At 44.6% G+C, this 56,197-nt stretch carries 49 protein-coding genes; 12 read left to right on the forward strand and 37 right to left on the reverse strand.

From position 1 onward, the window contains the following. Nucleotides 1-92: 92 nt before the first annotated feature. The 22 genes from JC525_RS17385 to JC525_RS17490 form a co-directional block, all read right to left on the reverse strand. Complete coding sequence (locus tag JC525_RS17385; protein ID WP_012516782.1) at nucleotides 93-1,136, reverse strand: rod shape-determining protein; 1,044 nt, start codon at nucleotides 1,134-1,136, stop codon at nucleotides 93-95. A 275-nt stretch (nucleotides 1,137-1,411) separates the two neighbouring features. After that, a complete protein-coding gene (locus JC525_RS17390; protein ID WP_198817040.1) occupies nucleotides 1,412-5,104 on the reverse strand; it encodes a DUF6701 domain-containing protein in 3,693 nt (1,230 codons plus the stop codon). Beyond that, a complete protein-coding gene (locus JC525_RS17395; protein WP_332874129.1) occupies nucleotides 5,104-5,490 on the reverse strand; it encodes an agglutinin biogenesis protein MshP in 387 nt (128 codons plus the stop codon). Before JC525_RS17395 ends, JC525_RS17390 begins: the two co-directional genes overlap by 1 nt. A gap of 91 nt (nucleotides 5,491-5,581) precedes the next feature. Next, the gene (locus JC525_RS17400; protein WP_198817044.1) at nucleotides 5,582-6,325 is read right to left on the reverse strand and encodes a prepilin-type N-terminal cleavage/methylation domain-containing protein; all 744 of its coding nucleotides are present in this window, start codon (nucleotides 6,323-6,325) and stop codon (nucleotides 5,582-5,584) included. Further along, entirely contained in the window at nucleotides 6,325-6,840 is a 516-nt protein-coding gene (locus JC525_RS17405; RefSeq protein WP_198817045.1) for a prepilin-type N-terminal cleavage/methylation domain-containing protein, read from the reverse strand. Before JC525_RS17405 ends, JC525_RS17400 begins: the two co-directional genes overlap by 1 nt. Continuing rightward, entirely contained in the window at nucleotides 6,830-7,291 is a 462-nt protein-coding gene (locus JC525_RS20160) for a type II secretion system protein (RefSeq protein ID WP_198817047.1), read from the reverse strand. The genes JC525_RS17405 and JC525_RS20160 overlap by 11 nt, the downstream gene beginning before the upstream one ends. A 1-nt stretch (nucleotide 7,292) precedes the next feature. Next, nucleotides 7,293-7,787, reverse strand: a complete 495-nt coding sequence (locus JC525_RS17415; RefSeq protein WP_198817049.1) for a prepilin-type N-terminal cleavage/methylation domain-containing protein — start codon at nucleotides 7,785-7,787, stop codon at nucleotides 7,293-7,295. A gap of 21 nt (nucleotides 7,788-7,808) precedes the next feature. Beyond that, nucleotides 7,809-8,390, reverse strand: coding sequence for a prepilin-type N-terminal cleavage/methylation domain-containing protein (locus JC525_RS17420; RefSeq protein WP_198817051.1), 582 nt, complete (start codon nucleotides 8,388-8,390; stop codon nucleotides 7,809-7,811). Nucleotides 8,391-8,435: 45 nt separating this feature from the next. Continuing rightward, complete coding sequence (locus JC525_RS17425; protein WP_198817053.1) at nucleotides 8,436-8,930, reverse strand: hypothetical protein; 495 nt, start codon at nucleotides 8,928-8,930, stop codon at nucleotides 8,436-8,438. A 27-nt stretch (nucleotides 8,931-8,957) separates the two neighbouring features. Beyond that, nucleotides 8,958-10,193: a type II secretion system F family protein gene (locus tag JC525_RS17430; RefSeq protein ID WP_198817054.1), complete on the reverse strand. Its 1,236-nt coding sequence runs from the start codon at nucleotides 10,191-10,193 to the stop codon at nucleotides 8,958-8,960. Next, entirely contained in the window at nucleotides 10,193-11,905 is a 1,713-nt protein-coding gene (locus tag JC525_RS17435; RefSeq protein ID WP_198817057.1) for a GspE/PulE family protein, read from the reverse strand. The genes JC525_RS17430 and JC525_RS17435 overlap by 1 nt, the downstream gene beginning before the upstream one ends. Next, nucleotides 11,905-13,113, reverse strand: a complete 1,209-nt coding sequence (locus JC525_RS17440; RefSeq protein ID WP_198817059.1) for a tetratricopeptide repeat protein — start codon at nucleotides 13,111-13,113, stop codon at nucleotides 11,905-11,907. The genes JC525_RS17435 and JC525_RS17440 overlap by 1 nt, the downstream gene beginning before the upstream one ends. Further along, nucleotides 13,110-14,012, reverse strand: coding sequence for an ExeA family protein (locus JC525_RS17445; protein WP_198817061.1), 903 nt, complete (start codon nucleotides 14,010-14,012; stop codon nucleotides 13,110-13,112). Before JC525_RS17445 ends, JC525_RS17440 begins: the two co-directional genes overlap by 4 nt. A gap of 2 nt (nucleotides 14,013-14,014) precedes the next feature. Beyond that, nucleotides 14,015-15,772, reverse strand: coding sequence for a pilus (MSHA type) biogenesis protein MshL (gene mshL / locus JC525_RS17450; protein WP_198817063.1), 1,758 nt, complete (start codon nucleotides 15,770-15,772; stop codon nucleotides 14,015-14,017). Then, on the reverse strand, nucleotides 15,756-16,082 hold the full coding sequence (locus tag JC525_RS17455) for an agglutinin biogenesis protein MshK (RefSeq protein ID WP_332874130.1): 327 nt from the start codon (nucleotides 16,080-16,082) through the stop codon (nucleotides 15,756-15,758). The genes mshL and JC525_RS17455 overlap by 17 nt, the downstream gene beginning before the upstream one ends. A 9-nt stretch (nucleotides 16,083-16,091) precedes the next feature. After that, nucleotides 16,092-16,739 carry a type II secretion system protein GspM gene (gspM, locus tag JC525_RS17460; protein ID WP_198817070.1) on the reverse strand — a complete coding sequence of 216 codons (648 nt, stop codon included), beginning with the start codon at nucleotides 16,737-16,739 and terminating at the stop codon, nucleotides 16,092-16,094. Further along, a complete protein-coding gene (locus JC525_RS17465) occupies nucleotides 16,714-17,340 on the reverse strand; it encodes a PilN domain-containing protein (RefSeq protein WP_198817071.1) in 627 nt (208 codons plus the stop codon). Before JC525_RS17465 ends, gspM begins: the two co-directional genes overlap by 26 nt. Beyond that, nucleotides 17,337-18,251, reverse strand: coding sequence for an agglutinin biogenesis protein MshI (locus tag JC525_RS17470; RefSeq protein ID WP_198817072.1), 915 nt, complete (start codon nucleotides 18,249-18,251; stop codon nucleotides 17,337-17,339). Before JC525_RS17470 ends, JC525_RS17465 begins: the two co-directional genes overlap by 4 nt. A 165-nt stretch (nucleotides 18,252-18,416) precedes the next feature. Next, a complete protein-coding gene (locus JC525_RS17475; RefSeq protein ID WP_198817073.1) occupies nucleotides 18,417-18,920 on the reverse strand; it encodes a hypothetical protein in 504 nt (167 codons plus the stop codon). A gap of 131 nt (nucleotides 18,921-19,051) precedes the next feature. Next, on the reverse strand, nucleotides 19,052-19,633 hold the full coding sequence (locus JC525_RS17480) for a phosphoglycerate mutase family protein (RefSeq protein ID WP_233095276.1): 582 nt from the start codon (nucleotides 19,631-19,633) through the stop codon (nucleotides 19,052-19,054). Nucleotides 19,634-19,736: 103 nt separating this feature from the next. Beyond that, nucleotides 19,737-21,275 (reverse strand): glycerol-3-phosphate dehydrogenase, encoded by a 1,539-nt coding sequence (gene glpD / locus JC525_RS17485; RefSeq protein ID WP_198817075.1) that lies wholly within the window; start codon nucleotides 21,273-21,275, stop codon nucleotides 19,737-19,739. A 350-nt stretch (nucleotides 21,276-21,625) separates the two neighbouring features. Further along, nucleotides 21,626-22,384 carry a DeoR/GlpR family transcriptional regulator gene (locus JC525_RS17490; RefSeq protein ID WP_198817077.1) on the reverse strand — a complete coding sequence of 253 codons (759 nt, stop codon included), beginning with the start codon at nucleotides 22,382-22,384 and terminating at the stop codon, nucleotides 21,626-21,628. Nucleotides 22,385-22,542: 158 nt separating this feature from the next. On the opposite strand from JC525_RS17490, the gene glpK reads away from it, so the two are divergent. From glpK to JC525_RS17520, 6 genes are all read left to right on the forward strand, one after another. Further along, nucleotides 22,543-24,027: a glycerol kinase GlpK gene (gene glpK / locus JC525_RS17495; protein WP_198817083.1), complete on the forward strand. Its 1,485-nt coding sequence runs from the start codon at nucleotides 22,543-22,545 to the stop codon at nucleotides 24,025-24,027. A 304-nt stretch (nucleotides 24,028-24,331) separates the two neighbouring features. After that, a complete protein-coding gene (locus JC525_RS17500; protein ID WP_198817085.1) occupies nucleotides 24,332-27,076 on the forward strand; it encodes a TonB-dependent receptor in 2,745 nt (914 codons plus the stop codon). A 66-nt stretch (nucleotides 27,077-27,142) separates the two neighbouring features. Further along, nucleotides 27,143-28,597 (forward strand): SLC5 family protein, encoded by a 1,455-nt coding sequence (locus tag JC525_RS17505; RefSeq protein WP_198817087.1) that lies wholly within the window; start codon nucleotides 27,143-27,145, stop codon nucleotides 28,595-28,597. Between the two features lie 27 nt (nucleotides 28,598-28,624). Then, nucleotides 28,625-30,166, forward strand: coding sequence for a tryptophan halogenase family protein (locus tag JC525_RS17510; RefSeq protein ID WP_198817089.1), 1,542 nt, complete (start codon nucleotides 28,625-28,627; stop codon nucleotides 30,164-30,166). 7 nt (nucleotides 30,167-30,173) lie between these two features. Next, nucleotides 30,174-30,926, forward strand: a complete 753-nt coding sequence (locus JC525_RS17515; protein ID WP_198817091.1) for a SapC family protein — start codon at nucleotides 30,174-30,176, stop codon at nucleotides 30,924-30,926. Between the two features lie 96 nt (nucleotides 30,927-31,022). After that, on the forward strand, nucleotides 31,023-33,152 hold the full coding sequence (locus tag JC525_RS17520; RefSeq protein WP_198817093.1) for an alpha-galactosidase: 2,130 nt from the start codon (nucleotides 31,023-31,025) through the stop codon (nucleotides 33,150-33,152). Between the two features lie 101 nt (nucleotides 33,153-33,253). Here the strand turns inward: JC525_RS17520 and JC525_RS17525 are convergent, their stop codons facing one another. The 7 genes from JC525_RS17525 to JC525_RS17555 all read right to left on the reverse strand — a co-directional run bounded on the left by JC525_RS17525 (nucleotide 33,254) and on the right by JC525_RS17555 (nucleotide 42,132). Further along, the gene (locus JC525_RS17525; RefSeq protein WP_233095277.1) at nucleotides 33,254-34,540 is read right to left on the reverse strand and encodes an alpha/beta hydrolase family protein; all 1,287 of its coding nucleotides are present in this window, start codon (nucleotides 34,538-34,540) and stop codon (nucleotides 33,254-33,256) included. Between the two features lie 263 nt (nucleotides 34,541-34,803). Continuing rightward, nucleotides 34,804-35,760, reverse strand: a complete 957-nt coding sequence (locus tag JC525_RS17530) for a hypothetical protein (protein ID WP_233095278.1) — start codon at nucleotides 35,758-35,760, stop codon at nucleotides 34,804-34,806. A 211-nt stretch (nucleotides 35,761-35,971) separates the two neighbouring features. Further along, nucleotides 35,972-36,556, reverse strand: a complete 585-nt coding sequence (locus JC525_RS17535; protein ID WP_198817095.1) for a single-stranded DNA-binding protein — start codon at nucleotides 36,554-36,556, stop codon at nucleotides 35,972-35,974. A gap of 266 nt (nucleotides 36,557-36,822) precedes the next feature. Further along, on the reverse strand, nucleotides 36,823-38,385 hold the full coding sequence (locus JC525_RS17540) for a sodium/sugar symporter (RefSeq protein ID WP_198817097.1): 1,563 nt from the start codon (nucleotides 38,383-38,385) through the stop codon (nucleotides 36,823-36,825). Nucleotides 38,386-38,752: 367 nt separating this feature from the next. Beyond that, nucleotides 38,753-39,892, reverse strand: coding sequence for a galactokinase (gene galK / locus JC525_RS17545; RefSeq protein WP_198817099.1), 1,140 nt, complete (start codon nucleotides 39,890-39,892; stop codon nucleotides 38,753-38,755). Continuing rightward, a complete protein-coding gene (locus JC525_RS17550; protein ID WP_198817101.1) occupies nucleotides 39,885-40,940 on the reverse strand; it encodes a UDP-glucose--hexose-1-phosphate uridylyltransferase in 1,056 nt (351 codons plus the stop codon). Before JC525_RS17550 ends, galK begins: the two co-directional genes overlap by 8 nt. A gap of 169 nt (nucleotides 40,941-41,109) precedes the next feature. Then, the gene (locus tag JC525_RS17555; protein WP_198817102.1) at nucleotides 41,110-42,132 is read right to left on the reverse strand and encodes an aldose epimerase family protein; all 1,023 of its coding nucleotides are present in this window, start codon (nucleotides 42,130-42,132) and stop codon (nucleotides 41,110-41,112) included. A gap of 324 nt (nucleotides 42,133-42,456) precedes the next feature. On the opposite strand from JC525_RS17555, the gene JC525_RS17560 reads away from it, so the two are divergent. Beyond that, on the forward strand, nucleotides 42,457-43,458 hold the full coding sequence (locus JC525_RS17560; protein ID WP_198817134.1) for a LacI family DNA-binding transcriptional regulator: 1,002 nt from the start codon (nucleotides 42,457-42,459) through the stop codon (nucleotides 43,456-43,458). A 414-nt stretch (nucleotides 43,459-43,872) separates the two neighbouring features. Here the strand turns inward: JC525_RS17560 and JC525_RS17565 are convergent, their stop codons facing one another. Beyond that, a complete protein-coding gene (locus tag JC525_RS17565) occupies nucleotides 43,873-44,736 on the reverse strand; it encodes an alpha/beta fold hydrolase (RefSeq protein WP_198817103.1) in 864 nt (287 codons plus the stop codon). A gap of 194 nt (nucleotides 44,737-44,930) precedes the next feature. Here JC525_RS17565 and JC525_RS17570 point away from each other — a divergent pair, with 194 nt between their 5' ends. Further along, nucleotides 44,931-45,548: a hypothetical protein gene (locus JC525_RS17570; protein ID WP_233095279.1), complete on the forward strand. Its 618-nt coding sequence runs from the start codon at nucleotides 44,931-44,933 to the stop codon at nucleotides 45,546-45,548. Between the two features lie 12 nt (nucleotides 45,549-45,560). Here the strand turns inward: JC525_RS17570 and JC525_RS17575 are convergent, their stop codons facing one another. Both JC525_RS17575 and JC525_RS17580 read right to left on the reverse strand, forming a co-directional pair. Next, nucleotides 45,561-46,145: an HAD family hydrolase gene (locus tag JC525_RS17575; RefSeq protein ID WP_198817104.1), complete on the reverse strand. Its 585-nt coding sequence runs from the start codon at nucleotides 46,143-46,145 to the stop codon at nucleotides 45,561-45,563. A 29-nt stretch (nucleotides 46,146-46,174) separates the two neighbouring features. Next, entirely contained in the window at nucleotides 46,175-47,512 is a 1,338-nt protein-coding gene (locus tag JC525_RS17580; protein ID WP_198817105.1) for an MFS transporter, read from the reverse strand. Between the two features lie 365 nt (nucleotides 47,513-47,877). Here JC525_RS17580 and uvrA point away from each other — a divergent pair, with 365 nt between their 5' ends. Together uvrA and JC525_RS17590 are read left to right on the forward strand one after the other, a co-directional pair. Then, the gene (gene uvrA / locus JC525_RS17585; protein ID WP_198817112.1) at nucleotides 47,878-50,709 is read left to right on the forward strand and encodes an excinuclease ABC subunit UvrA; all 2,832 of its coding nucleotides are present in this window, start codon (nucleotides 47,878-47,880) and stop codon (nucleotides 50,707-50,709) included. 203 nt (nucleotides 50,710-50,912) lie between these two features. Then, nucleotides 50,913-51,080 carry a hypothetical protein gene (locus JC525_RS17590; RefSeq protein ID WP_015065957.1) on the forward strand — a complete coding sequence of 56 codons (168 nt, stop codon included), beginning with the start codon at nucleotides 50,913-50,915 and terminating at the stop codon, nucleotides 51,078-51,080. A gap of 70 nt (nucleotides 51,081-51,150) precedes the next feature. Here the strand turns inward: JC525_RS17590 and JC525_RS17595 are convergent, their stop codons facing one another. From JC525_RS17595 to JC525_RS17605, 3 genes are all read right to left on the reverse strand, one after another. Further along, a complete protein-coding gene (locus tag JC525_RS17595) occupies nucleotides 51,151-51,435 on the reverse strand; it encodes a type II toxin-antitoxin system RelE/ParE family toxin (protein ID WP_198817114.1) in 285 nt (94 codons plus the stop codon). Next, nucleotides 51,422-51,676 carry a ribbon-helix-helix domain-containing protein gene (locus tag JC525_RS17600; protein WP_198817122.1) on the reverse strand — a complete coding sequence of 85 codons (255 nt, stop codon included), beginning with the start codon at nucleotides 51,674-51,676 and terminating at the stop codon, nucleotides 51,422-51,424. Before JC525_RS17600 ends, JC525_RS17595 begins: the two co-directional genes overlap by 14 nt. A 100-nt stretch (nucleotides 51,677-51,776) precedes the next feature. Next, nucleotides 51,777-53,279, reverse strand: coding sequence for an Hsp70 family protein (locus JC525_RS17605; protein WP_198817124.1), 1,503 nt, complete (start codon nucleotides 53,277-53,279; stop codon nucleotides 51,777-51,779). 184 nt (nucleotides 53,280-53,463) lie between these two features. Between JC525_RS17605 and JC525_RS17610 the strand changes: the two genes are divergently transcribed. Together JC525_RS17610 and JC525_RS17615 are read left to right on the forward strand one after the other, a co-directional pair. Then, complete coding sequence (locus JC525_RS17610; protein WP_198817126.1) at nucleotides 53,464-53,883, forward strand: acyl-CoA thioesterase; 420 nt, start codon at nucleotides 53,464-53,466, stop codon at nucleotides 53,881-53,883. Nucleotides 53,884-53,905: 22 nt separating this feature from the next. Next, nucleotides 53,906-54,604, forward strand: coding sequence for a 2OG-Fe(II) oxygenase (locus JC525_RS17615; protein ID WP_198817128.1), 699 nt, complete (start codon nucleotides 53,906-53,908; stop codon nucleotides 54,602-54,604). Here the strand turns inward: JC525_RS17615 and JC525_RS17620 are convergent. Beyond that, entirely contained in the window at nucleotides 54,601-55,548 is a 948-nt protein-coding gene (locus JC525_RS17620; protein ID WP_198817129.1) for a dihydrodipicolinate synthase family protein, read from the reverse strand. The two genes, JC525_RS17615 and JC525_RS17620, sit on opposite strands and share 4 nt — an antisense overlap. Nucleotides 55,549-55,574: 26 nt before the next feature. Further along, a complete protein-coding gene (locus tag JC525_RS17625) occupies nucleotides 55,575-56,060 on the reverse strand; it encodes a DUF3299 domain-containing protein (RefSeq protein ID WP_198817130.1) in 486 nt (161 codons plus the stop codon). Between the last annotated feature and the right edge of the window lie 137 nt (nucleotides 56,061-56,197).

A 56,197-nucleotide genomic window follows, 5' to 3' on the forward strand; every position in this document is an offset into this window, starting at 1 on the left:
GAAGTTGTCATAAAGAAATCCTCTTTATGTCAACGTATTTCAGGACGGGACACATGATACAAATAAGGCAACCTTACGGTTGCCTTTCCTGTTTATTCGTAGCTAAACAGGTCGCCACCGTGAAGGTCAATCATGTCGAATGCCTTACCACCGCCGCGTGCTACACAGGTTAACGGATCATCAGCGATAACCACTGGAATGCCCGTTTCTTCCATGAGTAATCGGTCTAAGTCTTTAAGTAATGCGCCACCGCCAGTTAGCACCATACCGCGCTCTGATATATCTGAAGCAAGCTCAGGTGGAGACTGTTCTAGTGCAACCATAACCGCAGAAACAATACCGGTTAACGGCTCTTGCAGGGCTTCAAGAATTTCATTGGAATTTAGCGTAAAGCCACGTGGAACACCTTCTGCAAGGTTACGACCGCGCACTTCAATTTCGCGAACTTCTTCACCTGGGTAAGCAGCACCAATTTCATGCTTAATACGCTCAGCGGTTGCTTCACCAATGAGTGAACCAAAGTTACGGCGAATATAGTTGATAATAGCTTCATCAAATTTATCACCACCAATACGAACCGAAGATGAGTACACCACGCCGTTTAGTGAAATGATAGCAACTTCGGTAGTACCGCCACCGATATCAACAACCATAGAGCCTTGCGCTTCAGATACGGGCAAGCCTGCACCAATCGCCGCTGCCATAGGTTCGTCGATAAGGAAGACCTCGCGCGCACCTGCACCTAGCGCAGATTCTTTGATTGCGCGGCGCTCTACTTGGGTTGAACCACAAGGTACACAAACCAAAACACGAGGACTAGGACGAAGAAAATTATTATCATGCACTTGTTTGATAAAGTGCTGGAGCATTTTTTCTGTTACGTAAAAATCCGCGATCACGCCGTCTTTCATCGGGCGAATAGCGCGAATATTGCCCGGCGTTCGGCCAAGCATGCGTTTAGCTTCCGCTCCTACTGCAGCCACGCTTTTTGGGCCAGCTGCTCGCTCTTGGCGAATAGCTACTACTGAAGGTTCATTAAGTACGATACCTTGATCTTTTACATAAATCAGCGTGTTAGCTGTTCCGAGGTCGATGGACAGATCGTTAGAGAACATGCCTCGAAGCTTTTTAAACATGAAGAGTGTATTCCTGTTTTTGTGTTAACGCGTATTTGCAAAGGTGAGATGGCGACGCTTTAACGTGAAGTCGATAGTTATCCGCACACTTTAACAATGGGGGCAATTTTGGGCAAGCGATGCTGTAACTTAGAGCCAAAATAACTGTCATAAAAGAAAGCCGCATGAGCGCTTACCCTGTAAAGGTATACCACAATACGCATTTATCAATTGAATCGAAGGTTAGACCCACTTAATGACCGCGTAAAAAAAAGAAGGTTCAATACACGTTGCGTTTATTCGTTATTGATTTGTTCCCGTTTATAAATGATGTTGTCGTTTCCTCTATACACACCAAAGGTTAACGTGGCACTTGGCGGGTTGTTAGCTTCGCCATCTCCATCCCAATCCCAAAGCAACCAAGTATCGGGAGTGTAAGTTACCGGATAATTACCCGCGCCGTTTGGCGACGACAAACGCATACCTTCGCTGATTACATATGCGCCTTCGCTTAACGTTCCATTTTCAGATGAAATAAGCTCACCTGAAGCATCGTCAACATTAGCGTGAGAAAAATCAGTACAGCTATCGAACGCGTTGATACGCCACGTTTGGCCGTCCCAGTATTGAGTGCGAAGCGGCAGCAATAAGGCTTCATCTGCCCCGCCGTAGTTGTTTATCAGTGTTGCTCGGCCATAAGCGAAACTGATTGCGCCTCCGAAATCGTCGACACATGAACCACCGCAAGAAAGCCCATTAAAGTTTGCGCCTTCTATTTGTCCGCTATCTGCCACCAGCACAATAGCAGCATTGATATAAGCGCCATCGAGCGCTGCGCTGGCTAATCGACTAAATACTACGTCATTGTCAGAAAAGCTAATTTGCCCTGTCGCTCCGCTTTGGGGCCACCCTATCGCGTTTATGTTTTCTAAACGGTCCAGCAAACTTCCGTCATGTTCAACTTGCAGCCCAATGCTTGTTAGTTTGTCGAAGCCATCGTAGTAATTTACCGTGCGGCTGCCATTTTGGTTAAGGGCAGTAAGAGAGAAGCTCACTTCGCTAATTGGCTGACCAAAGTAGTTGAACGCATCATTCGCCGTACACGCCGCCACTACATTTCCCGTCAGTGCAAAATTAGAGGGCGCAAACCTCCCCACATTGTTTACCTCCCCAAGCACGGTAGAGTTTGTTAAGTACGCACTTTGCGCAGCGATAGATATAGTACCAACCTCATCGTAATTTAGAGCCAAGCTAACTTTGCCCTCGTTATCAAAATTAACGGCAGTGGCGCTTAATGAACCTGCTGTCCCACCTGCTGGCAAGATTTGCTGAGGCGTCAGGGTGACACTCCCTGAATAATGTTCGGCTGTGTTGTTATTTGCTAACTCTGCGAAGTTATCTGGTATACCGTCGTTATTGGTGTCTTCGCCATCAACCCACTGCACAGTACGAAGACCGAGTACAAAGTCTTCTCCCGTGCGCTTCAGCAGTGAGCCATTCGCGTTAGTCGCATACCCGTTGGGATTAGTACTGGTGCCACTGTCATTTAAAATATCCATTGCAAAACCGAAAGGGCGAACCGCAAAGATATTTGAAGACCCTGATATCGCATTTCTGTCCGTAATTGTTCCCGTGAGCGACAATTCACCCGCGTCAGGATACTGCACCGTAAACTCCGCCCGAGAGTTTGCATCGAACTGCAGCGCGAATGTTTCTGCTGACAATCCCAATTGATATGTATTGTTGTTATTAGTCAGAGCTAGCTTGTTCGAGCAATTGCTAGCACTTGCGCAATTGTAATTAAGGTCAACATCCACAACTTTGTTTTTTAGGAGTTCCGAATTGCCACACGCCTCCAAAGCATAAGTTTTACCGTTGAAACCTTGATCTGATGGCTTGCCTGATAGCTGGGTAACTATGGTTGTGTTGTCGTCAGAAAGATTTTTAAATACTAAACCATCGTCTTCAAAATTAATCTTACATCCTTCGATCCCCACTTCTTTTCCGCCAACAAAACAGCGAAGCTGGGACGATGGCGTTTCACCTAGCGTTGCAATATTTGTATCGTTTCCTCTCAAGCTTTCTAGGGCTAACGAAATCTGCCCAGTAAACGAGACGACATCGTTTCCGCTCCATGTAAAATTGTTACTATTTTGAGGTGACAGCTTAACCGTTGAAGGCTGTGAGTAAATTAGGTCGCAATTCACATCAGCACAGGCTTTTAGCGTTATCTGTTTTGCCGCGCAGCTACTTCCTTTATTATCCGCTAACTCATAGCGATAGTGATTAAGTACTTCGATTACCTCACGGCCGCATATACCTGGAATATTGGTTGGCACCGTTTGAGTGGCATTAAGGAATAGTTGTCCGCCAGTGGTTATTCCTCCCCCTGCGGTAAAGCGACCAACTAATAGACCATCTTGAATATTGATAAAGTTAATCTCACCAGTCGCGATAACGAAAGTATTTGGATTTGAATTATTTACTATGACATCGCCTTCAACGTATATTGCTACATACGCGCCATCCGCAACATTAATACTGGCACTTTCCATGATAAGGCGAGTTTGAGTTAAGCTTGAAGGGCTTGCCAAAAAGATACGTGTAGGAGCAATGACGTTATAACTTCCAACGAACGATACTTGTTCACGCTTAAAGTAGTAGTCGCCTCCAAGTTCTCTATCTAAGATCGCAGGTCCTGTATCTTCAATAGCCACAGAGGGTATCGCTTTTGCCTGAGAAGCAGTTAGCGCGTCAGTGTTAGTGGCGAAGCAATCAATTGCATCAACGCCACAATCAGGAAGGTTGCGACCATTTCCTCTTGCATCGGTATCGTAGCTTACCGTAGTTAAGGCCCCATTATTTTCATCAATAATTCGACTTCTAGCAGATAAAAATATACCTGAGCCATTAAAAGTCGACAGTGCGCCAGGAAATGCCACGTCACAACTTGGCACTTCACCACTGAATATAAACTCTGATGTCATGGCCAGAATACTGGCATCTTCTTCAGCGTGGTTGCGTTCTGAATCTAAACTTCGGTCTTCATCAACGCGAAGACCTAGTCTGGTATTGCTCACTCCACAACTTCGCAGCCAACCACCGTCTTGTCCATTACGGCTAATCTTACTTGCAGCTACTAAAGGCGTTTGAGCATAGTTATTTTTAAAGTTATTTCGAAAACAGCCGTCACTCCACCCTTGAATGCGCACGTCTGCAAAGTCAGCCTCCCAGACTACTTCTATACCATTGTCATCGAAAAATCGTCGGTCAAACCCTTCTGTAGTGGCCATATAAGCAACTGTTTCGGTGCGCGTAACGGGCTCAAATTCAGTTTCTGATGCTTCCAAGGCTATGTAATATGAGGGCGCCTCATATTTAGCGGCAATGGTTAAAAATGGCAGCAAATATTCATTGGGAGGCTTCTTCCCATTTACGTCTACTTGGTTATTAACAGTTTGAATAGAGTGGAAGAATACGGGCTGCTCACCAAAGTCTGTCTGTAACGGCACTTCTGCATATCGCGCCTCCTCAGTACCCGGAACTAATGGCCCTGATGGAATATACCAAGGCGAGTTGGTAGAAGCTTGGATGGTAGTAGCATCCAGCTCCATTTTCCCTACCTCAACAATGTCGCCGTCAGGGAATTCGTGAACGCCGAAGGCAATGGCTAAATAATGAGCCCCCATTGTGATATGAGGGCCATCTTCACCAGAGGGCTCAAGCGGCAATGCTTCAAAACCGGTTCTGGTAACGTTGCGAATTTTGACTATAGCAGGGTTATTACCTTGGTTTGTTGAGAGCATAAAAACCGCTGGCGGCTCATCGTAAACCTGCGAAAAACTAATTGTGGTCCACTCTGCCTTGTTATAAGTGTTTTGAAGTTCAATGAACCTACCTTCAATTTGAGGTACGGCAAACACCGGCAGTACCAATACAGATAGCCCCGCCAATAATAGGGCTCGAATAAGGGATATATGGTATGTCATTATTCTTCCTGCCTTACTTCAACAAGCACGCGTTTTGAGGTTTCAAGTTGGCCTATACTGCACTGCGCTTGTGATGCCAATGCATAAACTCTAATTTCGCCGGCGGCAACTTCAGGCTCTTCAACCTCGACCTCTACATCGCAAGAGAGTGTGATTACACAATTTTGTACGTTAGCTGCATTTATAGTTACTGGCTGAGTAATAACCGCACATGCTGGGTTATTACCGTTAATTAGTCTTGATATCGCAACTTCCATTCCGCTTTGTGCGGCCAGATAAGCCCGAGCACCATAATATTCAATGGATTGCTGGCGGATGTTGGATGAAATTTGATTAGACAGCGCAATACCAAGCCCTAAAAGCACAATACTTATAACAATAGCCACAATAGTCGTAGAACCTTTTTGCCGAGCAGGCGAACTACATAGACCGACAGGGCGTCGTTTTTTGCTGTGACTAACGTTTGGTCGCGTTTTTTTATGGCACATTGGGGAAATGAACCTCATGTACAACCGATATCTGCTCATCATCACTACTCTCTAGCGTCATTTGCAGCTCTATAAGACCATTTTGTCGTAGGCCTGCGGTCACTACGTTTGCGCTCCACGATGCCACATTAGTACCAATAACGCCGGAAGTAGCACCTTGGGTTCTTATTAAACGCTCACCTTGGGCGGTAGATGTTCTGCATACTGTCACTTGCGCTTCAGGAACAAAGAAACGTTTGCCTGGGGAAGCTTGCGTATTGGGTGCGCTAAGTGTGAGATCATACTGATTGTCGCTAGTCGGGTCGGCAGCGGCATCTGCAATAACATCAATAGTTCGCCCGTTGTCAGTCACGCTCTGCGGATTTGTCGGGTATATAACCAGAGTATCATTCACACTCAACTGACTATTGAACACGACTACGTGCATGGGGTTATTAAACGCATCGCCCACGTAGGTGCCACTTTCTTTTATCGGATAATAAGAAAGGCACCCTAAACTTGCGTCAAATGACACAGAGTTTGGCACCACATTGCGTAACTCTTTTTCCAGTCGCAAAATAATAAAACGCGCGTCAGAAACAAGGCGAGTACGCTCTGCACCAGTTATATAAATTTGCGCACTTAACGAAATCACCTGCGCCACAGAAACGCTAATTACGCCTAAAATAATGATAACCAAAATTAGCTCTATAAGCGTAAAACCGCGCTGGCGCTGGACTTGTCGTGGAGTCATTAATAGCTCCCTCGATAAGCGCTGAAGTTGTAAACTTGGCCGTCTGGCGCGGTAACTGCGATATCAATACGCTTGAACGTTTGACCGTCAGTTGGCGTGCTATCGTTTAGATCACTGTCGTAATCTACCGTTACGGCAAAGCTGAAATTGTTATAGTTTCCCCCCACATTACTAACCACATGGCCATTGTAGTCGTCGACATCGTCATACTCGTCTTCGTTAGCTTCTTCAGGTCCGAGTGTTGTTGAGCAATTTCCTTTGGCATTACAGGTTTCGAAAGGCGGGCTTCGGTCGCTGTTTTCATCATAGGAGCGACTAAGAATGTCGTTCATTAACGACTGACCTAACTTCGCAGCTTTTACTTGACGAAATGGCTCGGCGGTTTGTTCTGCTTGCGGCACAATTAGCGACAGCACGATAGTTAGGCTAATAGTGAAAACCACAATACCAATCACCAGCTCTAACAACGTGAACCCTTTCGCATTTTTAAAAGCACTCGCCCTTTTAGCACGCATAAATGGCTCCTTCACTCTGAAGGCACACAGCAAAGGTGCTTATCTGAATTTTGCAGTTCGTTGAGCACGCGATGTTTCGCGGTCTGCCAAAACCATCAAATTGGATTTGAGAATAACTATTGCCGTTTTCATCGGCAGTTTGAAAGGAAAAATCGGTACTAGATGCATTGACGACCTGATCATCGTCAAAGGCGGTAGTAAGTGAATTTGCACAATTGTGACCAGCAGGTGGTGCAATGACGGTTGCAGTGACTTTTACACAACTGTTGTCTTGTACGTTTTGCATGGCGCGAAGCTGCATATTGCGCACTAACTGAAGGGTTCTGTCGCGAAGCGCGATAGCTTCTTCGGCGTCGCTACCAAGAAAACGAGGTGCGGCGGTAACCGCCAGCACCCCGATAACCAATATGGTTATAATAAGTTCTACTAAAGTAAAACCGTTTTTTTTCACACTATGGGGCTTCGCAAGGAGTAACCGTTACAACGGGACGCACCCCCTCTCCAGTTGAGTTTACGTAAGAAAGAGAACAATTTGCACCTGCGTCTGGAGCCTCATCATAATCTCCTGTGTAATAAATCGTAACCGTATCTTCTCCATTTGATACTGCTGCATAGTCACTACCGTCGCCAAGTTTAACCTCAATTATTGATGTTAAATTGGCAACGTCTCCTGCATCCGGGTAGCCATAGACAACTCCAATTGTCGTACCATCTACTACAACGGTTGATTCATCAACTCCAGCAGCATCTTGAATTAAAGATTTTCCGTAAACAATTGAAGCTGCAGACTCAATAGAACCGGCAATTCCCTGAAGCACAGAATCACGGGCATCATCTTGAAGGTTTAAAAATTTAGGGGCTGCAGTTACTGCCAGTATGCCAAGCAATACAATGACTATGATCAGTTCTATTAACGTAAAACCCTGTTGTTTTGATACTTTTTGCATAATTAAATTCCTAAGTATTGATTAAAAAACGGTTACCTGCCCTGTCGCAGGGTTGTAAGTGAAACCGTCGAAAATAGCGCCATCCGGAGCACCGTTTTGAGGTGAGGTGTTACTAGGTAACCCCATCGATTCAACTAAATAATAAACGCATTGAACATTGTTTCCCGAGCGGTCTTCACGGACGGCGTATCGGAATTCAGCAACCACATCATCATTAGTTGACGTAGTATTTGTTGGTGCTGATTGCAGAATAAGGTCGAATACGTTTTTGCACTCGGTCGCATTAACAGAGGTAATGAGTGTATTTCCTGAAGCACTCCCGGTAGGGTAGCCCACTGTCCCATCAACTCCGACTGGCGTTTGATCAAAAATTACAGACGTACCATCGCCATTATTATCGAATGGTCGACCTTCCACTTCCCACTGAGCCCTAACAAGACCGACCGCTGCTGCGAACCCACCAGCAACGCCTTCAACGCTGGCCTCTCGTGCTTCGTCAGTAACATCAATAAAGCGCGGTAGTGCGGTTGCCGCCAATAGACCTAATATAATGACAACGATAATCAACTCAATGAGAGTGAAGCCATGCTGTTTCGAGTTCATGATATCTCCTTGGTTACAAAGCAAGCGGGCCGCTTCGACGCTTAGTTAACTGTTTATTTCTATCACAACGCCGCTACCCGCGTTGTACTCAAACCAAACTCCGTTGTGTATGAAAAACACACACTGGAGATAGCCATTTACATATTCATCGCGTACCACTATCTCCGATGGCATGGTCATTTTCCGTAACGTCGCTAGCGTATATAAATACTCACAGGCTTTACCTTGACCTTTAGCAAGACCTTCAGGCCATCCTTTCGCATTTATGTAAAGCTCCGCTGCCACGTCTTTTTGCTGCTGAATATTTCCACTAGCGTCAAACTCGGTTTCGTATATCAAAACCGTTTGCTGCTTCGTTTTTATCCACTGCGCCCTTGCCAGCATCACTACGCGCTGAAATTGAGCAACGGCATTCTCTTTATTAACGTCTTCAGCTTCTTTAACTATCGATGTCGCATGGTAGATATAGGATGATAAAACGATAGCTAGCAACGTTCCTATCACAATAAAGTTAAGCAAACCCGTCTTAGAACCAGCCACTTAATTCTCCACTCTACGCGCGCCCACTTAACCGCCTTTTACCGCAGACATCATGTTCCACATTGGCGTAAATATACCCAGCGCCAGTATCAGCACCATGATGGCAACGAACCCTATCAAAATTGGCTCTATCTTGGCCGTTAAGCTCTTAAGATCGAAATCAACCTCTCGTTCGTAGTAACCAGCGCTTTCCTCTAGCAGCGTTTCCAAACGACCGGTCTCTTCACCCACCGCTACCATCTGTAGGACAATGGTCGAAAACAGTTCGCTATTTTTCGACACTCTTAGCAAACTTTCGCCTTTTTCAATGCCCAAACGCATTTCTTTAATGCGCATCTGCATGTAAGCGTTATCCACAGCATCAGCGGTTAAAGACAGCCCCGCTGTTAATGGCACACCTGCACGCAGTATCATAGAAAAACTACGGCTATATCTTGAGAGTAATGATCGCTCAATAATGCTTCCCACAACAGGCAACTTTAGTTTAATTTTGTCCCACTTGAGTCGTCCATTAGTCGAATTAACATATTGTTTAGTCGAGAAAACTCCTCCACTAATGATGAGTAAAAGCAGCCACCAATAGTTAACAAAGAAATCTGATGTTCCTATCAGTATGCGAGTCATCAGCGGCAATTCTGTATCAAAACGCTCAAACATTTGTGTGAAAACAGGCACAACAAATATGTTCAAAATAAACATAGCAATTACTAGAGCAATGACTACAAAGGAGGGATAACGAAGCGCCGATTTTATGCGTTTTCGCGTTTCTTGTTCTCTTTCGAAATAAAGCGCAAGCTGTAAAAACACGTCATCTAATTTACCGGTATTTTCGCCTACCACCACTACCGATATGGTCAATCTTGTAAACACGCTTTCATACTTAGACATGGCCACCGATAAACTTCGCCCCTGTTCTAGCTGGTCGGCAATATCTTTTAATATTTCTTGAAAGCGTTTGTGAGACGCGTTTTCGCTCAGCCCCTTTATGGCTCGAATAATGGGAATACCAGCTTTTAACAAAGAGTACATTTGACGAGAAAAGATGATCATCTCATCTAACCCGACTTTCGGCTCAAAAAGTTGCCCTATATCAAAGCCTTCACCTTGAATAGAAGCCTCTGTTTTCTTTGCCTCTTCAATAGTGACGGGAATGATATTTTTTGACAGCAATGCCTGCGCCGCGGCTTGCGCAGACGCGGCTTCGATAACCCCTTTCATGGGACTACCTTGTGCTGATTTCCCCGCATAGCTAAATTGCGCCATTAGTGATTCACCACCTCAGGAACAAATTCTGCGACTTTAAACACTTCGTCCAACGAGGTTTTTCCGCGGGCCGCATAATCTAGGGCCATATGCGAAAGCGGAATAAAGTCCTTATTTGCCTTTGTCGCATCAACAAATCCCTGCGTATTATCATCACGCAAGGCCTCCATCATGTCTTCATTCATCTCTAGAAATTCAAAGACACCAATACGCCCTTTGTAGCCTGTATGGTTGCAGCTGTTACAACCTCTTCCTTTGTAAAAAGAAGCGTTAGCAAGTTCTGGTTTTAAGAAACGAACCCAAGCCTGCTCTTGAACCGTAGGCGGTCGCTCAGCTTTACAGTTTTCACACACGCGGCGAACTAATCGTTGAGCGATGACACCACGTAATGAAGTCGCCACTAGATAAGGTGCCGCGCCCATATCAATCAGGCGAATAGCACTGGTTACCGCGTCGTTGGTATGAAGGGTACTCAGCACCAAGTGACCGGTAAGGGCCCCTCGAAGGCCTATCTCAACGGTCTCTTGATCACGCATTTCCCCCACCATGATAATGTCGGGGTCCTGACGTAAGGTCGTACGTAAAATAGCCGCGAAATCTAAACCTATCTTGGTATTAACTTGAACCTGGTTAATGCGAGGCAAGCGGTATTCAATTGGGTCTTCCGCGGTAATTATTTTCAAATCTGGCTTATTTAACTCGCTTAACGCACCATACAACGTAGTGGTTTTACCTGATCCAGTCGGCCCCGTTACCAAAATCATTCCGTGAGGACGGTTAATCGCTGCCCGAAATTTTTCAGCCATTGCCACTGGCATACCCGTTTGGTCAAGAGTTAGCAGACCAGCAGATTGATCGAGAAGACGCATTACAACCGCTTCACCGTTCGCAACAGGCATGGTCGATACACGTACATCTATAGTGTGGCCTTTGACTTTGATGTTAAAACGCCCGTCTTGAGGAATTCGTTTTTCAGAGATATCAAGGCCCGACATTAGCTTAAGCCTAAGCACTAGAGCAGAAGCAATTTTTACTTGATCCAGTGTGTTTTCCTGCAGTACGCCATCGACCCGCTGACGGATGCGAAGAATTGTTTCATCGGGTTCAATGTGGATATCCGATGCGCGCACTTGAACCGCGTCTTCAAAGATAGAATGAAGGAGCTTAACGACCGTTGCGTCAGAGGTGTTTTCATCGAGGGCTGATAATTGAAAGTCGCCTTCATCAGCGTATTCTTCACCTAACTTCTCTGCAAAAGACGCAATATCTTGGGTACGACGATACACGCTATCAAACGCTTCAAGCATCTGACTTTCCTGAACGATAGCAAGCTCAATATTGCGAGGCGCTACAAGCGGGCCTAACTGATCTAGGCCACCTAAATCAGTAGGGTCACTCATTCCTATTAGCACTTCGTCGTCATTTGCTTCAAGCACTAAGGCACGATATCGGCGTGCGTAAGTTTCCGGGATAAGTTGCGCTTGCTCCGGATCTATTCGGCGCTGAGTAATGTCTAAAAAAGGAATATTTAATTGCTGCGCTAGAAAACGAAGAAGTTGGTGTTCGCTGATGAAACCCAAATCGATAAGTGTATCCCCTAACTTACGTCCGGACATACGTTGGCTTGCTAGCGCTTCATGAAGCTGCTCACTTGAAATAATAGCTTCGTGAACTAATAAATCGCCAAGGCGCATCTTTAATCGAGGTCGCATTAAGGTTGCTCCTTTAAGTCGTTGAGGCGCGATCTGGCGTACTGCGCTGACGCAGTAGAAAGTCCGCCGATAGCGAGCGCTCTAGAGTATGAGGATAAAGCCAGATTGGCATTGTTTAATACATCGTAGTTGACACCTAATGCCAACCACCATTTTGCGTTTTCTGGCTGAAGTGACGTCATTGCGCTGAATGCCGATACCGCTTGTGCTGGTTTATTTATGGTTTGCGCCGCCGTCCCTTTTAATATGAGATAGTCCGCCCGTTTTTCAGCTAGGGCTTTCGCGTCGAGGTGGTCAGGCATAAGGTTTATGACCTCTTCAAAACGATTTTCTTGCACTAAAATTTTGGCCATTAATTCACGCCACTCTAAATTCTCTGGGGAGAGCATGATGCCTTCAGATAAAACTCGCAGTGCTTGTTGGTTATTATTTTGACCAAAATATAGGGCAGCAAGCTGTTTCCTTGCCTGTTCATTTTTTGGAGAGGTCGTCAACGCAAGGGTAAAGCTTTTCTGTGCCTCGTCGAACATACCAAAATTGTAGGCTTTAAGCCCTGCTTCAAGGTGCAGAGCACTTTGCTCTTCTGGTGATTTAGGCGCAACGTCGACGGTTGGTTGTCTTGATATGATGCTCGGCGGCGTTTGTGACTCTCTGGTTTCTCTTTCATTTTCGCTATTGCTGACCGCTATCACTGCTTCTTTGCTGTTGGGCGCAGAAATTTTATCCGCTGTGCGAGTGTTAGTGTTCGATTGCTCAGTCGACGGCTTGCCCTTCGCTTGCGCTCTATACTCAGCCTCGTCGTCTTCAACTGTTTCATCAATACGAGTAAAAACAAGGTCGACAACATCCGAAGGCGTGGCTTGATAAGCTAAATCTTGGTCAGATAAGGGCGTTGATGTCATCCCCTCTCGTTTATTTTCAGATTCTGCCGTCAAACTTTGCTTGTGCTTATCTTCAAGGCGTTCCACCGCTTTTTGCGGACTGGCAGCGTTTGTATATGCCGAGTTATCGCTTTCATTGTTATTAAAAACAAAATTGTCAAAAACAAAACCAAAAAATAGCCACGACAGAGTAAGGACAATTACAAATACAATGCAGATTTTGAGCAGAGGCGAGCGCTGAGATACTTCGACGGTGGGCGGCAACCCAAAGTCTTCGGATTGATTGCGGTTGTCTAAGGACTTAAGCGTGTCGTTTAAGATGCTCATAAACCACCTGCTCCATAAATATGCAGCATGCCGAAGGCTCCTAATACCGCGAGAGACGCCAAAACAATACTTTGCCTAGGTATGAAACGACGTTTGCAGTCGTCGGTATCAAGCACGGCATTCACGGTATGGAACCAGTTCGCGGAGCTTTTACCTTGACTATAGGCGCGAAGCAAAATTTTATGGCAAACAATGTTAACCAGTCTAGGTGTACCTTTGGTTACTAAGGCAATGAATGCGCGTAACCCCCTTGATATGAGATGCTCGTCTCCACCCGCTGTCGTCAGTCTATGCGCGATGTAGTAATCAACTTCAGGAGAGGTCATGGTGCGCAATGTATAGGAAAAGCTTATACGCTGGCGGATTTGTCTTACCCTTGGGTTAGCTAAATTGTCATCGAGCTCAGGCTGACCGAACATCACAATCTGTAGAAGCTTACTTTTTTCAGTCTCAAGATTACTGAATAAGCGAAGCATTTCTAGCGCATCCCAGCTTAACGACTGCGCCTCATCAATAATAAGTACCGCCTGACGCCCTTCTTTTTTCAGCGCTAAAAGTTTAGTCTCAATTGCGCTATGCACTCCTTGCAACTCTGCCTTTGCGTTTACTTCTAAACCTAATTCTTTAGCAAACGCAAAGCGCAGCTCGTCTGGTGACAAATAAGGGTTCGGTAGATAGCACGCCACAAATTTATCTGAGAGGTGATTAATTAACTTACGGCACAATAGGGTTTTGCCCGTCCCCACCTCTCCTGTAACTTTTATAAACCCTTCTGACATGCTTAATGCCGTCAGAATAACTTTCAACGCTTCATTATGCGGTGCTAACGCACAAAAGAACTCCGTATTTGGCGTAAGCGAAAACGGCATGTCTTTGAAGTGATAAAAGTGCTGGTACATAGTTACTCTCTATACCACTGATCAAGTAGCGACTGAGTGCGAAGGCGCTGCTTTTCCCATGTGTCCGGCTGCACGACAGAAGGACGTATCAAGATGACTAATTCGCGCTTACTTTGCGTTTTCGCCTTGTTTTTAAAGGCATTGCCGATGAAAGGAATATCGCCTAACAGCGGTGTTTTCGACTCTTGCTCGCTGGTTACGGTTTCCATCAGCCCACCAATAACCACAATCTCTCCATCGCGGGCACGAATTACCGTGTCAGACTCTCGAATGTTGCTCTGTGCAAGGGGGAGCAAAATTTGCTGGTCGCCTACTTGAATCACTTTGGTTTGCTCAGCTGTCTCGGTTACCGACGGATGGACATGGAGTATAACCGAGCCACTTTTGTCAATTTGTGGAGTAACATCTAACGCAATACCTGAGAAAAATGGCGTAAGCTCAATGTCGTTTTCGTTTTCAGTCTGTGTGGCGCTTTGATCTTCGCTGGTTGACACATCAGTGACGAAATATTCATCTTGGCCAACCTTTATGACTGCCTTTTGATTATTAGTTACTGTAACTCTTGGGTTGCTCAGCATCTGAACATCACCTTGGGTTTGCAGCATGTTAATCACGCCATCAAAGTCGCCTCGCGATATACGAAGTGTAGAAACCCCACCAATATCCGAGGATATGGTGTTGCCAATTGCGTTCACTGCATTGATAGCCGGGTTTATTCCTGCAGCCGTATTAGCCGCGAAATTAGAAGCCAGCGCACCTCCGCTGAAACCAAAGTTCACGCTTCCGGTAAGCCCGCTCGCAATACGGTCCCAACGCACGCCCTGTTGATACCCGTCATTCAGCGTAACTTCAATAATACGCGCTTCTAGCACAACTTGACGCTGTAGGCTTTCTTGGCTTTGATTGAGGAAGTCTCTCACCACTGCAATTTCACTGGGCAATGCACGAACGGTAACCAGGCCTGCTTGGGGGGATACAACCACTTGACGGCCTTCTGTTGGAGACACCAAAACCTTCAACGCTTCTTTTAAGTCGCTCCAAAAATCATTTTCACTGGTCGTTTGAATGTTAGAGCCGTTAAGCTGCTGAATGTTATTACCGCCTTGACCACCAAAGCCACCTTGACCGCCAAATCCTCCTTGGCCACCCAATGCGTTGCCGCTAATGTTGTTATTACCGTTTATACCGCCGTTGTTACCACCGTTGTTTTGGTCCTGCTCACTCACTCCGCCAGCAATAACGCTCACATTTGATACGCCAAACCGTTTGATCATTAGAAAGTTAACGGGGATAGACTCGGTTTTTAATTGAGACGGCATGACCTGAATGACCTTGCCTTCCAAAAATACATCCAATGGATACATTCTAGAGACAATGGTTAATACATCGTCAAGTGCTACGTCTTTGAGCGTTAGGCTAATTTGTCCAGATACTGCGGGATGAACCGCTACGCTGTAAGGCGTATCCTCAACCAATGCATCAAAGAAGGGGCGCACGTCAACGTTATTTGCCGAAACCGCAAACGTTTTTTGAGACACAGGCGCAGGAAGTGATTGATAACGGGCAACCTCAGACAGCAACTCTTGATTTAATTGAGGTGGAGGAGCTGGCACGCTAGACGTATTATTCTGCGAACGGTTAAGTTCATCGCGAATGTGAGGTTTTACTTCCTCTCCAACACCGTACGTTTGACAACCAGCAAGAACACATGTTGCTGCCATAACCAGTACATGTAAAGTGAGATTATTTTTTAATTTCATATTCATACATTCTTAGTGTTTTTTGCTGACGCCCGTCGGTTATAACCACGTCTTTAGAATTAATTTTGGAAATGGTGTACTCACCAAGCATATCGCCCTCGCGATAAGATTTTCCGGATATGATGGCGCTGAAACTACCACTGCGTGAAAAAATGGATTGAAGCGCTAACTCACCGTCAGCGGTACTTTTTTCACTAGGCATGCTGGTAACCCCTATTGCGGGCTTTGTCGGGTCTAGGGCGGCCAAAGCAGGGGAAAGCGCCACGATAATTAGCACAGCACTTATCAATATCATTGTAGAAAGCTTCACATTATCTCCTTATAGCGAGATGAAAGTTGCGTTACTACTCACCGTTGCTAACCCGAGAGCGAGTGTCGCAGTAGGATATTCGTCTACACGGTACGTAAATTCTGTTACTACTACCTTCTCTGGCGCTGCTTGTAAGCGTGCTAGGTAATGACGTAGATCGAAGTAGCTGCCCTCAATAACTAAGCGCATGTTATGACGATAGAACGGCGTACTTTGTGTATCTCCCTCGCCAAACCGAATGGTTTGTGTTGGCTCCACACTAAAGTTACGCAGGCGTATATCGTTTTCTTCGTTCAACAGTGTCATCAGCAAGTCGGGCATTTTATCTGCAGCGACAAACCCTTCGTCAAATGCGAGTAACGCCTCATCTGTTGCAAGCAATGCTTTTCGTGCATCATCCAATGATTGCTGCATCCGTTGGGTGTAATCGATAGAGAGAGCCTGCTGAATTGCATCTCTTTGGATGATCAGGGCCTTCTGCTCACTTTCCTTTCTTGCAAGTGACTTATCTGCCGCTGACAGCCTGTCCAGGGCCGGCGAAATGCCAAACCAAAAGAAGAGGTAAACAATAAGCCCAGCGCTTACCCATAAAATGAGCTGTTTTTCTCTATCTTGTAGCGCTGAGAACTTTTCAGAGAGTTGTTGATATTGACTCATCAGCCTCTCCCACGAAATCAGTAGATATAAAAAATTCTTTTACGTTTTCATTTCCGTCAACTTCATCAAATTTTACCGACGAAAATGTTTTCCCTTCAAAGAATGGCGACTGTTGTAGCGCTTTCAGCCATTGCGGTATAACAGACGGAGTTACCGTCTGACCTGCCAATCGAATTCGTTGTGTATTCATTTCGACATCGGTTAGCCAAAGATTGGGATTGTGGTAGTTAGCCAAGTCATCCATCACTTCACCGTATCGAGTAGCGTCAAATGAAAGCTCTCCGCTTTCAAGGTAAGCCAACAATTGCTTCCTGTTATCAATTTTTGAATTTACACGGTCTAGCTGTTTCTGCAGATTTTTCGTATCTCGCTTTGTTTCAAGCGCTGTATTCAACGTTTTGATTTCGCTCTCAATCACCTTAATTGAAGCGGTTTTCTGTGCTAACTCATCTTGCTTGCTGTTTAAGACAAGGTTAAGCAAAATTACCGCACTAACCATAATTGTTAGCACTCCGCCTGTTATAAAAAGTACGTTAGAAAGTGGAAGGCGCTCTTTCTTAGGTTTTAATGACCAGTGGTAGAGGTTAATCGTTTTTTTCATTGGCCCTCTCTCGCTGCAACAAGCGCACTAGCCAAAGCAAAATGACAGGTTGGCTCTACCACATCAGCTAATTGTAGCCGTGGCGTAAACACGTTCATTGCTGCTGGTTGAAATGGCTTTAAACGCTCTATAACTGGCATACAGTCGAACTGAGTATTAAATAGAATTTCTTTCAGCGGAGGTTGCTTTAACTGCGACTCATAAAAATCCATTGAACGCTGAATTTCTAGGCCTAGGGCATCGCTTAGCTGCGAAAAACCTGCGTCATCATTTACCTTATTTACAAAGCCTCGAAGACGACGGGCCAGCCAAATTGCTCGCGAGCGAACAATCATTAAAAAGGGTTCGCTGTCGGGCTCTTGAACAATGAGTAGGCGTGCATAATCGTCATCAGGCACCATTTCGGTAACCAATATTTCTTTGGTATGAATATGAGTCAGCGCCTGCTTTTTCTTTCTTGCTATCGTTTTAACTACAGAAGATAAGGGAGATTTCTCGGTAGCAAACACATTTATTTTCTTACCGCCCGTGCGCGTTTGTACGGGATAGTCAACATAGTCCAATACCATATTGTTAGCGTCGTAGGGCACTAACTCACCGAGCGTCCAAGGTAAAGCAACCGCTATGTCCTCTTCCGGCACGTCTGGCCTTTCTACTTGGACCATCTGATACATATCTTGAGAAAGTACGATAGATAGACCAAATGATTCTTTTTCAAATGCGCTTAACGCACCGCTTATCTGTTTATCAAGAGGACCTAGCGGATCAAAAGGGAAAGACGTAACCGAACCGAGCGCAACGCTATTGTCGCCACAATCAACAGCAACAACATGCAGCTCAGCGGCACTTATAGATATTCCTATAGTGAGCGTTGTTTTTTTCGTTTGCGAAGAGAACGGTTTAGAAAACATAAATCCACTTTGCTCGTTAATGTCGAGGATTACCGTATGATTAACAATACCCCAATGCGTTATTGAGTAATATAACGCTCACTAAAAAGTAGACTAATTATCTAAAGAGAACAAACACCTACATAAGTATAACCTAATGAGCAAGAAAGTTATCTGAAGTAGTATTTAGTTAGTAAGGCTGGTCACTGAACCGTCAGCAGGAAAGTAATCGAAATAACTTCCGCTACTTAGACTAAAGCGGCACCAATAATTATCTTCGCTCTCATCTAATTCTGCGTAATACCGAGCGTTAACTTTAAAGCCGTCCACACGCAAAGGCGCGGCCACTAAAGCTTTCCATATATTCTCGCATCCTGTATCTGATAATTCATAGCTAGGCCAACCATTGTGGCTCATGCGGACGGGCGTTCGGTTAATCTCACTGCCTGATTCATCATAGTGAATAAGCATAATCATGGTTGTCGGCTGCCGAACTCGCCATTGCCAGTGAGAGGCAACAATATGACGCTTGAATTTATCTAATTGAGCAGCAAAAGCTTTGGTTGTTGTATCTTCTTCTCCTGTGTGGAAAAAGCTCATGGTAAGCCCTAGCGTTAAAGCGAAGACGACAGCAACAAGTGCCTTCGTGATAGTTGCTATGGAAGACGTTTCGTTGTTGTTTTTTATCATTAGCCTTCTCTCAATCGATACTGAGCAGTAGCGCGTCTTATTTTGTGACTTACCCTATTATCGGCAGTTTTAGAAAATGTTGAAGGAAGGCTCAAAAAAAGCGGAAACGTTATTACAGACACTTGCCACGTCTAAATATTTCTAGCTGCTTCAACATCGCATTTTCTAAGTGCAGTGACACCCCAAAAATCACCATCTTTTTGCGTGAGTTCCCATCCATTTTTCATTAATGCTTTTCGCGTAAAATAGTTCGTCATACCATGCCCGAAAAGCACAATGCGTTGGTGGCTATTGCTCAAACTTTCGATGTGTAGAGAGAGTTTCTCAACTCTCTGTCGCGCACATTTGAAGCTTTCAAAGCGACCTTTAAAACCCATAATCCACAGCGTACGGCTTAATAGTACCCAGTGCCAAGTGCGTAATACAAAGGGAAGCTTGTAATAAGGAATATCCATTTCCTTAAGATTGAAAATCTCTTCATCAACGCGAGTCACGCCGTAGTAGGCAGCTGACAGTTTAGCTCTCAGCAACGGGCTAACAATAATGTAGCTATTTTCGATGGATACTTGCTGCTTGGGATGACTAGATGGATCTAAAGGAGATTTATTGTAATTGCGTACCCAGTTAGCGTAACTAGCCGAATTGACTTTTTCGTTGTGGGCGGAAAGAGGCTTCCCGTGTCGAATGAGTATTACTTCTTTTATTGAAGTCAAAGCTATAACGTCCCTGTTATTGATAGATGTCGAATTAGGAAAAGTGGGCATTAAAAAATAAAGCCCTCAAGAGGCCTTTATAAAAGCGTTTATTTTTAAACTGTTATGCGCTTGCAAATTCAGCATTTACAACATCAGAAGTGCGATTAACGTTGCTTGTTATATATTGCGCTAACGCCGTTTGCTGAGATTTATCTAGACGCAATCCGTGCTTCGTTCTACGCCATATTACGTCTTCTAGCGTGCAAGCCCACTCCCAATCGATGAGGTAGTCGACCTCAGCACGATGCAATCCCGCGCCAAAATCCTCCCCCATCTCTTCTAACGATGTGAGACCTGTTAAAAATTTATAGCACAATAGTCCGTACTGGCGTGCGTATCGCTCTGCTATCGATGTATCTAACCAAGGGAACTCGCTAGTTAGCTTTTTAATCAATGATGCTTGGTCTGTAAAAGCGCCGCCAGGTAGAGGCACTTCTTTCGTCCATGCCTTTTTTGCTTTCGGAAAACACGTGACTAACTTGTCAACGGCGTGTTCGGCCAGTTTTCTATATGTTGTTATCTTGCCGCCAAAGATATTAAGTAAAACAGGTTTTCCTGTTTCGCCTTTTAACTCGACCTTGTAATCGCGGGTAAGCTCTTGTGCAGATGCATTTTTTTCTTCCAATAAAGGACGAACGCCACTGTAAGAATGCACAATATCATCTTGCGTTATTTTGGTTTTGAAATAGGTATTTACAACGTCGATAAGGTAGTTGGTCTCTTCTTCTGAAATAGCCGCATCAGATGGATTGCCTTTATAGTCTTCATCTGTGGTGCCCACCAAAGAGAAATCTCCTTCGTAAGGGATAACAAAGACAATGCGACCGTCTTTGTTTTGTAAAATATACGCTTCTTCAGTGTTGTAAAGCTTCGGTACGATAAAATGACTGCCCTTTACCATTCGCATCGCGTTAGGGTTATTAACATTTACTAAGCGATCTAAAAATGACACAGCCCAAGGGCCTGCCGCATTAACAATCGACCTAGCCTTAACTGTAAACGTTTTCCCTTGAGCCGTTTTAAGTTCTACATTCCACAGGTTGTCTTGTTTCTCGGCTTTAACGCACTCTGTACGGGTGTAGATTTCCGCACCTTGGTCTTGAGCAGCCAATGCGTTCAACACCACAAGGCGCGCATCGTCAACCCAGCCATCTGAATACTCAAAGCAGGTAGTAATATCGCTGACTAGAGGGCTATCACTTGTAGTAGAAAGCTTACGCGAACGAGGCAGCATGTTGCGTTTCGCCAATGAGTCATACATGAATAAACCAATGCGAATCATCCAAGCGGGGCGTAAATGCTTTTGATGCGGCAAGCGAAAACGCAGGGGCCACATAATATGCGGGGCTTTTTTCAATAATACTTCACGCTCGGCGAGTGCTTCTTTTACTAAACGAAACTCGTAATGTTCTAGATATCGCAGGCCACCATGAATTAGCTTACTACTAGATGACGATGTCGCGCCGGCTAAGTCGCCTTTTTCACACAATGCAACTGAAAGACCACGTCCCGCGGCATCAAGCGCGACACCCACGCCATTCACACCGCCGCCAACGACTAAAACGTCGACTGTTTTTTCAGATTCATTGTTGTGACTCATAATTTGCCCCTACTGGTGTTCACGTTTTCATTCGCTAAATTACTGGCTATTTGACAACCAAAAAGAAAACATGTCAACACAAAACGAACATTATCGAACATTAAGGAAAAATGAATGAACACGATTCTGCAGATTTTGATTAGGCTAATGAGATAGATTGGAAAGACAAACAGCGGCATATCCCGCTAAGTGCCGTCAATACACACTCAAAGGGGGAAAGTTGAAAAGCAGAGTATTTTCGTACTCTTGTAGGATATGCCTAGATAAACACAGGCTATTAGTGACAAATATAGAATAGGTTTACGACAATGCCGTGTTCATAACGGCATAACGGAAGCACTAGCCAATGATCACGCTTTTACAAAAGTGATATTATTTTCTTTTATAATTTTACTTATGCTAGGTGGCGGCGTCTTGTCACATACTAAGCAATCAACTTGTGAAATATGACCCTGTTCAACCATAGCGCGGCGTTCAAATTTACTATAGTCAGCAGCAAGAATAACATGCTGGGTATGTTGCAAAATGGCTTGTGAAACTTTTACTTCTCTGAAGTCAAAATCGAGCAGCGCGCCATCTGCACTAATTCCGCTGATTCCAATAATGCCGTAATCCATACGGAATTGACTAATAAAATCACAGGTTGCTTCGCCAATAATACCGCCGTCCCGATAGCGGACCTCGCCTGCGGCGATAATAACTGAGAAATCTTCTTTAGCCGATAAGATAGTCGCAACGTGAATATTGTTCGTTACAACATGTAGGTTTTTGTGATTAAGCAGCTTAGTGGCAATAAGTTCTGTGGTAGTACCTATGTTGATAAACAAAGACGCCCCGTCGGGTATCATTGCCGCAACAGCTTCAGCAATCTGCTCTTTGACTTCACTGTTTTGCGTTTTTCGCTCTTGATAAGGGGTATTTTCCCAGCTTCGATTTAACCCTGCTCCACCATGATAGCGGCTCACAACACCGGTTTCAGCAAGCTGGTTTAAATCTCTTCGAATAGTCTGAGGCGTAACTTCACAGGCGTTAACCAAATCATCAATAGACATAAAACCCTGTTGCTTAATAAGCCCAACAATTTTTTCGTGTCTTTGCGTTTGGTTCATTACACATCCTCAGAAATAAATTACACGTAATTATACGTGTTTAAAGACAAAAATCCCAAGATAAAACGAAAACAAAATGTTCGTTTTCGAAAATATAGCATTGTTAAACATCTGTAAATAATGCAAACTCTACGAAAACTATCTCCAGGAGTGACCTAATGGGACAACATATTCTCGCCATTGACCAAGGCACAACAAGCTCTCGCAGTATTATTTTTTCTCCAAAAGGCAGCATTGAAGCTATTGCCCAGCAGGAATTTTCTCAAAAATACCCGAAAGACGGCTGGGTTGAACACGACCCCGAAGAGATTTGGGAAAGCGTTGTATCCACTCTGAAAGAAGTTTTTAAAAAATGTTCCGTAGACCCATCTGATATCGCCGCTATAGGCATAACGAATCAGCGCGAAACTACCTTAGTTTGGGATAAAAATACGGGAAAAACGGTGTACCCTGCGATCGTTTGGCAAGACAGACGCACTGCACAATACTGCCGAGACTTCAGTGGAGACGAATCTTTCGTCTCTTACATCACGGAAACGACCGGGCTCTTACTCGATCCTTACTTTTCAGCAACTAAGGTAGCTTGGATACTCGACAATGTTGAGGGTGCTCGAGAAAAAGCGGAAAATGGCGACTTACTCTTTGGTACGGTTGATACATTTTTGATTTGGCGCCTTACGGGCGGTGAGTCACATAAAACAGACGCCACTAACGCTTCTCGTACTATGTTATTTGATATTAATAATCAGTGTTGGGACGAGAAATTGCTAAGCAAATTCAATATTCCTTCATCGATGCTACCTGAGGTTATGGACTGCGCAGATGATTTTGGCGTCATCAAAGAAGACATTATCGGCAGAGCCATTCCTATTCAAGGCGTTGCTGGTGACCAGCAAGCCGCTCTTGTAGGGCAAGCTTGTTTTGAAAAAGGCATGGCCAAAAGTACCTACGGTACCGGTTGCTTTATGATTTTAAATACCGGTGACGAGCCCCTTCAGTCGAAAAACCGATTGCTCACCACTGTAGGTTACCGCCTTAATGGCAAAACTACTTATGCGCTGGAAGGCAGTATTTTCATGGCGGGGGCTACTGTGCAATGGCTTAGAGATGGCTTAAAGCTTATTGACGATGCAGCAGAAACCGAAGCCCTCGCCCAGCGTGCCAGGCAAGACAACGGGGTGTTTCTGGTGCCTGCATTCACAGGTTTAGGTGCACCTTACTGGGACCCAGATGCTCGAGGTGCAATTTTAGGATTAACCCGTGACACCGGCATTAGCGAAATCGTCGCCGCTGGCTTACAGTCTGTTTGCTATCAAACCAAAGACCTCCAAAAGGCCATGGAAAGCGACGGTGCTCGCCCCACAACGATACGCGTAGACGGCGGCATGTCGCGAAACGACTGGGTTATGGGGTTCTTATCCGACATTTTAGGTGCCGAGGTTGAACGGCCTGAAATAACGGAAACCACGGCGTTAGGCGCTGCCTTTCTTGCGGGGTTACACTCTGGAATATTCAATTCTGTAGATGACTTAACCCACTGCTGGAAGAGTGATAGCGTTTTCACTCCTAGATTAACCAAACAAGAGCGCGATAAGGCTTACGACGGCTGGAAAGAGGCTGTAGCCCGCATCCGCTGTACCTAATTTTCTCTTATTTTTCCGTTTGTTAATAAAGTGCGGCTATTGGTCGCACTTTTTTTATACAAAAATATTTTTATAACATTGTAATTACATTGTCATTTTGTGCTAGTATTGGAATCAAGGTAAACGTTTCACCTTTTACCTTAAAAAAGAAACATTATATTTTTCATAAAGTTACAAATAATAATCAGGAAAATATATCGTTAAATGTGTAAAAGTATTGTTAATAAGCTTGATCCGAACACTCTAGAAACGTAATTTAAGTGCAAAGTACGTTAAAACGTAGCCTACTCATGGAGAAAACACAGTGACACATAAAATTAACACATCACAGTTAGGCCCTATTGCGAAACGCTCACTTTTAGGTGTTGCTATCGCCTCTGCCCTACACGCCCCTATCTCACTGGCACAAGAAGAGAAAACCGCTACTGATCAGCAAGTGGAGGTTATAGAAGTTAAAGGTTTTACCAGTTCACTGAAAGCGTCGATGCTAGACAAAAAAGCGTCAGATGTGGTCTATGACGGTATTACCGCCGAAGATCTTGGTAAATTTCCAGATCAGAACGTAGCAGAGTCATTGCAAAGAATTACAGGTGTTGCTATCGACCGTTCTGGCGGTGAGGGTCAATTTATCACGGTTCGTGGATTTGGCCCAGATTTTAACACCGTGCTTGTTAATGGTCGCCAAATTGCCACAGAAAACCAAGGTCGTGCTTTCAGTTTTGATACGCTTCCAGCAGAACTGATTAGCGGCGCGAAAGTTTATAAGAGCCCGCTAGCCTCGATGCAAGAAGGCGGTATCGGTTCAACGGTTGAAATCACGACAGCCCGCCCGTTTGCATTTGATGGCTTCAAAGCAGTAGCGAGTGTTAAAGGCATGTATGAGGACATTTCAGAAGAAACCTCTCCTCAAATGTCAGGCCTTGTGACTAACACATTTGCAGACGGTAAACTTGGCGTTTTGGCCGCAGCATCATTCCAACAACGCGAACTACAAACAAACATTTTGGAAACGCGTTATTGGCGTCCGGGCGTCAGCATTACTGACCGCTCTCAACTAGGCAACCCTGCATACGCCGACTCAGCGCAATACAATGGCGTTTTTATCCCCCAAAACTTTGACCAAATTGTCGACCTTGTAGACCGCGAAAGAACGTCAGGCACACTTGTTGTTCAGTATGCGCCCAATGACGATATGACGCTAACGTTAGACGGCCTTTATTCAAAGTTCGAAGTAGACTCTGATGCGCACAGTGTTGGCCACTGGTTCTCAGACGGTAACCTTGACAACATGTCATTCACCGATAACGGCAGCCTTTCAGGTGTTACGAGCACCGTTGTTGACGGTGTAGGTGGTGCAACAGATTTTATTCGTCGCCGCTATGGTCGCGATGTTGAGATTCAAGCAATCGGTGCGAACTTTGAATGGATAGTTAATGACAATCTTACTGCGAATATTGATTTGTCTACTTCAACCGCAGAAGACAGCAGTGGTGGGGATAACTTCTTTACTGTTGTGGGTTACAACAACGAATATAGCGTAGATTTTTCTGGTTCAACGCCGACTTTATCTGTTGCTGGCGGTGATGCAGCATTGCAAACCCCCTCTTTAGGTCGTATGCATTACAACGAACGCAATGGTTTCGACACAGAAGATACTATTTCCGAATATCGCGCCGACTTTACGTGGGTACCAGATTCAAATAATGCATTCTACAAAGCAGATTTCGGTGTTTATTATCAAGACCGTGAGAAATCAAATACACGCCGTTTCGCTTCTGCTTGTAATGTATACTGCGGTTATCAAGTTGATTTGCCAGATGAATTACTTACCGTGTTTACAGCAGACAACTATTTTGCGGGTGTGCCAAATCAATGGCTAACTTACGACCCAGAAGCATTTTTTGAGTACGCTGCATCGGATGCAGGTGTGCAGGCTTTTGCAGATGCTTATGGCGTTCCGTTTGATGCTGCGCGCGAGTTAGTTGATTCTACAAACATTTCAAACCCACAGCCGGGCAACGATTCTTTCGTAGTGAGTGAAGAAGTATTGAGCGCCTACGTGCAGTTCTATTTCTCCACTGAAATCTCTGAAATGCCTTTAGACATCAACTTCGGTTTCCGCTACAGCGAAACTGACACGTCTGTTGATGGAACGAGTCAGATAGTAAGAGATCTTGAACCTATTCCAAACGATCCGTCAGACCTTAACATTGTTTATGAAACTGACTTTGGTACGCCGGTGAACGAGACGAACAGCTATTCTTCATTGCTACCTAATGTCAACGTTAAGCTTGAGTTAACGGACGAATTATATCTTCGATATGCGTACTCAGAAACGCTTACCCGTCCGATGATGGATGACTTGGTTCCTGTGTTCAACGTAACAGTAGCACGTCCAGGCAACTTACAGGCTCAGGCGGGTAATACCGCGCTTAAACCTTATAGCGCAACGAGCTGGGATGTGTCATTAGAGTGGTATTATGACGATACCAGCTATTTCTCTGCAGCAGCGTTTAATAAAGAAGTGGAAGACTTTATTGCTGGCGATGTAGCTGACGAATCACTTTTCCTTGATAGTGGTGAGTATATCTTCAGCGTATTACGCCCTAGAAATGGCGAAACGTTAGAAGTAGAAGGGTTAGAGCTTGCATGGTTGCATACGCTTGAAAATGGTTTTGGTATTCAAGCTAACGCCACCATTGTAAACTCTGACGCAGAGTTCAGCCTACCTGGTTTAGGCAACTCGCAGAATATCACGTTGTTCTATGAAAAAGACGCGTTCCAAGCGCGTGTAGCACTGAATAACCGTGAAACGTTTATGCAAGAAGCAGTAAGCTCACTTGGTGGAACAGAGCCTCGTTTCACTGAAACCTATACTCAAGTAGATATGAGCGTAAGCTATGACATCAACGAGACCTTTACGGTGTTCTTTGAAGGTATAAACATTACTGACGAAGAGCTAACACGTCGTGGTCGCTTATCTGAACACTTCGTTCAGCAAGTTGCTGATGGTGCTCGTTATGCTGTAGGCGTACGTGCTAACTTTTAGTAAAACCTAGTATATAAGAGGGGCGTTTTTGCCCCTTTTTATCTTTAATCTGCTGAGGAGTTTTTCGTGTCAGGCAGCTTAACCCAACTTGTCGTTTTTATTTTTATTACCGCACTAATTGGCCTTCTTACCTATTTAAAATGCCGCGGTCATGGGCACAGTAAAGCTAACGAAAACAAAGAATATTTTCTAGCTGGTGGCGGACTTACATGGATTTTCGTCGCGGGCTCAATTACCCTAACAAATCTTAGTACCGACCAACTCGTTGGTATGAATGGCAATCAAATGGCCCTTCTAGCCTGGTGGGAATTTGCTGCTGTGGCAGGATTGATCATTTTAGCAAGAGTGTTTCTACCAGTTTACTACCATTATCAATGCACAACCACGACTGAACTGCTCGAGATGCGATATAACAACAGGCATATTCGTGCGTTGATAGGACTGCTGTTTTTCTTAGGAAGTAGCCTTATTTTTATGCCTGCAGTAATTTATTCAGGCTCTTTGTTCATGATCAACATGTTTAATGTAGATATTCCACTTATGTACGTGGCTACTGCATTTGCACTTATTGGCGCATTTTACGCCATTTTTGGCGGTTTACGCGCTGTGGCCGTATCAGACACCTACTCTGGTGTGCTTTTGCTCGTAATGGCCATAGTTGTCGTCGTTTTGGCTTTAATCGCAATCGATTTTGATTTTTCAGGTATTCCAGCAGAGCGCCTCACCCTTATCGGGGATAGTGAATCACCTCTTCCTTGGCACACCTTGCTGACGGGTATGATTTTCATTCAAACCTTCTATTGGAGCACCAATCAAGTTATCACACAGCGCGCAATGGCAGCACCGAACCTAAAAGAAGCTCAAAAGGGCGTATATGCGGCGGCCATTATTCGCTTCATCATAGTGCCCACAATCATCGTAGTACCAGGCATCATCTCATTTAAGCTTTACGGTGATATAAACGATGCAGCTTATGGCACTTTGGTAGGTGATGTACTTCCAGACTGGTTATCAGGCGCTTTTGCGGCAGCGCTAGCAGCAGCTGTGTTGACGACTTACAACAGTAATCTGAATTCTGCTACCGCACTTTATGTATGTGATATACATGAGGCTTACGTTCAGAAAAATCCCAATGTAGCTCGCTTAAGCGGGATTGTTACCGCAGTATTGACCATCGTATCGCTATTGATGGTACCTATATACGCGCAAGCAGAGAGTATTATTAATTTACTTCAGCAGCTTTTCGGTTTGTTAAGCATGCCGATCCTCTCAATCTTCATTGTTGGCTTACTGTTTAATAACGTAAACGCTAACGCTGGAATTGCAGCGGTTGTTTTTGGTGTATGTTTGTACGCTTACTTTAGCTTTGTACACGCACCATTCGGGTTGCACTATATTCATTTAATGTTGGTGACTCTCATTTGCTGTATCGCACTTGCGCTCACACTAAACCGGCTTGTTTTCAGACAAAAAGCTGAGTGGCGCGGTCGACTTGTTGACGATGAAAGCGTTCACGGCTAAAAGAACTTTTTTCATGGTGTGGCTCAAATGAATCAGATAATTATTGTTGGTGGGGGAACAGCGGGATGGCTTACGGCCGGCCTTCTTGCTGCAACACACTGCAAACCGGATGATGCGGGCAATTTATTGTCTATCACTGTTATTGAATCAGAATCAGTTCACCCCATCGGCGTTGGTGAAGGAACATGGCCTACCATGCGCCAGACGTTATCTAAAATTGGGATATCTGAAGCAGACCTCGTCAAACATGCCAGTGCCACCTTCAAGCAAGCTAGCAAGTTTGTAAACTGGCATCATAGTGGATTAGGTAATTCATACTACCATCCATTCAGTGCACCTCAAGGCTCTGCCAATTTGGATATCAGCCCATATTGGCTTTCAATGCATACAGAGCAAGGACAGTATGCGAGTGATGTTTGTTTCCAACCCTCTTTATGCGATGAAGGGTTGGCGCCAAAAATGTCATCACAATCCAATCAAAGCTTCGTTGCAAATTATGGATATCACTTAGATGCAGGGCAATTTATCGAGTTACTTCGCTCGCATTGCGTTCAAAATCTAGGCGTCAATCGCATAGTAGATGACGTCACATCGGTCAAGCAAAATGAAATGGGGATCTGTGGACTTAGCACACGGGGCCACGGTGAAATTCAAGCTGATTTATATGTCGATTGCTCCGGTTTTAGCGGCCTACTCATAGATAAAGAGTTAAACATCGAGCTAACTGATGCTTCTCATATTCTTTTTGCTGATCGAGCGCTGTTTTTTCAACTCCCTTACAAAGACCCGAACGCTCCTATTGCTTGCTATACCCAATCTACAGCACAGAAAGCAGGCTGGGTGTGGGATATTGCCCTACAGCATCGCAGAGGTACAGGCTATGTTTACAGCTCTCGCCACCAAGACGATGAAGCGGCAAGAGAGACCTATGCAAACTATTTAAAGCTGCATACTTCAGATTCGATAGACGCCTCATCATTCAGAGAAATACGTTTCAAAACAGGCTATAGGAAAAAGTTCTGGGAAAAGAATTGTGTAGCAATAGGACTCTCAAGTGGTTTTTTAGAACCTTTAGAAGCTTCTTCATTGATGCTTATCGAACAAAGTGCAACATTACTTGCAGAACAACTTCCTGCGGATAAATGTGTTATGGCATCTGTCGAAAGGCGCTTTAACGAACGGCTCAAAGGTATGTGGGAAAGCGCGATAAATTTTCTTAAACTTCATTATGTACTCAGCAATAATGACTCGGCGTTTTGGAAAGACAATCGCAGCAATGAGTCCATTCCCTTTGAACTATCTGCGTTACTTGAAGAGTGGCGTTTAAGACCCGTGTTAGAGAGTGACTTTTCGCGAACCAGTGACACGTTTAGCGCACAAAGTTATCGCTATATTCTTTATGGAATGCTTGATAAAGCCGAATGCGCAACAGCCAACAGTTTTTATAAGAGAGCATTAAAGCACGTTGATTTTGCTAACAAACAAATGTCTTTAAACAAAGCACTCATTAAACAATTACAAGCTCGCATGCCCTCACATAGAGGACTAATCGACAGCTTTTTTAAGTGAATGAATTATGTCTAGAACTCGTTTTATTCCTCTTGAGCCTGTTAAACACAAGAGTATCAAACTTAAAAATGACCCAACTTTTAGTCATTCAAAATTATTCAACTTCGTAAACATTGGGTTTAATGAAATTGCCGCTTTAAGTGGTTGTATGCCGCTTGTTTTAGTGCACGATGAAGCCGCAGACGTTTTATCTTTAACCTGTTGTTTGGGTTTTGAGGGGTTTGGTAACGTGTTTTATCACGAGCGACAATGGCTGGGCCACGCTGTTCCATTAAGTGTTCAGTGCTACCCATTCAATTATTCAATTGATGAACAGCGAGTGAGTGTTTTAATCGACGAAAACAGTACACGTTTTACCTCTTTTGATGATGTTGGAGCTGCGCTGTTCTCAAGTGATGGACACCCCACTACATTGCTCAAACAACAGCAGGAAAATCTAGCCACGTTACTTGAAGGCCAACAACAGGCTAAGGCTTTTGTCGATATATTAAAGCAATACGACTTACTGGCTCCGCTTTCTGTTTCAATAACGCGCGCTTCGGGGCAAATAGTTCATTCAAGTAACCTCTATTCTGTTAATGAAGAAAAATATGCGCAATTAGAAGCTGACACGATTGTGAAGCTTCATAAAGAAGGTATTTCTATGGCGATAAACGCCATGCTGCTTTCCCTGAGACAATACAATAGGCTAGTTCAGCTAACTGAATCATTCGAAGACCCTGCCATACGAGTAGGAATTAAACTCAATAAATCTATGTAAAACCTAAAAAACGTACAGCACACCTGCTGTGCCTGTCAGTTCTTTTCTTAAAACAGCATGTGTAACAATCATCTACACATGTAAAATGAGGTTTTTATGTCGTCACTCACATCATTCGTACGTCTGTCGAACGAAAAAGTCACCTTAATATTCGACTGTCAGGGTCGTATGCCAAAAGTCATTTACTATGGCGCCCCATTAAGTGATAACACAACACCTGAAATGCTTAGCGTTTTAAACACACGTCAAGAAGCTAAATGTGCCCCGGTCATGGAGCCACCTATTACACTCGTGCCAACCCATGGTGAAGGTTGGACAGGTCAGCCAGGCCTTGAAGTTTCAGGTGATGCCGACCAATGGTCAGCAGGCTTTACCTTAGTTGACATAAACCAAAGCGCACAATCGGTATCCTTTATTGCTGAAGATGCGCACCGAGGTATGCGCCTTGTTACAACGGCTGAACTCGATACAGATACCAGTGTAGTTAAATATGTATCTCGTGTAGAAAACATCGGCAGCAGTGCACTAAATCTCAATTACCTTAATGCAGCAAGCCTTCCCCTTCCTACTAGGGTAAATAAAATCAAAACATTTGAAGGCCGATGGTCTGCAGAGTTTCAAACCAAAGATCACGATTTATTCTTCGGAAGCTATGTGCGTGAAAATCGTCGTGGTAAAACATCACACGATACCTTTCCGGGCTTAATCGCCTTCCCTCAAGAAACGGGCGAACTAAACGGAGAATGCTTTGGCTACCACCTTGGTGCTTCAGCAAATCATAAGTTCCGCGCCGAGCTCATGGCCGACGGTAGAAGCTATGTTCAATTCGGCGAATTACTGTTTCCAGGTGAAGTGGTACTTAAGGCAGGCGAAAGCTACACATCGCCAGTGCTTTATACCGGCTATGGCTGTGAAGGTTTTTCTTCCCTTTCGCAACAGTTCCACAATTTTATTCGTAGCAATGTGCTAAACCATAGCGCTGAGTCTAAACCTCGCCCAGTTCACTACAACACGTGGGAAGGAATTTACTTCGATCATAACGAAGACGAGCTTAAAGCGCTGGCTGACAAGGTAGCGCCGCTAGGCATTGAACGCTTCGTATTAGACGACGGTTGGTTTAAAGGGCGCAGAAACGATAAGGCCGGGCTTGGTGACTGGTTTGTGGATGAGGCTATTTACCCTGAAGGGCTAGATGGTTTAATTGACCATGTGACTGGTCTTGGCATGGAATTCGGCATTTGGTTTGAACCGGAAATGGTGAACCCAGATAGTGATTTGTATCGCGCGCACCCTGAATGGGCGCTACAAACTGAGAACAACCCTCATGTGCCATTTAGAAACCAATATGTTCTAGATTTAACCAACCCAGAAGTGGTTGAGTACCTGTATAAAGTAATTACTGATGTATTAAAAGCCTACCCCAAAATTAGCTACATCAAATGGGACATGAACCGCGACGTAAACCATCCAGGCAACCTTCAAGGCAAACCGGCCATGCATGTTCAAATGACTGCGCTTTACAGCTTGATTGACCGCGTAAAAGCAGCAAAGCCAGGCATTGAAATAGAAAGCTGTTGTTCAGGCGGCGGACGTGTCGACTTAGGTATATTGCCACACACAGATCGCTTCTGGACGTCAGACTCTAACGACGCGCTAGACCGCTTGTATATTCAGCGCGGCTGCTCATATTTCTTCCCGTCTGAAGTCATGGGCGCCCACGTGGGCCCACGCGACTGTCATATCACTGGCAGAAACCTACCTATCGAAATTCGTTCGACGGTGGCCTTGTTTGGTCACATGGGAATTGAAATGGACCCGCGTGAACTAACAGATCACGAACAAAAAGTGCTAACCGATGCCATTTCACTTTATAAAAAGTATCGTCATATTACCCACGGCGGCGACCTATTCCGCATGGATGATGACGGCATGAATGTGAAATTTGGTTATGTATCTAAAGACAAGCAGGAAGGCATTTTTGCTTATAACAGTGTTACAGAAACCGTGCGTACGACACCAAACCGCTTCTATTTCGCAGGCCTTGATGCTAACAAGCAATACACCCTTGAGCGTGTATGGCCAGAGAAGCTAAAAGAATACACGCCATCTATTTTGCAACAAACTGAAGGGCAAGTATTCTCTGGTGAAGTGTTGATGCAATACGGTATGCAGTTGCCGGTACTCTTCCCACAAACAGCGCTAATTTATACCGTTAAAGCGGTGTAGCCTTTTAAGCGCTTTGGCCTCCTGAGCGCTGGGTACAGAAAATATAAGTGAGCGAGCTACGCGGTATTACACCGCCGCTCGCTTTTTTATTTGGGTTTAGCTTATTTACTTTCCATCTCTAGTCCTAATGCCCAACGATCGTCAAAGCCATTCCAAGGCTCTGGTTTTTTCCCATCAACAGGGACTTGAGCACTACTACCACTCACGCTCAGGTATTCGCAGTCATCTTTTAAGCCTTTTACATGGCAGTTCATAAGTGCCAATGCAAAGTGCTCATTGATAGCATTAAGCTTTTGCACGTCCCACGCAGGTTCTATATAGCTTCCCAAATCAAACTCGCTGCCATAGGCTTCTTTCGGCGCCGGATGAGGGGCTACATTATGGCGGGCGTTTTTGATGGTAAGTAGTTTAGAGCCTTCACTCCCGGTATTTTCGAATAGCCACTTAATACCCTCGTAACCAGATATATCGTCGTTATCACCCGCGACGTAAAGAACAGGTACCTTGATGTTGTTGAGTGATTCAACGTCAAAGAGCTGATGTTGCCCACCCCATGGGGCCAGCGCTAGCGCTGCTTTCCATGCAGGAAGCACATCTTCTCCGTTTTCGTTACCACCCGCGCAGGTGTTAAGCGCGTCTTTGATAAGCGCTGCCGCTTTAGGATCTTGTATTCCGGTAAAGGTTGCCGCCGTTTGATCATTGAACGCGTAGCAACCGCCTACGGTGCTTACCGCACCATAGCCACCCATTGAATAACCTATAACCCCAGCTTTGCTTGCATTAACACTGTCTTTAAAAAAGTCATGTTCGCTAATGCTATTTAGGGTAAGGATTTGGTCGCGCGAGCGATTTAACAACGTGCTTGGGAAACCCGAGTACGGGTTTTCTGCAAAATTAACGTCTTTGTTTGTCGAGTCTGTATGGTCGATAGCCGCAACCACATAGCCGTGAGACGCAAGATGCTCACCTAAGTAGTACATAAGGGTACGGTAGCCAGTATAGCCGTGAGATATAACAACCACTGGGTATTCAGAACCGGCTTTAGCAATAGGCGCATCACGACTTGCATCGGCAAGAATCTCAAATTCCTGACCACTTCTCGTTTCGTTTACGTACGTTGCCGCCTTTGCAGCACTTGAAGCTGGATACCAAACCTCTAGCGTCAATTTGCGCTCGACATCATTTCCAGCAATATCTTTTACTTTTTCTGGGTAAGTCGCTTCAATGGTTTTTACGCCAACAACGTGAGCGCCTTTTTCGCTTAGCGATGGCATAACATCTGCTGGAAAAGGCTTGTAAAGGGTCTGAGCTGCAGAAACAGGTGTAGGTAACATCGTAGTACTAAACGCAAGTGCAGCAGCGCTGCAGAGTAGGGATAACGTTTTCATAATTTGACTGAATTTCTTGTTATTTAAGGGCAAATTTATAATACCGCTTCACGAATTCCATACAAGCCAACCTCCATTATTATTGGTGATTAGACGAAATAAAAATCAGTAATAAAACGACGGGGTAAGCGCTCAGCAACAAAGTAGAAAGCTATGCAGGTTAAGTTAAAGTGTATAGGGAATAGATTATGGGCTATCTAAAAAGATCCACGTAGCTCTATAACAAAGACACCGAGAAATAGGTTAAACGTGATACCTAACGTTTACTTTTTCAACAGAAAAGTATCCCACCTTTCATCAAATAAAGGCTTAAGGCGATTAGAATAACCATCGGCGGTGAAATTAGTATTTCTCAAAACTTCACTTTTTTCAGGATTGGCAAAAATACGCGCGAGCGCTTGATTCAAACTCGTTGTTACCTCTTGCCCTAGCGCTGTCTTTGAACATAGCAAGCGCTTTGTCCCTCTCAACTCGTCCGACAGTTCACTTACTTGATACACATGGAAGGTGTCGAGTTCTTCTTTTGATAATGCAGCTATTTCGCGGGGACCTACATAGCCAAAATCAATTCGCCCACTTTTTATAAGTGCAATGGTATGCATGCCTAGGTCTCTACCTAGACTATGCACTCTTAGCACATTGTATTTTGTTGCCCACTGTTCGACGGTACGTGCATAAGCGTTACTTACGTCGTTGTAGAGCACGGTTTTAAAGTTTTGATTGAGTAACGCTTTCAAAGAAACTGACTCAAACAGGCTTTTAGCGCTTTGTGACAACGCCTGACTTTCTTCAGCATCGACTAGAGGTAGAAGCGCTTCTCTCGATACAACAAGTAAAGGTAAATTGATAGAGGTGGGTTGAGAGTAATACCCCCATTGAGTTCTTTCTTCTTGGTATGACGCGCCGTAAAAACAGTAGACTTGCTGGGGCGACTTTTCATGTTGAATTAACGACCAGGCACGTTTAACCGGATAGGCTTCAAATTGGTGGTTATAACTTTCGAGGTAGCTAGACAAATGAAGCATAACGTCATAAACCGGACCAGATATAATACTAATGCCAGGCCCTTCAACACCAAGTTCAGGTGGGCGCATCCAAATAACGGTTGGCTTTTGCTTATCACAACCTTCCACTTCGCACTCAACATTATTTTGAGCTATTGAAGCGCTGATGTTGATACTGAAAAATGCAAAAACGAATAATCTTGCTAATACCGACACGTTATAAGACTACCCTTGGATGTGAAATTTATTGACGTCTATCCATCACCTGTCTGTGTGCGGCGCTGTGGATATAACTCGAATGTGATTTTACATTAGTCGGATACAAAATTAACCGGTATCAGTCTCATAGTTGGCTGAATTTAACTAAAAAAGCCGCTCAATAGCGGCTTTTAAGATCATTTTTCAACATTTAATATTTTGTCTTTGGTTAGAAAGGGATATCGTCGTCAAAGTCAAAATCAGGCTCAGCCATAGGCGGGTTCTTAGGCTGAGATGGGTTACCACCTTGTGGAGCTTGATTGTATCCGCCACCTTGGTTTGAGCTGTAGCCCCCCGGCTGGCCACCGCCTTGTTGAGGCGCTTGATTATAACCACCTTGTGCAGGCGACTGGTTGTAACCACCTTGGTTGTTCTGAGGGCGCTGATAACCACCGTTACCGCCGCCACCTTCAGCTCCGCGACCGCCAAGCATTTGCATTTGGTCTACGATAATTTCAGTGGTGTACTTGTCCTGACCTTGCTGATCTTGCCACTTACGGGTTTGCAGTTTACCTTCAACGTAAATTTGCGAGCCCTTCTTCAGGTACTCTCCGGCAATTTCTGCTAAGCGACGGTACATTGTAAGGCGGTGCCACTCAGTGCGCTCTTGAACCTGACCTTGTTGGTCTTTCCAGCTTTCGCTAGTTGCTAGGCTTAAGTTCGCAACGGCGTTTCCGTTAGGCATGTATCTAACTTCAGGATCATTGCCAAGGTTTCCAACAAGAATAACCTTATTAACGCCTTTCGTTGCCATTGATGTCTCCTGTAACGTTTTTAGTGGCTTGCTGCATGAATCTTCTTATTCAGACATCAGCAAGCGCGAAAGTTCATCGAATATTAGCCGGTTAGTATATCGTATTTTGCAGGGGAAAATTATAGTTTTTCACCCCACTTTTTCACTTCTACCTGCAACATCTTCTAGAATTTACCAAAATTCCTTATCATCGTCTTCTGAACTTTCGCGTTGTTTTAGCAAAGTGAAGTAAGGGCGTTTAGGTTAAAAACACCCCCTCCCGCTTGCTACCACCAGGTGATGTAAAACGCAGCGGTAAGCAACACCACAGCAATTGACGCCACGTTGAATCCACTTGTAGTTTTAAATTCCACGTCGTTCACGTCTACTGCATTTTCACTAATGCCTTTTTTCTCTAGAAGAGACACAACCACAGCCAAGCCTACACAAAGCAAGAATACAATACCGACTCGGTCGATAAAGGGTAACTCTGGCAAAAACTGTCTAAATAAAATGCTTAGAACAAAAGAGCCAAGTGCAGCAAGCAGCCCCCCGTTCGCGGTGGTTCTCTTCCAAAACATGCCTAATACAAAGAGGGCGCATATACCCGGCGTAAAGAAACCCGTAAATTCCTGAATATACTGGAACGCTTGATCAAAGTTACCTAACAAGGGTTTAGCGACAACCATAGCAATAATCAGAGCGACAAAACTCACAATGCGGCCTACTTTCACGTAGTGTTGTTGAGACTCGTTAGGACGCTTATCTTTGTATAGGTCCATGGTAAAGATCGTAGATACGCTGTTTGTCATCGACGCTAGTGATGACACAATTGCCGCTACTAAGGCCGCGAAAATGATACCTTTAAGCCCAACTGGCATTAGGGTCATTAAACTTGGGTAAGCTTGATCCGGCTTAGCTAAGTCAGGCACGATAAGTACTGCAGCTATTCCAGGAAGCACGACGATTAGCGGCATAAGTAGCTTTAAGAACGCAGCAAATGCGATACCTTTCTGTGCTTCCTGAACACTTTTCGCGGCCAACGTTCGCTGAATAATGTACTGGTTAAACCCCCAATACGACAGGTTCATTATCCACATACCACCTACTAACACTGAAATGCCCGGCAAATCCATATAGTGCGGATTGTCTTTCGACAATATCATGTCGAACTTCTCAGGCAGTTTATTCGTTAAGTCAACGAAGCCTTGAATTGCCCCGTTGCCATCACTGATAAGATTAAGCGCAGTGTACGAGAGAAATAAACCGCCAAGTACAAGTAAGACAACCTGAATGATGTCTGTCAGCGCCACCGCTTTCAAACCGCCGTAAAGGGAGTAAGTTAGCGAGAAAAGGCCAAGGAACATCATGCCGTAAATCATATCCACACCTGCGATGGTGTTAATGGCAAGGGCACCAAGCCAAAGCACTGCCGTAAGATTCACAAAGACATAAACACCTAGCCAGAAGATAGCCATAACCTTACGCACGCGATGGTCGTAACGCTGCTCTAAAAACTGTGGCATGGTGTAAATTTTATGCTTCAAGAAAATAGGCAAAAAGAACTTACCTACGATAAGCAGCGTAACCGCCGCCATCCACTCGTAGGACGCAATTGCGAGCCCCAGTTGATAACCGGAACCAGACATACCAATAATTTGCTCTGCCGATATATTGGCAGCAATAAGAGATGCGCCTATAGCCCACCAAGGTAGGCTTGAGCCCGCTAAAAAGTAATCGTTGGTATCCTTTTGATGACCCTGCTTTTCACGAGATACCCACCACGCAATTCCAATAAGCGCGACGACGTATATCACAAATAAAGTGATATCTAATGATGCTAATTTCATAGTTTTTCCCAAAGTTTTTATTTTGGGTGCGGCGATTTTTTGTATGCAGGGTACACAGGTGAAAAATTGTTTTTATTATTATAATGGTTTTTGCCACACCAGTGTCACGTCAATTTAAAAGACGCGTTAACAACCCACTAATTGCATAATCAACGTTCTTAGAACATAAATTTAGGCTGCTAGCGTTTGCGGCTCTATTAGTATCACACTTTGTTTACTTTTTTTAATAGGAAATGTGCGATTTATGTAAAAAAAGCCGCAACATGAAGATGCGGCCTAAGGGACACAAACAATGCTAACGAATAGGATTGTTTAAAATTTGAGAAATTTGTATTTAAAAGGCAATGAACAGGCCGAGATGTTTCGACTAGGCAAATGCCCCTTGTGTTGCAGTACACACGTAGATATCTGCATGGTAACCAGTTTCGTCAAAGTACTTATCTGCGACCACTTGTTTTACTGCATCGACTTTGTCAGTGGGAGCTAGTGCAACTACGCAGCCGCCGAAACCGCCGCCAGTCATGCGAACACCGCCTGATTTACCGAGTACTTCATCAATGATTTCAACTAAATAATCAATCGGACGAACGGTAATTTCAAAATCGTCACGCATAGACACGTGAGACTGTGCCATGGCAGTGCTGACTGTTTCAATATCCCCAGATTTTAAGGCGTGGCTCGCGGTAAGTGTTCGCGCATTTTCAGTGATAATGTGCTTTGCACGACGATAAACCACTTCTGGCATATGGGCTTTAGCTTCTTCTAGCATCTCCATTGTTGCTTCACGCAATGATGTTACGCCAAGCAAAGAAGCCCCCTGCTCACACTGTTGGCGGCGCAAGTTATACTCACTGTCCACCAAGCCACGTTTTACATTCGAATTAATGATAACGATTTGGTGCGATTCAGGTAGCGGGGAGTGTTCGATAGCCAGTGACTGACAATCAAGCAGCATCGCCATACCTTCATTACCCATGGCTGATATTAACTGGTCCATTATTCCGCACGAACAACCCACGAAAGTATTTTCAGCTTTTTGTCCAAGAAGCGCGGCCTGCACACCGTCTAGCGGTAGTTCATATAAGGCGCTAAGCGCCTTTAAAATAGCCACTTCGAACGACGCCGATGAACTTAAACCCGCCCCTTGCGGTACGTTTCCCGTCACAAGTAAATTAGCTCCGCTGAAATCTGGCATCGCTTCTTTTAATACTTTGACTACACCGCGAACGTAGTTTGCCCAACCTTGCTCTTCGTCGTAGTTAATATCTGACAATGAGAACTGATTTTGTTGACCATCGTAATCGAGGGCGGTGACCAAAATATCGTTATCATTACGTTTTGCAGCGGCAACCCAAGTACCAAAGTTAATTGCAGCTGGAAACACAAAACCTTCATTGTAATCGGTGTGTTCTCCAATTAGATTAACTCGGCCAGGAGCATGGGCGACTAGTGCCGGCGCTTCGCCATACTGCGCTTTAAATTTTGAAGAAAGTACTTGGTTATCCATTCGTCTTCTCACGTTTTTTATAGTGCACCGTGGGCAGTGCTTTTAATCTGTCTGCTGCTTGTTCTGGCGTTAAATCTCTTTGCGCTTCGGCCATCATTTCATAACCAACCATAAACTTGCGTACACTGGCTGAACGAAGAAGTGGTGGGAAGAAATGCGCGTGTAATGTCCACTCTGAGTGCAACTCATTGTCAAAGGGAGCGCTGTGCCATCCCATAGAGTATGGGAAAGACGTTTCAAATAGATTGTCGTACTTCGCTGTGATCTCACCGATAATTTTGGCAAGTGAAAGGGACTGAAAATCTGAAAGCTTATGCAATGACTGTACGCTAAAACGCGGTAATAGAAGTGTTTCAAATGGCCACGCCGCCCAGTATGGAACCACCACGACCCAATCATCGTTATGGCAAACTACCCGCTCTTGCTTCGCTACTTCTTGCTCGGCATAGTCAAGAAGCATAGGGGTGCTGTTTTCGTCAAAGTATTGTTTCAACTGCACTACCTTCTTCGCTGGGTCTGTGGGCACGTGCTGCTGTGCCCATACCTGACCATGCGGATGTGGGTTCGAACACCCCATCATCGAGCCTTTGTTTTCAAAAACTTGTACCCAGCGGTAGGTTTTACCCAGCTCAGCAGTTTGCGCTTTCCATGTGTTTACGACGTCTACGCGCTCTTCGTCAGTAAGTTCTGGCAGCGTTTTGCTGTGATCAGGTGAAAAACAAATGACGCGGCTACAGCCTTGTTCTGTTTCAAACTGAAATAGGCCGGTTCTTTCACTTGCCTGTTCAGTGTCTTGTTTAAGAGCGGCAAAATCATTTTGAAAGACAAAAGTTCCTTTGTAGTCAGGATTAACTTCACCATTTACTCGCGTATTGGTCGGACACAAATAGCATGTGGCATCGTAAGATGGCTTTTGTTCATTGTTAGGCTCTTCTGAGGCGCCTTGCCAAGGACGCTTCGCTCGATGAGGCGACACTAACACCCACTCCCCCAACAACGGATTGTAACGGCGATGTGGATCATTTGCAGGGTCGAAAGGGGTTCCCATAATCACTCTCTCTGAATTGGCCAGTTACGCGGTAACGCGCAAAGCTTAATAGGGTTAAACGTTTACCCTTCTAATAATATAGTAAGCGACCTTGTTTATCAATTAAGGAACAAAGAAAATTAATTGTTAAATTGATAACAATTAATTTTCTTTTGCCATTATAGCGGATTTACAGAGTGCTAAACTTATATTTGATTGAAGCTTTGAAAGTTTCATCAGGTTTCACAAAACAATTGGGAAATTCAGATTTATTGGGGGCATCAGGAAAATGCTGAGGCTCTAAACATAGGGCACCAAGCTGCTCATCGCCTTGCAGGTTGCCCGTGTAGAACTGCAAACCCGGCAATGTAGTGTATAACGCCATCGCAATTCCGGTATCAACGGCTTTTACCGTAGCTTGTGGCTCTTTACCTCCAGGCGCACGAAGCACATAGTTATGGTCGTACCCACCCACCATATCAAATAGAGGATGTGATTCATGAAGTGTTGCTCTTTTCGCTATTGGTGTAGAGGTTAAGAAGTCAAAAGAGGTATCACGTACTTCAATTAATTTTCCCGTTGGTAGCAAGGTTTTGTCAGCGTCTGTTACTTTTTCAGCATCAATATGAAGCAGCGTGGTTCCTACCTTTGTTTCTTCGCTTAAAGTGAAATAAGCATGTTGGGTAAAGCTAAGCGGTGTTTCTTTATCAGTAGTGGCTGATAATTCAAGTGAAAGCTCATTATCATTATTAAGGGTATAACAAGCGTTTACCTCTACATTACCAGGAAAGCCACCTTCTCCGTCAGGGCTGGTTAAGGTGAAAGTAACGCTGGCACTGTCACTTAATTCCTGTGTATTCGCTTGCCATATTTTTTTGTGAAAGCCGGCAAGGCCGCCGTGAAGGTTGTGTTCACCGCCATTTTTATCTAGCTGGTATTGCTCGCCATTTAGGGTAAAAGTGCCCTGGCCTATTCTATTGGCATAGCGACCAACAATAGCGCCGCGATAGCTTGGATCGTCTATATATTCTTGCAACGTATCAAATGTCTGAACGCAGCTTACTAACCTGCCCTGTGCATTGGTTACGTTTATTTCTTTAATAATACCACCGTAATTTAGCAGGGTGACGGACATGCCATTGGTGTTATTTAACGTGTATGCACAAACGTCCTTGCCGTCTACTTCACCGAATGCAGATACATTTATTTTCATAACAAATTATTTACCTTAGTAAGTGCCAGCAAGGTAAACAGAGCGTACCTTTGGCATATCGCTGTAAATATCAGCAATTGAATTTTGCGGTCAAATCGTAAAGAGGTTATACGTTTTCCATGCGCATTTACAATCTTTAGCGTGATAAAAATAATAAATGGGGCCTCTCTATTTGTGAACTATGTGATGATGTATTAGAAGGCAGCTAAGCTAGCGTAACCAGTGCTGAAGTGAGATGTTTTATCTTTTTTTGTAAATATAATGTAGGCTATGGCTATCAGGTGTAACGGCCTTCCACGTAACAAAAACGAAGTTAATAAAGACATGGCAACAATAAAAGATATAGCCCAGGCCGCCGGAGTTTCCCTGGCTACCGTATCCCGAGTGATTAATAACGGCCCTAAAGTGGGTAACGACACCCGAAAACGGGTTAAGAAAATCATGGAAGAAATGGGGTATCGCCCCAATGCTAATGCACGTGCACTTGTGACTAAGAAAAGCGCGTCTTTAGGCGTCGTTATTGCCGAACTTCATGACCCCTTTTTTGCCATGCTCGCTCATGGTGTGGAATCAGTCACTCGCAAAAATAATGTACAAATACTTCTTAGTGCTGGCTCTATAGAAAAAGAAACCGAGCTTCGCGCTATTGAAACACTATTAGAGCATCGCGTAGAAGCCATGGTTGTTCACAGTAAGGCCTTGGATGATGAAACACTGATAGGCTTCGCCAAACAAGTTCCAGGCTTTGTACTTATAAACCGTTATATTCCCGAGATTGCAAATCGATGTGTCTGGCTAGACAACGTAACTGGCGGTCGGTTAATGGCCGAATATGCGATTAACCAGGGCCATGAGCATGTTGCCGTTATCAGTAGCCAATACCGAATAGATGACCCTAATCATCGTCTTGAAGGCATAAGAAACGCTATAGACAAAGCAAAATTGAGCTTGCCTGAGAGTATGATTGAGTATGCCACTCCCGACCAAGAGGGTGGCGAATTGGCGATGCAGAACTTACTGGCAACTGGCGCCAAGTTTACGGCGGTACTGGCTTATAACGACGCTATGGCATCCGGCGCAATGACCATGTTGCAAGACCATGGTATAACCGTGCCCGACCAAGTATCGGTGATGGGTTATGATGATGTTCTTCTTGCCAAGTACTGCCGCCCCAAATTAACAACCCTTCGCTACCCTGTTGAAATGATGGCAGCAAAGGCCGCTGAGTTGGCATTAAAGTACGCCTCTGGAAGTACGCCTGAGGAGGGACTCACCTTTAAATATACGCCAACGGTAGTTAAGCGCGACTCCATCGTAAGGGTTTGAGCACACTAGCCAAACGTTTTCAGTGGCATAGCTTTCGAGAAAAAACATACCTGCCAACGTGGGTATGTTTTATACTTTAATGCGGACGTTGATGGCTGATTAATCGATTTTCGGTGCATTCCTATTCAACCACGTTCTAAAAAATTCATAACACTAATCTATTGACAACATCTTCCACTTGATCTTTTTTCTCTGACTTTTATCCCCAACAGAGAAAATTGCCTGATCCTATGCACCTTTACGATCAAAAAACAATGAGATCTATAGCAACAGCGCTACAGCGCTTGATTTAACTAGCATTTCGTGATCTGACCAGCTGTTAGCTATATGATCGTGATCAGTTGCTGTATATGGGTATTAACAGACTTACCAACAAGGTTTTCCACTAGTTATCCACAACGAGTAGAGACGCCCTCAATCTGTGAATCGAGCTAAAAATTGTCGGTATTGTTCAATCGCATAGTCGCTTTTCAACGTGGCGTTGTGTGTTGCATCAGGGATCATAGAAATGTATTTTTCGCTGCTTGATGCATCTTTTAGCAGTTGCTGGCTAATAGGGTAAGGGGTTATCTTATCTTTCTCTCCTACGACTAACCAAAGCGGGCCGTCGTAGTGACGCAAAATCGGTGCAATTTGCATACTGTGGACTTCGTCATGTAGCTTCATCATGGTAATTGAGTTAGAGAATCCTGGCACCATATTGGCAATCAAATCTGAAATATTATTGAAAGCCCCATCTAAAACCAATGCATCAATTTTTCGATTCGCCGCAACATAACTGGCAAAATAACTGCCAATGCCTCGACCATGCACAATGGTTGGGATGGATGCATCAAAAGCACTTTCTACATAATCAAATTGCGTTAAGGCATCTTGTTTTATGGCGTTAATGCTCAAGTCTTTTGCTTTATCACTGGCCCCCACTCCTTGATAATCTAACCATAAAATGTTGGCTGGCAACTTACCCAATCTGTGAATAACACTGTTGTTTTCACTTATAGACATACGGTTGTCGGCAAAAAATACGATGTTAACAATTGGGTTGGGATAAGATACAGCAACGCCTCGTAGAACTAGACCCTCTTTATTCTTTACTTCAACACGGGTAATACCCGCTGCCGTTTTATCGTTTTTAATAGCCGCATGTAGTTTGGTGACATCCAACGACTGTTGCGCTGAGTCTTGGTAGAAAAAGGCAGAGGGAGAAACGTTTATTGCGCATCCGATAAGAGAAACACATAAAAACAAGCCGAAAAGTGTATTTTTAAAGGTCGTCATTTAAAAACTGTCCGTGTTGAGCCATTGCTGTGAAATACTGGAATGGTTTGGCTCTCAATTACGCCATTGTTCAGATTCACGCTAAAGCTATGCTAAATAAGCTGTTACAGTTTGCAACAGTTGTTCTGTTTATTCGCGCTATTAATTTTCATATACTTGAGTGTAGTTTATCCGCACAAAACAAAAATAACTTAATGAAAAAATTAACATTTTCTATGTTTAAAATTAAGCCAGCGTCGCGCCTATTTTTTGCCTGTTGTGCACTAGCTTTGTTGATAGGCTGCGAATCTACATCACCAGAGCTAGACTCTTCCCTGATCCCTGAAGCCCAGCGAAAAGAGTATCAACTCGCCATGTCTAAAGCTAAAGCATGCCCGATAAACTTAGCAGAACTCACTGATTCACGCTCAAGTAAAGATTTACTTGTAGGAAGCAGAAATGTCACTGAAGATACTTTTTACACGCTTTTGCAGCAAAGCCTAGAAGCTATGAATGTTAGCCCAAATAATGAAGCAGGCAACAGCGTGAAAATAGTGTTAAATCGCGCATTTGTGAAAAGCTTAGGGAGTAACATGGTTGCGACTGTCGTGCTCGACGTAATGTATAAACCCAGAAATGCTAACGAATTCTCACCTTCAGCTACGTTTCGCGGCCAAAGCGTGAATGTGATAGAGCATAGTAATCATAAAGACAGTAACGAAATTGCTATTGACGCGATGCAAACCGCCATTATTGATGCCACAAAACGCATAAAGTCTTCACTGTTACATAACTGTGGCGATGCATTGAGCGAACTAGAGCACGCCGTCTAGCTTAAAATAGCGCTAATACACAAGCCTGTTGTTTTCGACCATAAAACATGACATTCCACCAGCTAACGCTGCTTTTCTTCCCATCTCAGTGTCTTCAAAAACTACACAGAATTGTGGGTCAACACCCATGAGTTCTGCGGCTCGCACAAAAGTTTCGGGATGAGGTTTTCCATTAGCTACATCATCAGAAGTGACTAGGGCGGATAACTGGGATAAAAGACCGTGTTTATCTAGTACCGATTGTGCATGTTGTTTGTCGGAACCCGTCCCTACAGCAATCGGCATGCTCGCTTTATAGTGATTAAATACTTCTAACGTGTCTTGTATTAAATTCGGTATATGATCCAAACGCTCGAACGCCTGTTTTTTATATACGGCAACCTCAGAAGGGTTATGGTTTTTACCGTACTTCGCATTCATCAATTGCACCGTTTCAATTGTAGGTACACCACCAAGACTGTGCTGATATGCACGGTCAAAAGGATAATCGAATGCACTGCAAGTCAATTGCCACGCATCAATATGCGCCCCCATTGAGTCGACGAGTGTGCCATCCATATCAAAAATAATGGCTTTGTAATTACTTAAGTCAATCATGGCCGCGTACTTCCTTTCATAAAGTCTTTTTATGCTGTTAAAACATCTTTTGCTTTGACCGCGTCAAAATCTCGATTGACCTTTAAATAGACTGCGTTGCTTTCACTGCTCAACGTTACTTCAAGTACACCTGGTACCGACATTAATTGACCTTCGATAGCACCAGTATCAGCATTATTGAATTGTCCATGCATCATCACCCGTTTTACGCGGCTCACCTCTTTTACACCGAAAATGATGAAAAGCCATACAAGCGTGCTTGCAGCACCGATACCATAAGCCAACTCTTGCGACCATATATCCGTAACCAATCCAGATATTACACCGCCTAAGAATGCGCCGAAAAACTGAAAGCTTGCATAAAGTCCCATCGCCGTGCCTTTTTGACCTGCGGGGGCAATGCTAGATACCAAGGCTGGAAAGTTCGCTTCTAAGTAATTAAACCCAGTAAAGAATAAGACTACCGCCGCAGTTACCCACCACCAGCTATTATCTTCTAAACTCAGCGCTAAAAACGCGCCACCCATTAACACAACGCCGGTTATAAGGAGTGATTTAGGCGTACGGCCTCTTGCTGCTCCCATCATTACAATTAGACCAACAATTGACGCGCCTAGAACAGGTAAATAAACCGTCCAGTGACTGTCTAAGGTCATATCAAAATTCAGCAGCGTAACCGGCAGTTGCACGAACAGCAGCGTTATCATCATATGAAGAATCATAACGCTAATGTTTAAACGCCATAATTGAGAAGAGAATACCAAGCGCTTTAACTGATCTTTTTGTGGCAGTGTATCGCCACTACTTAACTGCACACCGTTCGGCACTACCCATTTAACCAATGGCATACATAGGATGGCCAATATGCCCGTAATACCAAAAACACCAGCGAGACCATAGCTGTTGGCAATGAGTGGCCCCAGAATTACGGCTAGATAGAATGAAAAGCCAATAGCGATCCCGATAATCGCTAGAACCTTCGCTCTCTGGCTTTCGCGACTTACATCGGTAGCCAATGCCATTATTGCGCCTGCTATAGCCCCCGCACCTTGAAGAATACGCCCAACAATCATCATGACCATGCTGTCGGCATTGGCCGCCACAAAGCTTCCTATGGCAAATACAGCAAGCCCTAATAAGATAACAGGCTTACGTCCCCATTTATCAGACATCATGCCCATGGGAATTTGAAGCGCAGCCTGCGTCAAGCCGTAACCGCCCACAGCAAGTCCAACCAACAGTGGCGAATAATCTGGATAGTCCATCGCGGCAACAGCCAACACGGGCATAACCATGAACAACCCCATCATGCGTAAAACGTAAACGGAGGCGAGTGCAAGCGCGGCGCGCAATTCCAAAGCGTTCAAAGCGTCTGTGTCCCTCAATAAATAGAATCAAAAAACAAAATTGTGCGCAGAGAACACCTGTTTCTGCAGCGACAATAACAAGGTCGCGAAGTGTAGCATAAATATCATTTACGCCCACTTACCTTAAATTCGATTAATACAATTGATGCTTTTCTCACTGATGATATTGATTTGGCCCTTTTGCACCTTAAGGGGTTTAAAAGTGGGGATAAAATCACCATTTTACAATGCAGTTCGGATGTTGTGTTCGTGAGCTTATTTCCATGAGGTGATCTGCTCTCTCCACTCACAGTATAACTTGATTGTCATATCACTTTACTTGACACCTATGGCATACTGATTCTTTAACTCTCATTTAGGCTTCAATGGATAAAATCGAAATTCGCGGTGCTCGCACCCATAATCTGAAAAACATCGATTTAACACTGCCACGAGACAAACTGGTGGTGATTACCGGCCTTTCAGGCTCGGGCAAATCGTCTCTTGCATTTGACACGCTCTATGCAGAAGGTCAGCGTCGTTACGTTGAGTCTTTGTCTGCCTACGCTCGTCAGTTTCTTTCTATGATGGAAAAACCCGATGTTGATCATATTGAGGGTTTGTCACCTGCAATATCCATTGAGCAAAAATCAACGTCACATAACCCCCGCTCAACGGTGGGAACGATTACCGAAGTATACGACTACTTACGTCTAATGTTTGCTCGAGTGGGCACACCTCGCTGTCCTGACCACGATGTACCGCTTGATGCCCAAACGGTGAGTCAGATGGTGGACAAAGTGTTAGCCATGCCCGAAGGCAGCAAGCTAATGCTATTAGCGCCTATCGTGAAAGAGCGTAAAGGTGAGCACGTCAAAACCCTGCAGAATTTATCAGCACAAGGTTTTATTCGTGCTCGCATAGACGGAGAGGTGTGCGATTTATCTGATCCTCCTCCGTTAGACTTGCACAAGAAGCACACCATCGAGGTGGTAGTGGACCGTTTCAAAGTACGCGACGATATGGCCCTTCGATTATCTGAGTCTTTTGAAACAGCCCTTAACCTGGCAGGCGGTAATGCGGTTGTGGCAGATATGGACGACAAGGATGCAGAGGAAATTGTATTCTCCGCAAACTTTGCTTGTCCGCACTGTGGATACAGTATCAGTGAACTAGAACCTCGTTTATTTTCGTTCAACAATCCTGCCGGTGCCTGCCCTACCTGTGACGGTTTAGGTACAAGACAGTTCTTTGACCCTGCTCGGGTAGTCGGTAACACTGAACTAAGTCTGTCAGGCGGTGCTATTCGAGGTTGGGATAAACGAAGCTACTACTATTTCCAAATGCTTCAAGCAGTGGCTGAGCATTACAAGTTCAGCCTAACGGCTCCCTTCGAAGATTTAGATAAAGAACACCAAGATATTGTTCTTTATGGTTCTAAAGGCAAATCGCTTTCGTTTAAGTACATTAACGAGCGCGGTGATGTAATGGAGCGCAAGCATCCATTCGAGGGTATTATTCCGAACATGGAACGCCGCTATCGTGAAACAGAATCTAATTCTGTACGCGAAGAACTCGCTAAACATTTGAGCCAGCAGCACTGTAGCAGTTGTAGCGGCACTCGCCTTCGCGTTGAAGCGCGCAATGTGTTTATTCAAGACACAAATTTGCCTGCCATTGCGAATATGTCTATCGCCGATGCTTATAGCTTTTTTGAAACGCTGAATCTTGAAGGACAGCGAGCGCAAATAGCCGAAAAGATTTTAAAAGAAATCATGGACCGCCTGCGCTTTCTGGTTAACGTAGGCCTCAACTATCTGTCTATGTCGCGAAGCGCCGATACATTGTCAGGTGGTGAAGCACAGCGTATTCGACTGGCTAGCCAAATTGGCGCTGGCCTCGTTGGTGTAATGTACGTGTTGGATGAGCCTTCCATCGGGCTGCATCAACGGGACAACGAGCGATTGCTGAATACCCTTACGCATTTACGTGACTTAGGAAATACTGTTTTGGTTGTTGAGCACGATGAAGACGCCATCCGAGAAGCAGACTATATCGTTGATATCGGCCCTGGTGCAGGTGTGCATGGTGGCGAAATAATCGCTGAGGGCTCGTTGGAGGATATTAAAAATAGTGAACATTCACTTACAGGAAAATATCTTTCAGGAAGGGAAAAAATTGATATTCCAGCGTCGCGAACGCCTGTCAAAGACGATAAGTGGTTAGAACTCAAGGGCGCAACGGGTAACAACCTACAGTCGGTAGATTTGCGAATTCCCACGGGCGTAATGACCTGCGTCACTGGCGTATCCGGCTCTGGAAAGTCGACGTTAATCAACGACACTTTTTACAAGATTGCGCAGCGAGAATTGAATAAAGCAACCACTGCTGAACCAGCGCCGCACAAAAGCATGACGGGGTTGGAGCAACTGGATAAAGTGGTTGATATTGACCAAAGCCCCATTGGCAGAACCCCCCGCTCTAACCCCGCGACCTATGCAGGTATTTTCACGCCTATTCGTGAAATGTTCGCAGGTACGCAAGAGTCTCGTTCACGTGGCTACAAGCCTGGTCGCTTTAGCTTTAACGTAAAAGGTGGTCGCTGTGAAGCGTGTCAGGGTGACGGCGTAATTAAAGTGGAAATGCACTTTTTGCCAGATGTGTATGTGCCATGTGATGTATGTCAGGGCAAACGCTACAACCGTGAAACGTTAGAGATTAAGTACAAAGATAAAAACATCCATGAAGTGTTGGAAATGACCGTGGAAGATGCGCGCGAGTTTTTCGATGCAATCCCGTCTATTTCTCGCAAATTGCAGACACTGATGGATGTAGGCTTATCGTACATTCGACTGGGACAAGCTGCTACCACGTTATCTGGTGGTGAGGCACAACGGGTCAAGTTGGCAAAAGAGTTATCAAAAAGAGACACTGGGCAGACGCTTTACATCTTGGATGAGCCAACCACGGGTTTGCACTTCCACGATATTAAGCAGTTATTAGCCGTACTTCACAGACTACGCGATCACGGTAATACCGTTGTGGTTATTGAGCATAACCTTGATGTGATTAAAACCGCAGACTGGATTGTCGACCTTGGACCAGAGGGCGGATCCGGAGGTGGCCAGATTATTGCAGAGGGAACACCTGAGCATGTGGCCCAACAAGAAGTCTCACATACTGGAAGATTCCTTAAGCCCATGCTCAATCAAGCTTAAGCTTGCGTTGAGCGATTAATATCGTCATAAGATGCGCGGCTTTTACGATAGGTTGCTGTGTAAATTACACGGCAACCTGTAAAAAGTGCGTTTTATTTGATGATTTTTTCGTTTTTTCGCGCTGGTCAGAGCTTGTTTTGGCAAATCATACGTTACGATGATTTATGTGAATTTTGCAGTAAGAATTGCTGGAGCGAAACCCAATGACTCAAACGCCGCCACTAGCCTTAGTGAAAACTTGGTATCACCTTCTTTCGTCGTCTGAAGACAATGACGTAAAAGCGCGCGCACAAGAAATGCTGTTAAATGCCTTCGAGTCGCCTGAAGCGATTGCGATTTATCTTAAAGAGCATAATATTCTTAAGCACTGATCAAAAAAGCCTTAGCGTAGTAGGCGATACTACGCTAAGGCTCTCAATAAAACAGAGTTCGCTTTTTATGTCATTTACGATCTTCGTATTTGACCAATGCAGCAATCTCAATAGTTGCGTTTACAACCCTGTAAAATATAGAGTGCTTTTGACAAACACTTCGACGATACCCCAAACGAATATCGTCAATAGCTTGAAACAAGTACGGATTATCACAAAGTAATTCAAAGTGCTCTAGCAGTACCAAATAGTATTTATCTGCCTGTGCTTCTCCCCACTTTTCGAACCCTTCTAAATATAAATTATTTAGGTCTCTATCTGCTTCATTTGTTAAAACAAGCCTATATCTTTTCACCACTGTTCTTCAGCCGTTCCTTTGCTTCAGCCATAATTTGTTGTGGCGTACGCTGACTAAAACCACTTTTTTCAGCGTTAATAAGCTTTGCTCGCAACAACTCTTTTTCTTCCTTACTGCGTCGTGCTTGCCTAATCAAATCGTTGATCACGTCACTTTTTGAAGAGTATTCTTTACTCTCAACTTGAGACTTTAGCCACGCATCGTTAGGCTCCGTGAATGTTATACTCTGTCTACTCATAGCCTTTCTCTGGAATGAACCACATTCGCATCAAAATAGCACCAACTTTAAAGTTGTGCAAATATCACTCGCCGAGAATTTTAAAGGCCGGAAATCTCAATTAAGCGTGTTTAGCCGCTTGAATAGCTAACCCTTCGCACACCGAGTTAAATGCGTCGTTCTCTAACCGAGGTAGGCCTGTAAGCAGGTTTTCATATAGCGCATCAACCACAATAGGCGATAAACTCATACCACCTGTAATCATCACCACTTCTGGTTTTTCACTGCTGTTTTCCAAGCATTCCACCACTAGCGCTTTCACTTTATCAAGCCAAGGCTTCAGCGCTTTTTTAAGCGAGTCTTGTGAAATCTCTACGTCGAAGTCATCTTCAATATAGTGAAGTGGTAAAGTAATGCTCTGTTTGCTAGAAAGTAGTTCTTTGGCTAATCGCGCTGAGTTGACAACGCGAGCAGACAGCTTGTTCTCCTGAACAATAAGCAATCGCTCTAGTTGTGCTGGCTCTTTAATCACAGACATGGTTTGAGAAATATCTAACCCGTAATCGTCAGAGAAAAAGCGGGTGAGTGCCGGAATGTTATCAACCGCACACATATCAGAGAAGTACGTGGGCGGAACAGGAAGCCCGTTAATCATCTTGAGCCCCATTCCCATTTCTGGGGCAATAGCCTTAAGTACCAAGCTTTTATCGCAATCCATGCCGCCTAAACGCCTACCTGTTACCGACAGAACATCGTCTTTGCGATCAAGCTGGCTGGAACGTTCAGGAGAAAGCTTAATACAGCAAATATCCGTGGTACCCCCACCAATATCTACAATCAGCGTAGTTGTATCTCTTGGTAGAGTTTGCTCAATTTTATACGCCGCTGCGATAGGTTCATCCAAGAAGTTAACATCCGAAAACCCGGCCTTAGTTGCCGCTTCGGTCATGATTTGAATGGCTTGAGCGTTGCCTTCTTCACCGCGAGTACCATGAAACTTAACGGGCCGACCAATAACAGCGTTATTAACCGCCTTGCCTAGCTGCTGCTCTGCGCACTGTTTAAAGTACGCCAGTTGCTTAGCAATAATACCGATGAACGCTTGTTTTTGGTCGCCGTCTAGCGATGCGCCTAAGAAGTTCTTAGGCGAATATATCAACCTACCCTTGTCAGGCATTTTAAGAAAGCGTCTAAACCCTTCTTCACCGAACGCAAACTTGCCGTGCTCTACTAGGCGCAGCAAAGGAATTTCGTCTAGCGACATAGCATGCATCAATTGCGCAATCGCTTTGCGCTGTAGTGCAGGCTTGTTATGCAAATCGCCGCGCAACGAGTCGATACGGTCGCTGTACATCGCCTGTTCTTTTGGATCTTTCGCCGAATAATAGCCGTCCTTCGCCTTATCTATTTGCTCATTGATAACGCGCTGTAACTGCGCCACTTTCGCTTCAATCATAGCATCGGGAGGCGGCGGCAGTTCGTCTTCAAAATAGATGAACACCGAAGAACGGATTTTATTGCCCTTCTTATCTAGCGGGTCAAGTTTGATGTGCTGATGGGCCGTTCCATCAAAATACACAACCTCAGAATTTGATGTACCGTAGTCAATCCCAATCGCAGTCATAGTATGTTCGCTCAAAAAGTTAGAAGCGGATTGTAATGCAAAAGAAAGAAGCGGCACACCCCTGTAAGGTAATCAAAACACGCCGATTTATTGCTAATCACAGTCGGTTACAGGTGATAGCTGAAAAGCAGAGCCCTTAATGCTAGAGTGGGAATCAAACTAATAACAACACCTACGAATATTTATGAGCCATTCAGCACCATTAGTTACATCATTCGACGTGCGTTTTTGTGAAACAGATGCCTTACAACATGTCAGTAACACGGCATTAGTCGCGTGGTTTGAAGCAGCCAGGGAGCCCATTTTCAGAATGTTTACGCCTGAGCTAGACTTACAAAATTGGCCGCTTATTTTAGCCAGCTACAAGGTCGATTTTTTAGCTCAGATTTTTTATGGCAAACCTGTAACGGTGAAAACCTACATTAGCCGGCTAGGCAACAGTGCATTCGACGTGTTTCAAGAGTTATGGCAAGACGATAAGCTGTGCTCAACCGGCGTGACCACCATGGTACATTTTGACTATAAAACACAGCGCTCTGCGCCTATCCCGGATGAAGTGAAATCAGAACTACAGTCACACTTTAAAGAAATATCAACTAAGTAACAGAGCGCAGTACGAGGTATCCATGAGCGATTTAATTGAAGTTATTGATGATGTGTTACCACCAGAGCTGTGCAAGCAACTCATGGAACGCTTCGAAAGCAGCCCTAATTTGTCTCAAGGGCGTACTGGCGGTGGCGTCGACTTAGATAAAAAGCGCAGCATGGATGTGTCGATAAGCCGCAACCCCGAGTTTAAAGACTTATTTCAGCAAGTGATGCAGCACACGGGGCAGCAGCTGGTCTCCTACATTGAAAAGTACTATTTTGCGCTTGTAGGGCCTATTGGCTTAACCGTACGCCATCCCAAAACAGGCGAACCGGTAAAAGTCACAGGAGAGAACTTTGAAGAGGTAGGTAAACCCAATTTGGCGAATTTGGTAAATTACCTGTTTCGGGTTGGCGACGTAAATGCACAGCGCTATACCGCAGGCAATGGCGGCTACCCTTACTGGCATTCAGAAGTCTATCCACAGCTTCAACATAACGATGCACTACACCGCGTATTGCTGTTTATGTACTACTTAAACGATGTGGAAGAAGGCGGCGAGACGGAATTTTATTATCAAAACCGTGCGGTTAAGCCTAAAGCAGGCAGAATGGTGATTGCGCCCGCCTATTTTACGCACACACACCGCGGCCAAATTCCAAAAAGTAACGACAAGTACATTTTAACGTCGTGGCTTCTATTTAACCGCGCTGAACAGATTTATACGCAAGGCTAGCTTAACGACAACTGCGCGATAATGCTTTCTAGCTCGCTGTACTCTTTCTTGTCGATAGGTAAGAAGGGTGCAGGCAAGCTAGGCGTTTCACAATAGCCCAAAATTTCTGCCGCGGCTGCAACCACACGCAAGCCGCCGCCATTGCGCGCAAACATGCTCCATATTCCGCTTAACGCTTGCGACTGAGTCTGTGCATCGACAGCATTACCAGACTGAGCGGCGTCGATAATACGCATTACGGTTCGCGGAAATATTCCCCCTATAACAGAGAGCCAGAGGTCACAACCTTCACTCATTCCTGCTGCGCCAAAACTATCACCACTCACGCCGATAGCAATGTGTGCAGGCATTATCTCTCGTAATGATGCTAATCGACGAGCGCCTTCGCTACTGCTTGCTTCAGAGGGTGGGATATCCTTGCTGGAACTATTATCCATTGAGCTTTTGGCAAACGGAGTACCGGGTATTTTAATCGCCCCGATATTCGGCAATTTGCCTATACGGCGGTATAAATCATCGCTGAAGGTAAAATTAGTCACACGAGGATTTTCGTAAACGCAGATAGGCACAGATACCTCGTGACTCACTGCCTCATATAGGCCGTACACTTCTTCTTCATTAAGCACTTGATAGGAAACCGGTGCTAACAGCACAGCATTAACACCTGCTTGCTGCACAGCTTCGACGTTTTTTAGCACGTCATAGGTGCGCAACGACCCAACGCCGGCCATAACAGGAATACCGTTTGCGCATTCTACAGTAAGCTTTGCTATCTCGGCCTTTTGCTCTCGTGTTAGATAAGGATACAGCCCAGTAGAACCTATCGCGCAAATTGAATCTACATTCGCCGAAACCAAATTATCAACAAGCCCTTTAAACGCTTTGTAGTCAATACTTTCTTGTTTGAAGGGGGTAATGGGAAACGCTGATAATCCTGTAAACACCTGATATCCTTTTAAACTTTTAATGCTTAAAACCCTTCTACGGCTTCGCCCGTTAAGCGATAACCAACAGACGCAATATCGCCTTTCCAACCGTCAGTCGACAGTTTCCCAGTTACCCAAATCGCGTCGTAAATATTATCTATGCGTACACCTTCTTCAAATTTTACGTACACTATTTGATTAGACGGCGGCGGTGGTACGTGAATACAGGCGCCAAAATATGGAACAAGTAAAAACTCAGTGGTTAGCTCTGCCGTACCTTCTAGCGGCACGACAAAACCCGGAATTTTCACCCGTTTGCCATCAAAGGTATCGACAACCGGCGCGTCAGGCTGAAGTTGACTCATCTCGCCATTGTGCTGAACTGAAGGCGGTGCGAGTTCGTTAAAGCCTTCAGGCACGAGGTCTTCCCAATATACCTCAATAGGCGCTTCGTCTGCCAAAGCGTTAAAGGTTACAACCATCATAAGTACAGCGAACAATGAGGTTACGGATAATTTTAGGTAGGTCATACTGCTCTCTTTCGTTGAGTATTTCGTTCGCATTCTTTGTATAGGCTTTTGCTTTTCGTTTTCGATCTAATCTTTTTAGCCATGACCCGTCCTAAGATAGGTTGACAGTTTTTAGGCCAGCTCCAGTAGCTGGCCTT

This window comes from Alteromonas sp. IB21 (assembly GCF_016405965.1).
In the GTDB taxonomy this organism is placed as follows: domain Bacteria; phylum Pseudomonadota; class Gammaproteobacteria; order Enterobacterales; family Alteromonadaceae; genus Alteromonas.

Bases quoted from the DNA above. Each gene is read 5' to 3' on its own strand.
- JC525_RS17555 (WP_198817102.1), bottom strand. From the start codon at position 42,132: ATGAAAATAAATGTATCTGCATTCGGTGAAGTAGACGGCAAGGACGTT.
- JC525_RS17515 (WP_198817091.1), top strand. From the start codon at position 30,174: ATGTCTAGAACTCGTTTTATTCCTCTTGAGCCTGTTAAACACAAGAGT.
- JC525_RS17475 (WP_198817073.1), bottom strand. From the start codon at position 18,920: ATGATAAAAAACAACAACGAAACGTCTTCCATAGCAACTATCACGAAG.
- JC525_RS17615 (WP_198817128.1), top strand. From the start codon at position 53,906: ATGAGCGATTTAATTGAAGTTATTGATGATGTGTTACCACCAGAGCTG.
- mshL (WP_198817063.1), bottom strand. From the start codon at position 15,772: ATGAAATTAAAAAATAATCTCACTTTACATGTACTGGTTATGGCAGCA.
- JC525_RS17575 (WP_198817104.1), bottom strand. From the start codon at position 46,145: ATGATTGACTTAAGTAATTACAAAGCCATTATTTTTGATATGGATGGC.
- JC525_RS17525 (WP_233095277.1), bottom strand. From the start codon at position 34,540: ATGAAAACGTTATCCCTACTCTGCAGCGCTGCTGCACTTGCGTTTAGT.
- JC525_RS17400 (WP_198817044.1), bottom strand. From the start codon at position 6,325: ATGACTCCACGACAAGTCCAGCGCCAGCGCGGTTTTACGCTTATAGAG.
- JC525_RS17435 (WP_198817057.1), bottom strand. From the start codon at position 11,905: ATGCGACCTCGATTAAAGATGCGCCTTGGCGATTTATTAGTTCACGAA.
- JC525_RS17605 (WP_198817124.1), bottom strand. From the start codon at position 53,279: ATGACTGCGATTGGGATTGACTACGGTACATCAAATTCTGAGGTTGTG.
- JC525_RS17520 (WP_198817093.1), top strand. From the start codon at position 31,023: ATGTCGTCACTCACATCATTCGTACGTCTGTCGAACGAAAAAGTCACC.
- gspM (WP_198817070.1), bottom strand. From the start codon at position 16,739: ATGAGTCAATATCAACAACTCTCTGAAAAGTTCTCAGCGCTACAAGAT.
- JC525_RS17610 (WP_198817126.1), top strand. From the start codon at position 53,464: ATGAGCCATTCAGCACCATTAGTTACATCATTCGACGTGCGTTTTTGT.
- JC525_RS17445 (WP_198817061.1), bottom strand. From the start codon at position 14,012: ATGTACCAGCACTTTTATCACTTCAAAGACATGCCGTTTTCGCTTACG.
- JC525_RS17540 (WP_198817097.1), bottom strand. From the start codon at position 38,385: ATGAAATTAGCATCATTAGATATCACTTTATTTGTGATATACGTCGTC.
- JC525_RS17570 (WP_233095279.1), top strand. From the start codon at position 44,931: ATGAAAAAATTAACATTTTCTATGTTTAAAATTAAGCCAGCGTCGCGC.
- JC525_RS17390 (WP_198817040.1), bottom strand. From the start codon at position 5,104: ATGACATACCATATATCCCTTATTCGAGCCCTATTATTGGCGGGGCTA.
- JC525_RS17415 (WP_198817049.1), bottom strand. From the start codon at position 7,787: ATGCAAAAAGTATCAAAACAACAGGGTTTTACGTTAATAGAACTGATC.
- JC525_RS17440 (WP_198817059.1), bottom strand. From the start codon at position 13,113: ATGAGCATCTTAAACGACACGCTTAAGTCCTTAGACAACCGCAATCAA.
- glpK (WP_198817083.1), top strand. From the start codon at position 22,543: ATGGGACAACATATTCTCGCCATTGACCAAGGCACAACAAGCTCTCGC.
- JC525_RS17600 (WP_198817122.1), bottom strand. From the start codon at position 51,676: ATGAGTAGACAGAGTATAACATTCACGGAGCCTAACGATGCGTGGCTA.
- galK (WP_198817099.1), bottom strand. From the start codon at position 39,892: ATGGATAACCAAGTACTTTCTTCAAAATTTAAAGCGCAGTATGGCGAA.
- JC525_RS17510 (WP_198817089.1), top strand. From the start codon at position 28,625: ATGAATCAGATAATTATTGTTGGTGGGGGAACAGCGGGATGGCTTACG.
- JC525_RS17550 (WP_198817101.1), bottom strand. From the start codon at position 40,940: ATGGGAACCCCTTTCGACCCTGCAAATGATCCACATCGCCGTTACAAT.
- JC525_RS17535 (WP_198817095.1), bottom strand. From the start codon at position 36,556: ATGGCAACGAAAGGCGTTAATAAGGTTATTCTTGTTGGAAACCTTGGC.
- JC525_RS17405 (WP_198817045.1), bottom strand. From the start codon at position 6,840: ATGCGTGCTAAAAGGGCGAGTGCTTTTAAAAATGCGAAAGGGTTCACG.
- JC525_RS17490 (WP_198817077.1), bottom strand. From the start codon at position 22,384: ATGAACCAAACGCAAAGACACGAAAAAATTGTTGGGCTTATTAAGCAA.
- JC525_RS17565 (WP_198817103.1), bottom strand. From the start codon at position 44,736: ATGACGACCTTTAAAAATACACTTTTCGGCTTGTTTTTATGTGTTTCT.
- glpD (WP_198817075.1), bottom strand. From the start codon at position 21,275: ATGAGTCACAACAATGAATCTGAAAAAACAGTCGACGTTTTAGTCGTT.
- JC525_RS17430 (WP_198817054.1), bottom strand. From the start codon at position 10,193: ATGGCGCAATTTAGCTATGCGGGGAAATCAGCACAAGGTAGTCCCATG.
- JC525_RS17465 (WP_198817071.1), bottom strand. From the start codon at position 17,340: ATGAAAAAAACGATTAACCTCTACCACTGGTCATTAAAACCTAAGAAA.
- JC525_RS17470 (WP_198817072.1), bottom strand. From the start codon at position 18,251: ATGTTTTCTAAACCGTTCTCTTCGCAAACGAAAAAAACAACGCTCACT.
- uvrA (WP_198817112.1), top strand. From the start codon at position 47,878: ATGGATAAAATCGAAATTCGCGGTGCTCGCACCCATAATCTGAAAAAC.
- JC525_RS17590 (WP_015065957.1), top strand. From the start codon at position 50,913: ATGACTCAAACGCCGCCACTAGCCTTAGTGAAAACTTGGTATCACCTT.
- JC525_RS17420 (WP_198817051.1), bottom strand. From the start codon at position 8,390: ATGAACTCGAAACAGCATGGCTTCACTCTCATTGAGTTGATTATCGTT.
- JC525_RS17560 (WP_198817134.1), top strand. From the start codon at position 42,457: ATGGCAACAATAAAAGATATAGCCCAGGCCGCCGGAGTTTCCCTGGCT.
- JC525_RS17385 (WP_012516782.1), bottom strand. From the start codon at position 1,136: ATGTTTAAAAAGCTTCGAGGCATGTTCTCTAACGATCTGTCCATCGAC.
- JC525_RS17625 (WP_198817130.1), bottom strand. From the start codon at position 56,060: ATGACCTACCTAAAATTATCCGTAACCTCATTGTTCGCTGTACTTATG.